Genomic DNA, 56,915 nt, shown 5'->3' with positions numbered 1-56,915 from the left:
TGTTGGGCGCTGTTCTGAAAGACGCTGTTCACGGGCGGCATGACTTCCCGGGCCCTTGACCTGACACTGACCCGCGGCCATGAACACGGTTTCCCGCGCCCGCGTGTCGCAGGAATCACGTTAGGAGTTGCTGCTTCCCGGCTCAAGCAGCCGGGCCGGAAGCACGGACTTGCTGCCGAACTTCTCCGCCACCTTGTCCAGCGCCTGTTCAGCGGCCCGCCAGTTGTCGTCGCGCCTGTCCAGGCTGAGCTGAAGGGAGGTCTGGGCGGCCGCTTCCAGTTGCTCCGCACGGACACCCACTAGCCGGACCATCAGGGGCCGGCTGCCCAGCGACTCCAGCAGCTGGATGGCCACGGCATAGATGAGCTGCGCGCTGTCCAGTGGCGTGTGGACCGTGCGGCTTCGGGTCACCGTCGAGAAATCGGCGTACCGCAGCTTGAGCGCCACAGTCCGGGCCACCAGCCCGGAAGCGCGCAGCCGCTCGGCAGTGCGGTGGGACAGTCGCAGCAACTCCCGGTGCAGCAGGGCATCGTCGGCCGTGTCCGAGGCGAACGTTTCCTCCGCTCCGATGCTCTTCTCCACCCGCACCGGGGTGACGGTCCGGCTGTCGATACCCCACGAGAGCCGGTGAACGTGTTCGCCGGTTGCACCCAGCACCTTCTTAAGTGAGGAGACCGGCGTCGCGGCGACATCGGCCACGGTACGGATTCCCATGCGGGCCAACACTTCTGCCGTCTTGCCTCCAACACCCCACAGGGCGTTGACCGGAAGGCTGTGAAGATACGGGACGGTCTGCTCCGGACGGATGAGCAGCAGCCCATCCGGTTTGCACCGGGTGGAAGCGATCTTGGCCACAAACTTGCTGGCGGCGATCCCCACGGACGCCGTGATGCCCAGTTCGCTGGCAACCCTTCTCCGGATCAACTGCCCTATGTCACTCGGCGGACCAAGCCTGCGGATTGCCCCTCCGACGTCAAGGAATGCCTCGTCCACACTGAGCGGCTCAACGAGGTCGGTAATGGACTCGAAGATGCCCATCAGCTGGCCGGAGACTTCGTAGTACAGCTTGTGCCTGGGCTCGATGACAACGGCCTGCGGACACAGCCTGTGGGCCACGGCCATGGGCATCGCCGATTTCACGCCGAACCTGCGTGCCTCGTACGAAGCTGACAGCACAACGGAACGCTCCGCCGGAAAGCCCACTATCACCGGCCGGCCACGCAGATCAGGGCGGGCGCGCAGTTCAACCGAGACAAAAAAAGCGTCCATATCGACGTGCATGATGCTTGCCCGCCGAAAGTCCCGCAGCCGCGCTGCCGCCTGCTCCCTGTCGTCGTCCGGCCCCACATCTGCAATCCTATGCCCTGCACCTGACTAAACTGGAGGCTGAATCCGGCATCAACACCCAGGAGGACCGCACCTGTGAAGGTCATTGGAACGCTCATGCCTGCCCGTCTTGGGCTGCTCGCCGCTGGAGCGGCCGTAGTGGCGGCGGCGTCAGCGTGCACGGCACAGGCGCCCGGTTCCGCAACGCCCGCGGCGACGGCATCGGCCTCGGCCGCGGCCGCGGCAACGAACGCAGCAGCCGCCACGGCGTCCCCGACGGCAACCGCCAGCCCGTCTGCGTCCCCCGGCACGTCGGCCACCGTGGGAGCGCTCGTCGCCGGCTTCCCGTCAAAGCTGGTGCCCGTGATGCCCGGGGCCAAGGTGGTGGCCAGCAGCTTCGACAAGTCAGCCTCCCCGGCCACCGTCGCACTGGTTGGCTCCATCTCCGCCAAGCCGGCCGCCGTCGTCGCCTACTACACCAGAGCCCTGGAGGGGCAGGGCTTTACGGCTGTTCCCGGCAACGCTGTGGGAAGCGTGGTGTCGAAGGACTTTGTCCGGGCGGGAAGCGAGACCGTAAATATCGCCGTCCCGGCAACGGGCGGGGTTTCAACCTTCACCATCGGCGCCAACGTGACTCCCGAGTCCGTCAAGTGATGGTGGCCGAGCAGCTTCGCGTGGAGCAGGCGGACTTCGTGGCCGCCGTAGCGGGAAAGCTTACAGACTTCCTGACCACCCGGCAGTCGATCATGCTGGCAATCTCGCCGGACATCGATCCCATCATGGGATCCATCTCCAACCTGGTCACCGGCGGAAAGCGGCTCCGCGCCCTCATGTGCTACTGGGGATGGCGCGGAGCGGGCGGTCCTGCTTCCGCCGAGGACATCATCACAGCAGGCGCGGCCCTTGAGCTGTTCCAGGCCGCCGCCCTGATCCACGACGACATCATCGACCGGTCGGACACCCGCCGGGGCGGACCCAGCGTGCACCGCCGCTTCAGCCAGCTCCACGAGTCCCAGGGCTGGGCCCTCGACAGCGAACGCTTCGGCCACGCCGCCGCCATCCTGGCCGGCGACCTGTGCTTGTCCTTCAGCGAGGAAGCCTTCACGGACATCGGCGAAACGGCGGCCTCAGGAAGCAGGGCAAGGCTGATCTTCAACCTGATGCGTTCGGAGGTCATGGCCGGCCAGTATCTGGACATCCTCGAAGAGGTGGCCGGGCCAGTCCGGGACCGCGCCGGGGCCGTCAGCCGCGCCCAGTCAATCATCCGTTTCAAATCGGCCAAGTACTCGACCGAACATCCGCTTGCCCTGGGCGGGGCGCTCGGCGGGGCCTCTGACGAACTGCTCCGGGGCTACTCCGCGTTCGCGCTCCCCTTGGGCGAGGCCTTCCAGCTTCGCGACGACGTCCTGGGCGTCTTCGGGGACCCGGTGACCACCGGAAAGCCCGCGGGAGACGACCTTCGGGAGGGCAAGCGGACAGTGCTCGTGGCCTTCGCCCTGGACCTGGCCTCCCCCGAGGAGTCCGCGTTCATCGACTCAAAGCTCGGCAGCCCCGAGCTGGGCGAGGACGACGTGGCCGAGATCCGCCGGATCATTGCGGACTGCGGAGCCCTGCAGGCCACGGAGGTGCTGATCGAGGAGTTCGGCGCCGCGGCGTACGCAGCCCTCGAGCTTCTGCCGCTGGAAGACCTCCCCAAGACCGCGCTGCGGCGGTTGGCTGAAGCGACAGTGAGCCGGGCCGCCTGATCGGCTGGCCCGGCCCGTTTGATCACACTGGGTTTATTACCAGGCTGGGTTTATTACCAGGCCAGGGACTGCGCCCGGCGGCGGATTTCCGTCTTGCGCCCCTCGCGGAGGGCATCGATGGGCCGCCCGCGCAGTGACTCGTCAGGGGTAAAGAGCCAGCGGATAAGCTCCTCGTCCGAGAAGCCCGCGTCTGCCAGCACAACGATGGTGCCCTTGAGGCTGTCCACGGCGTGGCCGTCCTGGAGGAATGCCGCGGGCACCGAACGGATCCGGCGTTCCCCGATCCGCAGGGCGGCCAGCGCGCGCTCGTCAAGGAGCCCGTGGACTTTGGTAATGGACACATCCAGCAACTGGGCAACGTCGGGCAGGGGCAACCAGTCGCCTACAAGGGTTTCTACAGTACTCACGGGTCAAGGTTGCCATGGCGGACGCCCGCAAGCCTAGTTGAATCGGCGACTGTGTGCGCGCGCTCCATTTTGGCGCGCGACACTCCCATCCCGGTGGACCTTCCGGCTGAAATCTGATTCTTGTGCTATCCGAAAAATCGTGAGAGATTCACATAGATAACATTCGTAACACGATTAACATCAGTAACATAGCTATCACGAGCAACTGGCATGACCGACAGCATTCGCCGCTGAGAAGAGGATCTTTCCCATGACGACGACCCGCTCCACTAAGCAGTCACCCCGGCCGGGCCTGCCACTGATCGCGGCCACGACGGCCACGCTCCCAGCCGTCATGCTTTCCTCCCTTGCGGTCGCCCAGCCCGCAGCGGCCGACGTCCGGCCCCAGACGGTGCCCGCGACGCTTGCCGCCGCCATTGAGGCCCAGGCGGCCGCAGTCAAAGCGGGCATCATCCCTGCAGCCTCCGTGCCGGCTGCGCTTCCTTCAGGCCTTCAGCCCACCCGTGTCACGCCCACGGCCCACACGGTGGTCCGCGGGGACACGGTCAGCGGCATCGCCGGCCGGTACGGGCTGAGCACCCCTTCCGTGCTGAAGCTCAACAACCTGAAGTCGAATTCCGTGATCTACCCGGGGCAGCGGATCAAGCTGAAGGCTGTCGCGGCTCCCGCGGCCAAGGCTGCTGCCGCGCCCGCCGCCACCGCTGCCAGGACGTACACCGTCAAGTCCGGCGACACGTTGGGCGGCATCGCCGGGCGGCACGGCGTCAGGCTCTCCCAGGTGCTCAGCTGGAACGGGCTCAAGGTGTCATCGATCATCTACCCCGGCCAGAAGATCCGGCTCGGTGCCGGCACCGCTGTCGCGGCGGCCCCGGCCAAGACGGCAGCACCGGCCACCACCCGCTCAGCCTCCTATGTCATCAAGTCCGGGGACACACTGTCCGGCATCGCATCCAGGCATGGCGTCAAGCTCGCGGCCATCCTGTCAGCGAACCGGCTAAAGGTCACCAGCGTCATCTACCCCGGCCAGAAGCTCGCCATTCCCGGGAAGACCGGCACCGTCCAGCCGGCTTCCAGCGTCACGCCGCTCGTGCCCAGCTCCTTCCTCGGGTACACCTACCCGGCAGCTGTGGTCAGCTCGGCCAACAAAAACAAGGCCCTGCTCAACGCCTCGCCGGTTCCGTCCCTGGCCCAGATGCAGTCCATCGTGGCCGACACGGCGCGGAGGATGGGCGTGGATCCGGCACTGGCACAGGCCTTCGCCTACCAGGAATCCGGGTTCAACCAGCGGGCAGTGTCACCGGCCAACGCCATCGGCACCATGCAGGTCATCCCCTCCTCTGGTGACTGGGCATCCGATCTCGTGGGCCGGAAGCTGAACCTGCTTGACCCGTACGACAACGCCACCGCCGGAGTGGCGATCATCCGCCAGCTGATCCGGACCAGCAAGAACCTGGATTACGCCATCGCCGGCTACTACCAGGGTCAGTACTCCGTCAGCAAGCACGGGATGTACACCGACACGAAGCACTACGTGGCAGCCATCAAGGCACACCGCAGGACCTTCAGCTGATGCCCTGAATTGGCCTCAAGGCCGAAATACCCGGCCGCCGGGAGCATAACGATACGGGTCCGGATCGCATGTTGATTCGGACCCGTTTCCGTGCAGCACTTAGTATCGAAGAGTGCAGGAAAACGCTTTAGGCAGTTTCGTTGGATCGCTGGTGGACAACCGCTACCAGGTGAAGTCCCGGTTGGCGCGGGGCGGGATGTCCACCGTCTATGTGGCCACGGACCAGAGGCTGGACCGTGATGTCGCACTGAAAGTCCTGCATCCCCACCTGGTCAACGACGGCAATTTCCTCGACCGCCTGGCCCGCGAAGCACGTGCAGCGGCAAAGCTCTCACACCCACATGTGGTTGGCGTCCTCGATCAGGGGCACGACGGAGACACGGCCTACCTCGTGATGGAGTACATCAAGGGACACACCCTCCGCGATGTCATCAACAGCAAGGGTGCCCTGTCCCCCCGGCTGGCCCTGGCACTCATCGATCCGGTGGTGGAAGGCCTGGGGGCTGCCCATGCCGCAGGCATGATCCACCGCGACGTCAAGCCGGAGAACGTCCTGATCGCCGACGACGGCCGGATCAAGATCGGTGACTTCGGCCTCGCGCGCGCCGTGACAACGACCACCAGCACAGGCGCCCTGATTGGCACCGTCGCATACCTCTCGCCGGAACTGGTCCTTGGCAAAGCGGCCGACGCACGAAGCGACATCTACGCCACGGGCATCATGCTGTTCGAGATGCTCACCGGACGCCAGCCGTTCGAGGGCGACGTCCCCATCCAGGTGGCCTACCAGCACGTGAATTCCACTGTGGGCGCTCCCTCTGGACTGGTTCCCGGGCTCGCGGAAGAGGTGGATGAACTCGTGCAGTGGTGTACCGCCAGCGACCCCGAGCAGCGGCCGGTGGACGGCAATGCCCTGCTGGCGGAACTCCGCCATATCCGGACCAATCTCACCGACTCCGAACTTGATCTGCAACCCCCTGCGGCCATTCAGGCGGCCGCCGCGGCGGGCACAGTCCCCGACGCCGGCCCGCGCGGCACGGGCGCTCCGCCCGCACCCGCCCGCATGCCGTCCCGAATGCCTGGAAGCCCGCCTGGCCAGGGCGGGCCGGGAGCACAGGAAAACCAGGCAACCCAAACAAGCCCGGGAAACCACACAGAACTGCTGGCACCCATTCACGGCGATGAAGTCCCCCGGGGCCGCCCCACAGAAGTCATTTCGCGGACCAGCAACCCGACCACCGTGTTTGCCACCCCTGTCTCTCCAACCCCCGCCTCTTCAAGGCCAGGCCCGGTCCTCCCGTCCTACGGATTCGACGACGACGACGCGGAGGCGGCCCCGCTCCCCCTGAGCAAGCGGGAACAGCGGAAACTGGACCGCCACGCACAAAAGGAACGGTCGCGCGCCGCTGCCACTCCCGTCCGGACGCTCCGGGAGGGGAATTCCCGGCGCCGGGGCGCGCTTTGGATTGTTGTCCTGGTGCTCCTCGCCCTCCTTGCCACCGGCGCGGGATGGTTCTTCGGCATGGGACCAGGCTCCCCCGGAACCGTGCCGGTCGTGGCAAACAGGACAGTGGCGGAGGCCCAGCGACTGCTCCGGGACGCAGGCTTCCAGTCCAGCACCCAGGACGTCTTCGATGACGACGTCAAGGCCGGTCTGGTAGTGGGATCCGAACCCGGTGCCGGAACCGAAATCCGCAAATTCCAGCCTGTCTCGCTGTTCGTGTCCAAGGGTCCGCAGCTGTTTCCCCTGCCGCAACTGACGGGCAAGACGCTTGACGCCTCCAAGGAAGCACTTAACGGCGCCGAGATGGCCCTGGGCAGAGTCACCGGGAAATTCGACGAGGAGATTCCGGCAGGAACGGTCCTGGGCCAGGCCCCGGCGGCGGGAACGCCCGTGCGGCACGGCACGCCGGTGAGCCTCACAGTTTCGAAGGGCCCGCAGCCCATTCCGGTGCCGGACGTGCGCGGACAGGACCAGGAGGAGGCCGTCCGCTCAATTGAAGCTGCCGGACTCAAAGCTGTGGTGGCCGACGAAACGGTGCACGACAGGAACGTTCCGAAGGGGGCCGTGGTCAGCCAGGAACCCGCTTCGGGAACGCTGACAAGGGGCCAAACGGTCACCCTGACGATTTCCGAGGGGCCCAAGCTCGTGAAGGTGCCCAACTACATCGGCAAGCAGGTCCGGGAGGCCCGCGAAGCCTTGGAGAAGCGCGGTTTCGAAGTCCGCGTCAACGAAGTCCTCGGCGGCTTCTTCGGCACGGTGCGGGACCAGGATCCCGTGGACACAGAGGTACCCGAGGGCTCCGTCATCACCCTCACCGTGGTGTAGCCGCGACGACGAGCAAAAGACCGGCGCCGGGGAGTCTGTGCTCCCGGCGCCGGTCTTCGTTGTGTTGCTGGATCTGCCCGGGGCCGGTTAGCGGCGGGTGAGCGCGCCCGCCACGAGGAACGCCATCTCCAGCGACTGCATGTGGTTCAACCGGGGATCGCAGACCGACTCGTAGCGGTCGAGGAACGCTTCCTGGTCGATGGGGTCGGCGCCGCCGAGGCATTCGGCCACGTCATCCCCGGTCATCTCGACGTGGAGGCCACCCGGAACCGTCCCCAGGGCATGGTGCACTTCGAAGAACCCGCGCACCTCGTCGATGACGTCGTCGAAATTCCGGGTCTTGTAGCCGTTGGGTGAGGTGACGGTGTTGCCGTGCATCGGGTCCGTGACCCACAGGACCTGGGCGCCGGAGGCGGTGACCTTCTCCACGAGGGACGGGAGCTTCTCGCGGATGTTACCGGCACCCATGCGGGTGATGAACGTGAGCCTGCCGGGTTCGCGCTCGGGATCCAGTTTGTCGATGAGGCGCAGGGCGTCGTCGCCGGACGTGGACGGGCCCAGCTTGACGCCGATCGGGTTGCGGACCCTGGACAGGTAGTCCACGTGGGCGTGGTCCAGCTCGCGCGTACGCTCGCCGATCCACAGGAAGTGGCCTGAGGTGCCGTAGGGCAGGCCGGTGCGGGAGTCGATGCGGGTCAGCGCACGCTCGTAGTCGAGCAGGAGGGCCTCATGGCTGGCAAAGAACTCAACCCGCTTCAGGGCTTCGAAGTCGGCGCCGCAGGATGCCATGAACTTGATGGCGCGGTCGATGTCCCGCGCGAGGGATTCGTAGCGGGCGTGGGCAGGATTCTCGGTGAAGCCCTTGTTCCAGGTGTGCACCAGACGGAGGTCCGCGAATCCGCCCTGGGTGAATGCCCGGATGAGGTTCAGCGTGGAAGCAGAGGTGTGGTAAGCGCGCAGCATGCGGCTGGCGTCGTGGCCCCGCGACTCGGGGGTGAAGTCGTAGCCGTTCACGATGTCGCCCCGGTAGGCCGGCAGCGTCACGCCGTCACGGGTCTCATCGTTGGAGGAGCGTGGCTTGGCGAACTGGCCGGCCATGCGCCCCATTTTGATGACGGGCATCGCCGCGCCGTAGGTCAGGACCACTGCCATCTGCAGGATCGTCTTCACCCGTGCGCTGATCTTGTCGGCCGTGGCACCCTCAAAGGTTTCTGCGCAGTCACCTCCCTGGAGCAGGAAGGCCTTGCCCTGGGCCGCGGCGGCGAGACGCTCGCGGAGGATGTCCACCTCGCCGGCGAAAACGAGCGGCGGGAGCGCCGACAGTTCCTTGACGGATGCGTTGAAGACCTCGGAGTCCTGCCAGCTCGGCTGCTGGGAGATGGGAAGGTCCCGCCAGTTGTCGAGTCCCGGATAGTTGGCCGCACCGCTCTGTGAAGTGCTGGTCATGGAAGAGGCAGGTTTTGCAGATAGCTCAGTCACACTACTAAGAGTAGTTGGCCGGACCGGCTCGGGACACCCGGACTGTCATGCGCCGGGCCCCTGCGTCACAGACCCCTGCCCCTGCGTCACAGACACAGGGCGTTACCGACACACGGCGGCACGGACATTTACGACGCCGACCGGGAGGAACCGGCCTCGCCCGGCTCCGGCCCGGCCTTCCCCGCCAGCCTGAGCTTGACCACCGAGGCGTACTCGTCCACGTATTCCTGCCCGGAGAGCCGCATGAGCTCGTACATGACCTCGTCCGTGACAGACCGCTGGATCAACCGGTCATCGGCCATGCCCTCGTACCTGCTGAAATCCAGGGGCTTGCCGAAGATCATGCCGATCCGCCGGATGTTCGGCAGCCGCTTGCCGATGGGCTGAACCTTGTCCGTTCCGATCATCGCCACGGGGATGACGGGGACACCGGCCTGGAGGGCCAGCCTGGCCACCCCCACCTTTCCGCGGTACAGCCGCGAGTCGGGGCTGCGCGTCCCCTCGGGGTAGATGCCCAGCAGTCCGCCGTGGGTGAGCACGTCCATGCCCGCATCGAGTGAGGCCGCCGAGGCCGCGCCCCCGGAACGGTCCATGGGGAGCTGGTTGGTCAGCCGGAAGAACAGGGCGGTCAGCCGGCCTTTGAGCCCCTTGCCCGTGAAGTACTCGGATTTGGCCAGGAAAATGACGGGCCGCGGCACCATCAGCGGCATGAAGATAGAGTCCGAAAATGAAAGGTGGTTGGAGGCGATAATGGCCGCCCCCTCGGACGGGATGTTGTCCAGCCCTTTGACCCACGGCCGGAAGAGGGTGCGGACCACCGGCCCCAGGAAGATCCGCTTCATGACCCAATAGAACACGTGTCTTACCTCTCCGGAAGGCTACCGCCCGGGCGTTCCAAAGGGCCCGGCGGCACTGCAATGCAACCCTACTCTAGTGAGAATTGTCCGGAACAGTGACACGATGGATTCATGACAGAAAGCAGCGACCGCATAAGGCCCGCCGCTTTCAGCTACGCGGGACACGGAGCCAATGCGCGGATCGGAATAGCGATTTCCCACGGCTTCACCGGCAGTCCCCTCAGCATCCTGCCCTGGGCTGAATTCCTGGCCGGGCGCGGCTTCGCCGTCACCGTTCCACTGCTCCCCGGGCATGGCACGAGCTGGCAGGAACTGGCCAGGACAGGATGGCGGGAGTGGCACGGCGCCTTCGAACAGTCGTATCTGGAACTAGCTGCCAGGACCGACGAATGCTACGTGGCAGGCCTCTCCATGGGCGGCGCCATCGCCCTGCTCACCGCATCCCGCCACGACGTGGCGGGCGTCGCCGTCGTCAATCCGGGCCTGAGCTTTTACGACCGGCGCGTCCGCGTCATTGGCCTGCTGAAGTACGTCCAAAGGACCACCGTGCCCCTGGCGGAGGAAAATTCGACGGCGCCCCCCACGGACGACGGCGACTACTCCCTCACGCCGCTGGCGGCGGTTCACCAGCTGAAGAGGTTGTTCGCTGCCGCCGTCCGCGGCCTGCCGCGGATCACTGCCCCGGTACTGGTCTTCAAATCGGCCAATGACGCAGTGGTACCCCCGTCTTCGCTGAGCCTGATCCGGAGGCGCCTCGGCTCGGCGGCCCTCGACGTGGTGCTGCTCAGGAACAGCGGTCACGTGGCTACGCTGGACACGGACGCCGAGGAAATTTTCGAGTCCTCGGCGCGGTTTTTCCAGCTGCATTCCCAAAGCCACATACCGTCGGAGAAGTCATGACCACAGTTCCCGATCACAGTCCGTTCAGCAGCCCCTTCTCCGGCGAGGGGCCGTCCATCGGCATCGCCCTGTCCCACGGGTTCACCGGCAGCCCGCACAGCCTGCGTTCGTGGGCCCAGTCGTTTGCCGATGCCGGCTTTGCCGTCAGGATGCCGCTGTTGCCGGGCCACGGCACCACCTGGCAGGAGCTGTCCCGCAGCCGCTGGCCGCAGTGGCACGACGCGATGGACGCCGCTTACCTTGAACTCGAGTCCGAATGCGACCTTGTCTTCGCAGCGGGCCTGTCCATGGGCGGCGCCCTGGCACTGCGCATCGCCGCGACCAGGCCCGTCGCCGGAGCCATCGTGGTCAACCCCGGCCTTGTCATTGATGACCGCCGTGCCCCGCTGGCCGGGGTCCTCAAGCTGGTCCTCAAGAGCACGCCGGCAATAGCCAACGACATCCGGAAGCAGGGCGTCGACGAGGGCGCATATCCCCGCACCCCTGTGGCCGCCGCCCACGAACTGAATAAAATGTTCAAGGACACGGTACGGCTGCTGCCGCGCATAACAGCGCCGGTCCGCGTGTTCCGCTCCACGGTGGACCACGTTGTTTCCGATACCAGCATCACGGCCCTTCGACGCGGGCTCATCCACGCCCCGCTGCAGCTCACCCGGCTCGACAACAGCTACCACGTGGCCACGCTGGACCACGATGCCGACCAGATCTTCAGCGGCTCGGTGGATTTCATCCGCTCCGTTGTGACGGACGGCCACCACGGATCCGCCGACTCCGCGACAGCCAGCCAGAAGGGCGCAACCGATGAATAGGCCCGATTCGAATCCATCCGATCCGAGTGCCAACCAGGATGACGCCGTCTGGCTCGACCTGGTGGCCAGGCTCCAGGGCGACAGCCCGGCTCCGGATGCGGACGCCGTCCCCGGCGGCGCGGAATCCCCCGCCGCCCAGTCCCCGCGCCATCACGGCGGTCCCCGGCACAGCACGGCTACCAGCGACGACGCAGCCGACGACGCCGGCTCTGCACGGGCAGAACAGCCGGAGGCCGGTTCCGGTCCGGAAGGCGCCGCAAGACGCTTCACCGACTTCGATCCGCTGGGCCTGGCGCCACGGGCGCCCCAGGAACTGTCAGCCGCCGAGCGGCAGCAGGCCGCCGACCGGGAGAATGCAACCGGGCAGGAGAAAGCCGCCCGGTCCGGGCAGCCTGACGTTCCCCCCGGCGCCGGGGACCCGCGCGACTACAGCGTCGAAGACGACGACGGTGAGTTCGTGCCGGAGGAGCCGCCCAAGCTTTCGGCGACGGACCCGCTGACGATGCTCGCCTGGCTGGGCGCCGTCGGCGCTCCGGTTGCCCTGGTCCTGTCGTCGATGTTTTGGCGCTCCGCGCCGCTGCTGGCAATCCTCGGCATGGTAGCCGCCTTCATCGGGGCCGTGGTGTATTTGATCATGAAGCTGCCGCAGGAGAAGGACGAGAACGACGACGGTGCCCGGGTCTGACGCTTCCGTCAGCGGTGCGTACGGCTACTGGCCCGGGACAGGTCGGCAGCCCCGATCAGGCCGGCATTCGGCCCCAGGGCGGCCAGGTCTATTTCTGCGGCAGGACGGAATCCGCGGCCGGTGAGGTTGCGGGCGAAGGCCTTGCGGGCCGGAGCCACCAGCAGTTCGCCGGCCGCGCACAGACCGCCGCCAATCACGAACTTCCCGGGATCGAGGGCGGCGGCAAGGTTCGCCAGCCCCAGACCGAGCCAGTTCCCGACGTCCTCCAGGAGTTCCCGGGAGGCGGCGTCGCCGGCAATGGCCAGTTCCGTCACAGTCGCTCCCGTGATGCGCTCGGCGCTTCCGTCCACGGCCTTGAGAAGTTCCTGCGCCACCGGTGAATTCGCGACCGCCAGTTCCCGAGCCTCCCGGCCGAGGGCGTTGCCTGAGGCGTACTGTTCCCAGCAGCCACGGTTGCCGCACTCGCATCGGTGGCCGCCGGGCATGATGATCTGGTGGCCGAACTCCCCCGCCACCCCAAACCTGCCGCGCTCGACGCGCCCGTCCATCACCATCGCTCCGCCGATGCCGGTGCCAAGGGTGATGCAGACCAGCCGGTCCTGCCCCTGCCCGGCGCCGAAACGCCACTCGGCCCAGGCCGCAGCGTCGGCGTCGTTAACCAGCATGACGGGGCGCCGCAGCAGGTGCTGCAGGTTCTCCCGCAGCGGTTCGTTCCGCCAGGCGAGGTGCGGGCTGAACAGCACCGTGCCGCCGTCGAGATCCATCCAGCCGGCGGCGCCAATGCCCACCGACCGGATCCGGGCACCGGCGCTCAGTTCCTCAACCAGTTCCACGATGACGCGCTCCACCGCACGCGGATCGCTTCCCGGCGTGGACCGGCGTGCCTCGCGCAGGATCCGGCCCTCGGCGTCCACCACGCCGGCGGCAACCTTGGTGCCGCCAATGTCGATGCCGATGGCAAGTCCCCGGCGGCCCAGCCGCAGTTGCTGCCGGAACAGGCGGTGGCCAGCCAACTGGCCCCCGTATCCCGACGCCGGGCGCCGTGGCAGTGTGCGCCGCGACGCCGCACGCCGGGATGCCCATCCCCCGGGCTGGCCGCTCCGGATGGAGTCAAGGGGCGGTGCTGGCTGCTCGTTGGGCGGGGAGGGCTGCATAGTCCCCCATTCTAGGTGTCGCCGCAGAGAGTCTTCGCAGGTAGGACACCCGAACGACACGTCCTGCAGACTGGTGGAACGCACCCCTTAACCGTAAAGTTACCGATGGGTAACCTCGATCTGCCGGCCCCGGCCATGCGACGTACTAAGGTTAGGACTACCCGCTGCGGCCAACGGATATCAAAGGAGCTAACGTGCGCGAATTCAGCGTTCCGCCCTTGGCGAACGTCCCCCTGGACAGCAATATCACGGACCTTGTACTGCGCCAGGCAGCCAAGGAATCCAACCCTGCCCTGTTTTCGCGCCTCGACTCCGCCGGCCAGTGGCAGGACATCCGGGCCAAGGAATTTGTGGCCGACGTGTCCGCCCTCGCCAAGGGGCTCATCGCCAGCGGCGTGGGTGCAGGCGACCGAGTGGGCATCATGTCGCGTACCCGCTATGAGTGGGCACTCATCGACTTCGCCATCTGGTTCGCAGGTGGCGTTTCCGTTCCCATCTACGAAACGTCGTCGCCTTCCCAGGTCGCCTGGAACCTGGGCGACTCCGGCGCCGTCGCTGCATTCGGCGAATCGGACCACCACGAAAACATCATCCGGCAGGCCGTTGCCACCGAAGGCCTCACGGCACTGACCCACGTGTGGCAGCTGGAGGGGGACGGCCTCGACACCGTGCGTGCGGCCGGCACCGGCGTCACCGACGAGGAGCTCGACGCCCGGCGGCGCTCCGCCGGGCTGCGCGACCTCGCCACCATCATCTACACCTCGGGCACCACCGGCCGGCCCAAAGGCTGCGAACTGACCCACGGAAACTTCACGGAGCTGTCCGAGAACGCCCTGGCCACCTCGCTGAGCGGCGTGGTCAATGAACAGTCGCGCACCATCATGTTCCTGCCGCTGGCACATGTCTTCGCACGCTTCATTTCGGTCCTGGCGGTGGCCGCCGGCGTCACCGTGGCGCATACCCCCGACATCAAGCACCTGCTGCCCGACCTGCAGAGCTACAAGCCGACGTTCATCCTTGCCGTGCCCCGCGTGTTCGAAAAGGTGTACAACTCGGCCCTCACCAAGGCCGAAGACGGCGGCAAGGGCGCGATCTTCCACAGGGCCGCCGACACGGCGATCGCCTACTCCCGCGCACGGCAGGCCGGCCGCATTGGCCTGGGCCTGAAGATCAAGCACGCCATCTTCGACAAGCTCGTCTATGGCAAGCTTCGCGCCGCCATGGGCGGCGAGGTGGCCCATGCGGTGTCCGGCGGGGGCCCGCTGGGCGAGCGGCTGGGCCACTTCTTCCAGGGCATCGGCCTGCAGATCCTGGAGGGCTATGGGCTCACCGAAACCACGGCACCCGTCAGTGTCAACACGCCGGAGCGGATCAAAATCGGCACGGTCGGCGTCCCGATTCCCGGCAACAGCGTCCGAATTGCTGACGACGGCGAGATCCTCGTCAAGGGCGCCTGCGTCATGCGGGGGTATTACAATCGGTCCGACCTGACGGAGGAGTCGTTCGCTGATGGCTGGTTCCGCACCGGAGACATCGGCCAGCTCGACGACGACGGCTACCTGCTGATTACCGGTCGGAAAAAGGAAATCATTGTCACCGCCGGCGGCAAGAACGTGGTTCCCGCGCTGCTCGAGGACCAGATCCGGGCTGATGCGCTGGTGTCACAGGTCCTCGTCGTGGGTGACAACCGCCCGTTCATCGGCGCCCTCGTGACGCTCGATGAGGAAGCCCTCCCGGGCTGGCTGCAGCGCCACGGCCTGCCGGCGGACACGAACCTGAGCGACGCTGCCGGGCATGCCGAGGTCAAGGCCGCCGTGCAGGAGCTCATCAACCTGGCCAACCAGTCGGTGTCGCAGGCGGAGGCCATCAAGTCGTTCCGGATCGTGCCGAGCGACTTCACCGAAGCCTCCGGCCACCTGACCCCGTCCATGAAGGTCAAGCGCGCGCAGGTCATGAAGGACTTCGAAAGCGTGATCGACGACATGTACAAGTCGCCGAAGCCCACCCGCGCCTAGGCCTGGAGTTTTTGTCCACTTGTCGGGGCTTCCGGCGCCTCCAGAGGCCAATAAGTGGACAAAAACTCCCGACGGCGGCGGGTTAGGCCAGCTGCAGCTCGTCCACCACCAGCGCGGCCAGCTCCACGGCTGCGGCGCGGGTTGCGGGCTTCAGTTGGCCCAGGCGGATCCTTGAGCCTTCCGCCAGGTGCCGGTCATGAGGAATTCGCACCACGTTCTTCACCCGGGACAGGAAGTGCTGCTCAATTTCGTCGATGTTGACCAGCGTGCGGTTGCCGGCAGCCATGTTGATGACCACTGTTGCCTTGGCGACGAGATCCTGGCGGCCGTGGGCTTCAAGCCAGGACAGCGTTTCGGACGCCAGCCGAGCCTCATCCACGCTGCCGCCCGAGACGAGCACCACGGCATCGGCCTTCTCCAGCGTGCCTTTCATGACCGAGTGCACCATGCCGGTGCCTGAGTCGGTGAGCACGATCGAGTAATACCGGCCCAGGATGTCGGTAACTGCACGGTAGTCGGCGTCGTCAAAGGCGTGCGCCACCATGGGATCGGTATCCGAGGCGAGCACATCGAGGCGCGAACCGTCCCGCGCAGTGTAGTTGGACAGCTGCGCGAACGAGTCGACCGTGAACCTGTCCTTCACCAGCTGGCGGGCCGTGAAATCAGCCCTGCCCGGCGACCGGTCCGAAAGGGTGCCACGGTCCGGATTCGCATCCATGGCGATGACCCGGTCCTCACGCAGCTCAGCCAGCACCATGCCGAGCAGGGTTGTGACCGTGGTCTTGCCCACTCCGCCCTTGCGCGAGAGCACCGGCACGTAGCGGGTCCGCTCCCCCAGCCGCATGGCGATGCGGTGCTCCATGGCCCGCTGGATACGGACCTGGTCCGAGTCGCCAAGGTTCACGTAGCCCAGGGTGGCCTGGTACAGCCAGCGGCGCCAGCCTGAGACCGGGGCGGCTGGGGCCCTGGTCAGGAGGCGGTCGGCGGTGAGCGCAGCAGCGGGCTCCGGCCCCTCGGCCCGTTCACGGCGCCCGGGAAGGTCCTTCGCTTCTTCAGTGATGGCGACCGGCTCGGTGGCCGGTTCGGCGGCAGTGGCTGCGCCCGATGTGACCGTCCCCTGCTGCACCACGCCGCCGACTGCCGGGAGCGATCCGGCAGAGGTGCGGTCCTGGGCGTCGGAAACGGTCACCACGCTGATGTCCCCTGCCGGAGCCACGTCACCGGTCACCGATACGTCCGCCGCATCCGCCTGAGACACCCCGCCGGGACCGGTCCGGGGCTCCGCCGCAACGTCGACGACAATGCTTTGGGAGATTGAAGGCCTCCGGTCGGGGCGCGGCCCGGGCTTGGGCGTATTGGTCTGCGTCATGGCTTCCGCTCTGTTTCGTACCGGCTGCCGGTTGGGTTCCGGCAGCCAGTGTGGCTCGGAAATGGCTGTGGGGGCGGCTTAGCGCCGTCCCCCACAACCTTTTTCTGTCTACCACCCTACCTGCAGGGCGGCCGCCGGCCGCCCTGCAGGCTATCCAGCGGCCTTCCAGCCGCCAGTCACCTGCTCAACAGTCATCTATTCGACGACGATCAGCAGGTCACCGCCCTGAACCTGTTCCACAGCGGAAATGGCCAGCCGCGTTACCTTGCCGCCCACCGGCGTCGTGATGGAGGCCTCCATCTTCATTGCCTCAATGGTGGCAATGGTGTCGCCGGCGTTGACGGTGTCGCCCGCCTTGACGGTGACCGTCACGGCGCCTGCGAAGGGAGCGGCGACATGACCCGGCACGGACGCGTCAGCCTTCTCGGCCGTCTTCACATTGCTGACCACGGACTTGTCGCGTACCGAAACCGGACGGGACTGCCCGTTGAGCGTGCACATGACCGAGCGCATGCCCTTCTCGTCCGGCTCCGACACCGCTTCCAAAGACGCGATGAGGCGCACGCCCTTTTCGAGCTGGATCACGTGCTCTTCGCCGCGCTGGAGGCCGTAAAGGTAGTCGCGGGTGTCCAGGACGGACACGTTGCCGTAGGTCTCGACGCTCTTGAGGTAGTCCTTCGTCGGCCCCGCGAAAAGGAGCCGGTTCAGGGTCTGCTGGCGGGTCTTCGAGTCGCCGCGGAGAGCCGCGCTGTCCTCGGCGCTCAGCTCGGCGTCGCGCACCTTGACGCTACGGCCCTGGAGGGCCTTGGTGCGGAACGGTTCCGGCCAGCCTCCCGGAGGATTCCCCAGCTCGCCGGACAGGAACCCGATGACGGAGTCGGGGATGTCATAGTTCTGCGGGTTCTCGTTGAAGTCGGCCGGGTCTGCGTTCAGGCCCACGAGGTGCAGGGCGAGGTCGCCCACCACCTTCGACGACGGGGTCACCTTGACCAGGTGGCCCAGGATGCGGTCAGCAGCGGTGTACATGTCCTCGATCGCCTCGAAGCGCTCGCCCAGGCCCAGCGCCATGGCCTGCTGGCGGAGGTTGGACAGCTGCCCGCCGGGGATTTCGTGCTGGTACACGCGGCCTGTGGGACCGGGAAGGCCCGACTCGAAGGGAGCATAAACCCTGCGCACGGCCTCCCAGTAGGGCTCGAGGGAACAGACCGCGGCCAGGCTGAGCCCCGTGTCACGTTCCGTGTGGGCCAGGGCCGCAACCAGGGCCGACGCCGACGGCTGGCTCGTGGTGCCGGCCAGGGACGCCGAGGCCACATCGACGGCGTCGACGCCTGCGTCGACTGCCGCAATCAGGGTGGCCAGCTGGCCACCGGCGGTGTCGTGGGTGTGCAGGTGGACCGGGAGGTCGAACCGTTCCCGCAGTGCCGCGACAAGCTTCGCGGCGGCTGCCGGACGCAGCAGGCCTGCCATGTCCTTGATGGCCAGGATGTGGGCACCGGCGTCGACAATCTTGTCCGCCAGGCCAAGGTAGTAATCCAGCGTGTAGAGCTTCTCTTCCGGATCCAGCATGTCGCCCGTGTAGCACAGTGCCACCTCGGCGACCGCAGTGCCGGTGGCCCGCACCGCGCGGATGGCCGGCGCCATCTGGCTGACGTCGTTCAGCGCGTCGAAGATGCGGAAGATGTCGATGCCGGTGGCGGCCGCCTCATTAACGAAGGCCTCGGTCACTTCCTCGGGGTACGGGGTGTAGCCCACAGTGTTCCGGCCGCGGAGCAGCATCTGCAGGCAGATGTTCGGCAGGGTCTTGCGCAGCGCGGCCAGCCGGTCCCAGGGATCTTCGCCGAGGAACCGCAGCGCGACGTCGTAGGTGGCGCCGCCCCAGGCTTCAACGGACAGCAGTTCCGGCAGGAGGTTGGAGACCGCGGGTGCGGCAGCCACCAGGTCCCTCGTGCGGACGCGGGTGGCCAGCAGGGACTGGTGGGCATCGCGGAAGGTGGTGTCGGTGACGGCGACGGCCTTCTGTTCACGCAGCGCCTTGGCGAAGCCCTCCGGGCCGAGTTCCAGGAGCCGCTGACGGGAACCGGGGCGGGCCTCGGCGCCGGTGACGGCGGGGAGCTTGTCTGCCGGGTCGGAGCGGACCGGCAGCTCACCGTTGGGCTTGTTCACGGTCACCTCGGCGAGCCACGTCAGCAGCTTGGTGCCGCGGTCCGCGGAGACGCGCGACTTCAGCAGCTGGGGGCGCTCGTCGATGAATGACGTGGCGACGTTGCCGGCGATGAAGTCCGGATCGTCAAGGACGGCCTGGAGGAACGAGATGTTGGTGGAGACACCACGGATACGGAACTCTGCCAAAGCGCGGCGCGCCCTGGCAACGGCGGACGGGTAGTCCCGGCCGCGGCAGGTGAGCTTCACCAGCATGGAGTCGAAGTGCGGGCTGATTTCGGCACCCGAGTAGACGGTGCCGCCGTCGAGCCTGACGCCGGCGCCGCCGGCGGAGCGGTATCCGGTGATCTTTCCGACGTCGGGCCGGAAGCCGTTGGCCGGGTCTTCCGTGGTGATGCGGCTCTGCAGCGCGGCGCCCTTGAGGAAGACGGTCTCCTGGGACAGGCCAAGGTCAGCCAGGGTTTCCCCGGCGGCAATGCGCATCTGCGCCTGGACGAGGTCGACGTCGGTGACCTCTTCCGTGACGGTGTGCTCCACCTGGATGCGGGGGTTCATTTCGATGAAGACGTGCTGGCCGGCGCGTTCGCCCACAGTGTCCACCAGGAACTCCACGGTTCCGGCGTTGACGTAGTTCAGGGCCTTGGCGAACTTCACGGCGTCCCGGTACAGGGCCTGGCGGATGCCTTCGTCCAGGTTGGGGGCCGGAGCGATCTCGATGACCTTCTGATGGCGGCGCTGGATGGAACAGTCGCGTTCGAAGAGGTGCATGACGTTGCCCTCGGCGTCGGCCAGGATCTGCACCTCGATGTGGCGAGGGCGGAGCACGGCCTGCTCGAGGAACATGGTGGGGTCACCGAAGGCGGCGTCGGCCTCGCGCATGGCGGACTGCAGCGCCTCCGGCAGGGCTTCGCGGGTGTCGACGCGGCGCATGCCGCGCCCGCCGCCGCCGGCCACAGCCTTGGCGAAAATGGGGAAACCGATCTCATCCGCAGCAGCGATCAGTTCGTCAAGGTCCTTCGACGGCGCGCTGGACTTCAGCACGGGGACGCCAGCCTTGCGGGCGGCCTCCAGTGCGGCCACCTTGTTGCCGGCGAGTTCCAGGACCTCCGCGGGCGGGCCCACGAAGGTGATGCCTGCCGCCTTCGCGGCACGCGCAAGGTCGGGGTTCTCGGAGAGGAAGCCGTAGCCGGGGTAGATGGCGTCCGCCCCGGACTCCTTGGCTACCCGCACCACTTCGTCGACGTCCAGGTAGGCGCGGACAGGGTGGCCCTCTTCGCCGATCAGATACGCCTCATCGGCCTTCTGGCGGTGGATCGAGTTGCGGTCCTCGTTGGGGAACACGGCGACTGTCTTGGCGCCCAGTTCGTAGCCGGCGCGGAAAGCACGGATTGCGATTTCTCCGCGGTTGGCCACCAGAATCTTGGAAAACATACTTCTCCTGCATCATTGCGGGTGTATCGGTGAGTGGTCACAGTGTGTAAGACGGGCCGGACGAAACACAAATCATTGTGTCTACCATCACAGAATTATCCGTCATGTCCGGGCCATATTCACTGCCGGCCCGTATTTGCAGCTGCTTTTTGCTGCCGCCCGACTGTCGCCGTTCGGTCGCCGTTGCCAATACCCAAGGACGACGCCGGCCGGGCCGGCCGGGGAGGCATGCCCGGATGCGCAGAAGAAGGGATTCGGGCCGAGGTCAACATATGATGAATGGGGCGGCGGAAGCCTGCCCCGGTTCCGGCAGCACCGGAACGGAACGTACCCCAACACGGCAACCGGCGTTAGGTATTGGTCTCTCAAGTGCAAGTAGTCAGCATCAGCAGCCTCAAGGGCGGTGTCGGCAAGACATCCGTTACCACCGGACTGGCCTCTGCGGCACTGGCCGCAGGCATCCCAACCCTCGTAGTGGACCTCGATCCCCATGCCGACGCAAGCACAGCCCTCGGCGTGCAGCCCAGCGACAAGCTGGACATCGGCCGGATGCTGAAGAATCCACGCAAGGCCAAACTTGCGGAGAACGTCGTGCCCAGCGGCTGGACCAGCCGGGCGCCCGTCAACGGTTCCGGCCCAGCGGTCCTCGACGTCGCCGTCGGATCCGCGTACACCGGAATTTACGACCGTCCGGACCTTGGCAAGCGCGATCTGCGCAGGCTGTCCGCGGTGCTCTCCGGCGCAGACGCGTATGAACTCGTCCTGGTGGACTGCCCGCCGTCCCTGAACGGCCTCACCCGCATGGCCTGGTCGGCAAGCAACAAGGTTGCCCTGGTGGCCGAGCCCGGGCTCTTCTCCGTGGCCGGCACTGAACGCACCATGCGGGCCATCCAGCTGTTCCGGCAGGAATTCGCGCCGAACCTGTCCCCCGTCGGCATCGTGGCCAACCGCGTTCGCTCCGGGTCCTCCGAGCACGCTTTCCGCCTTGCCGAGATGCAGACAATGTTCGGAGACCTCCTGCTGGCTCCGCACATCCCCGAGCAGGCCAACTGGCAGCAGATTCAGGGTGCGGCCCATTCCGTCCACCACTGGCCCGGGGACTCGGCCAAGACCGCGGCCGGGCTCTACGACATGCTGCTGGGAAATCTTCTGGCTACCAACAAGACCAGCCGCAGCCGAAGCGCACGGTAGGAGCAGCCCCGGTTCCCCGAGGCACTGCCGAACGCAGAAGGCCGCCTCCCCGACGGGAGGCGGCCTTCTGCACAATCTCAAGGCTGGCGCCGCTAGCCGATCTTGCGCGCCGCGCGGCGCTTGCTGAGTTCGTCGTCCGGGAACGTTTGTTCGCCGGCGTGCTCGCTGGGCAGCGAGGCGAGGCTCCCCTCGACTTCGCGCCACACCCGGCCCACGGCGATGCCGAACACGCCCTGGCCGCCCTGCACGAGATCGATGACCTCGTCCGCGGAGGTGCATTCGTAGACGCTGGCGCCATCGCTCATGAGGGTAATCTGGGCAAGGTCCTCGACACCGCGTTCACGTAGGTGCTCCACCGCGCTGCGGATCTGCTGCAGCGATACGCCGGTGTCCAGCAGCCGCTTGACGACTTTCAGGACCAGGATGTCGCGGAAACCATAGAGCCGCTGGGAACCGGAGCCGGCTGCGCCACGGACTGCGGGCTCTACCAGGCCGGTGCGGGCCCAGTAGTCGAGCTGCCGGTACGTGATGCCGGCGGCCTTGCAGGCCGTGGGGCCGCGGTAGCCGGCGTCCTCATCCAGAACCGGGAGATCCTCCGTGAAGAGAAGGCCCTGAGCACCGCTTGCGGGCACGGCAATGCCGGCCGTCGAGGGTTGCTTCAACTCGCCTGCTTCGCCTTTCGGACTCACGTGGATCCTCCTTGTCATGAGCTCCCCTGGGGAAGTTGCCGCAACAGCTGCTACGCGCATGAAGTCCGGATGAAATTCATGCTTGTAATTCGGCCGGAGTAGCACTTTCCAGTGTGACTTGCGCCGCTGTCGTATGCAATGGGAACTTGGTACCTTCGACGTTAGGCCTGCCATGGCCCAAGGTCAAAGACGTTCGCATGATTGGTGGGGCGTGTCGAAAGTTTCAGCCTTAACTTTAACCTTAACGTGACCTTAGCCGTCGAAATCCTCGGGCTCGACGTCGTCGAGGAATTCCCGGAACCTGCGCAGCTCGCGCTCTTCCTCCACGGTGGGGGGCCCGGGCTCTGTGTCCTCGCCCTCGTCGTGCTCGGTGATGCGCACGCCGGCCTCGTCCATGACGGAGTCAGCGCACCAGATCCGGCATTTGGCGCGCAGGGCGATGGCCAGGGCGTCGGATGCCCTGGAGCTCACAGTGGCCCCGTTATCGAACTGCAGCTGGCCGTAAAAGATGTTGTCCTCCACGGCCACGATATTCACGCTAACCACGGAATGGCCAAGCGTCTCCACCACGTCCACGAGCAGGTCGTGGGTCATGGGCCGCGGCGGCACCACGCCCTGCTGTGCCAGCGCGATGGCACTTGCCTCGGGCGTCCCGATCCAGATGGGAACGTGCCGTTCTCCGTGCATCTCGCGGAGCAGGACCAGGGGCTGGTTTGAGGGCAATTCGATGCGAACGCCCACAATCTCGACTTCGATCATCAGATTTCCATCCGCGAGATACGGTCCTGGACAAGGGCCCGGTGCAGGGTAAGGCAGAGGTCGCTGATTTCCCTCGCGGCTTCGGCGGCGCGAGCCTGTGACGCAGCGTCTCTGCGTGAGGTCAGGGTGGCCACGGCGCGTTCCACGAGTCCGAACTCGCGCTCCGCGGCAGCCTGGAAGGGGCGGAGGTGCCGGGGCTCCAGGCCGTGGCTCTCCAGCTGGACGCAGGCACGGGCCACTTGGAGGGCGTGCTCGTCGAATTTGCCGTCGGTGTGACCGATGAGGCCGAAGCTGAGGAGGGACTGCAGAAGCGGCACGCTGGCCCCCGACTCCGCGCGCAGCTGCTCCTCGCTGAGCCGGCGCGCCTTGTTCTGCAGTTCCGCGGCGAGCTCGTCCGAGACGATCCGCGGGGACACAGTGACCCCGGGCGGGAGGTTCTCGGGCCGCTCGCCCCGGTCGATGGCGTCGAGGTAGTCCTTGATGACCTTGAGCGGCAGATACTGGTCGCGCTGAAGCGACAGGACGAAGCGCAGCCGTTCGACGTCGCTTTCCGAGTACTGCCGGTAACCCGCGGGCGTACGCCGCGGGTTGATGAGCCCTTTTTCCTCAAGGAACCTGATTTTCGACGCCGTCATGCTCGGAAAGTCGTCGCTCAACTGAGCGAGAACTTCCCCGATGTTCAGGACCAGTGGTCCCCGGCGCTCCGGTTGTGCCATTGCCACAGGCAGCCGCTCCGAATCAGACGCGTCCTGCTGCGCGGGCAGGGCTCAGGTAGAAGGTGAGGCGGAACTTGCCAATCTGGACTTCGTTTCCGGACCTCAGTTCCACGCTGTCCACGCGGTCATGGTTGACATAGGTGCCGTTCAGGCTTCCGGTGTCCACCACCTCGAAGCTCCGCGGTGTGCGCCGGAACTCGACGTGGCGGCGGGAGACCGTCACGTCGTCGAGGAAAATGTCAGCATCCGGGTGCCGCCCGGCCGTGGTGACATCGGAGTCAAGGAGGAAACGGGCACCCGAGTTCGGCCCGCTGTGGGCCACGAGCAGCGCGGAGCCGGAGGGCAGTGCCTCGACGGCTGAGCGTTCCTCCGGGGAGAGCTTGGGTACAATCGTCGGCTCGTCATGAACCGGAGTGAGGTTGATCGAGGTGGTTTCCGAGGCCCTGCCCGCACCTGTGCCGTAATCGCCGCTGGTGTGGTTCTGTTCGCCGACCATGGATTCCTCCTCATTCGTTGCAGATGTCCCCCTGCAATCAACGCGTACCGTCCGGAGCCGCCTGGCAGCTCCGATATGCCGCCCGCCGTCCGGCCGCAGGACTCCATGGCTGGACTCCGGTGGCCGGGCAGCGGGACCGGTTAGCTTTAGCCTACCTGTTGTTCGTACTCCGATGCACTGAGCAGGGAATCCACTGCATCAGGTTCGGCCAGCTTGACTTCAATGAGCCAGCCATCCCCGTACGGATCGGAGTTGATGAGCGCGGAATCGCCCTCGAGTGCCTCGTTGCGGGCTACGATCTCGCCGGAGACAGGCGCATAAATGTCACTGACGCTTTTGGTGGACTCAACCTCGCCGACGACGTCGTTTGCCTTAACAGTGGTGCCAACTTCGGGCATCTGGGCGTAGACGACATCCCCGAGGGCGTCCTGTGCGAAGTCGGTGATCCCCACGCGGACCACACCATCGGCGTTCGGTGCGGTCACCCATTCGTGTTCGGCGGTGTAGGACAGATCAGAGGGAATGTTGCTCATCAGGGGCCTTTCATCGGGTCAATCACCAATGTCAACGGAGGCGTAGGGAACAGCCACCGGTTGAAAGTATATGCACAACTCCCTGGCCGCCGGATGAGCCGTTATGCCTGCGCGAATCGCCCAATCCGGCACCCCGTGTGGCAAAGTGGTGCCATGCCGGAACTACCCGAGGTGGCCGCACTGAGCACGTTCCTCGACGCACGGCTTCGCGGCGCGGTGCTGGAGAAGCTGCAGATTCTGTCGGTGGCGGTCCTCAAGACGGCCGACCCGCCCTACACGGCCCTCGCGGGCCGGACCGTCACCGGAGTGGAGCGGTTCGGGAAGTTCGTCAGCATCGACGCGGACGGCCTCTATTTCGTCTTCCATCTCGCCAGGGCAGGCTGGGTCCGTTACACCGAAAACCCCTCGCCCGATCCGCTCCGTCCCGGCAAGGGTCCCATCGCGGCCCGCCTGCACCTTGCCGGGGGCGACGGCAGGAAGGTGGGCATCGACCTGACCGAGGCCGGCACCAAGAAGGGCCTGGCAATCTACGTGGTGTCAAAGCCCGGCGACGTTCCCGGCATCGCAGACCTCGGGCCGGATCCGCTGGCCCCGGCCTTCAGCCGGGAGATGTTCGCCGAAATCCTTGCCGGGCACGCGCACCAGATCAAGGGCGTGCTGCGCAGCCAGAGTGTCATTGCCGGCATCGGAAACGCGTACAGCGACGAAATCCTGCACGCAGCGAAGATTTCCCCGTTCGCCATGGCCAATTCCTTGGAACCGGCGAAGGTCGGGATCCTGTTCGACTCCATCCACACCGTGCTGGGAGCCGCAGTGGCCCAGGCCCAGGGAAAGGCGCCCGCGGACCTCAAGGATGCGAAACGGAGCGGCATGAATGTGCATGGCCGCGCCGGCCAGTCCTGCCCGGTATGCGGAGACACGGTCCGGGAGGTGTCCTTCGCGGATACTGCACTGCAGTATTGCCCAACCTGCCAGACCGGCGGCAAGATCCTGGCCGACCGCAGAACGTCCCGCTTCCTCAAGTAGCACGATTCCTCAAGTAGTACGTGCTTTTGCAAAAAAAGCGCAGAATTCCGGGCAACAGAAAATCCCGCCAACCCTGTTGGGTTGGCGGGATTTTCATGCGGTCGGGCTGACAGGATTTGAACCTGCGACCCCTTGACCCCCAGTCAAGTGCGCTACCAAGCTGCGCTACAGCCCGTCAGTTCCGCCGTTCTCCGCCAGATGAATCTTCCGAAGAAATTCACCTAAGCAGTCCGGCCGAACCACCTAGAAGAGCTTACACGATTCCGGCGGGTGCCAGTGACACTTTCCGGTATTCGCCGCCCGGTGTGTCGTAATTAACGCTTCTTGCCGCGCTTTTCACGCACCCGCATGCTGACTTCGATGGGCGTTCCCTCGAAGCCGAAGGTTTCCCGCAGGCGGCGGGTGATGAACCGGCGGTAGCCCGGGTCCAGGAATCCCGTGGTGAACAGGACGAACTTCGGCGGCCGGCTGGAAGCCTGCGTGCCGAACAGGATGCGGGGCTGCTTGCCGCCGCGGACCGGGTGCGGATGCGCCGCCACCAGCTCGCCCAGGAAGGCGTTGAGCCGTCCGGTGGGAATTCGCCGGTCCCAGTTTTCCAGCGCCAGCTCCAGCGCCGGCACCAGGCGGTCCTTATGCCAGCCCGTCTTGGCGGAGATGTTGACGCGCGGCGCCCACTCCACGTGCGCCAGGTCCTGCTCGATTTCGCGTTCCAGGTACCGGCGCCGTTCGTCGTCCAGAAGGTCCCACTTGTTGAAAGCGAGCACCAGGGCACGCCCCGACTCAATGGCCAGCTGCAGGATGCGGACGTCCTGCTCGCTGAGCACCTCATCAACAGCGAGAAGAACGACGGCGACCTCCGCCTTTTCCAGCGCGCTCTGGGTCCGGAGGGAGGCATAGAAGTCGGCGCCCTGCGCCATGTGCTGGCGCCGGCGGATGCCGGCGGTGTCCACGAAACGCCAGGTTTGGCCGCCGAGCTCGATGAATTCGTCGACCGGGTCGCGGGTGGTGCCGGCAGTGTTGTCCACCACCACGCGCTCGGAGCCGGCAAGCTTGTTCAGGAGGGAGGACTTGCCGACGTTGGGGCGTCCGATCAGGGCGATCCGGCGCGGGCCACCGGAGCGTTCGATGCCCTCAACGGTGGAGAACTCCGGCAGGGTGTCCATGACGTGGTCCAGCAAGTCAGCGACGCCTCGGCCGTGCAGCGCGGAGACGGGGTACGGCTCGCCGAAGCCCAGGCCCCACAGGACTGCGGAGTCGGCTTCCTGCACAAAGTCGTCCACCTTGTTGGCCACGAGGATGACAGGCTTCTTGCTCCGGCGGAGCATCTTCACTACGGCCTCGTCCGTAGCGGTTGCGCCCACTGCCGAGTCAACGACGAACAGCACTGCGTCAGCCAGCTCCACTGCCATTTCAGCCTGCTCCGCCACCCGGGCATGGATACCGCGGGCATCGTGTTCCCAGCCGCCGGTATCCACCAGCGTGAAGTTCCGCCCGTTCCAGTTCGCCGAGTACATCACGCGGTCGCGCGTCACGCCCGGGGTGTCCTCCACGACCGCCTCGCGGCGGCCCAGGATGCGGTTGACGAGGGTGGACTTGCCAACGTTTGGGCGGCCGATGATGGCGAGCACGGGGTCGAGCTTAAGCGGACCCTCGAGATCTTCCTCGTCGTGCAGGCCGCTGAGGAGCGCGGCGTCGTCTTCGTCGAGTTCGTAGTCGTCCAGTCCGGCGCGGAGGGAGGCGGCGCGAAGCTCCGCCTCGTCGTCGTCCAGGGCCGCCAGGTGTTCCGCCACCTGGTCCGTGCCGGTGGGCGTGTATTCGTCTTCGCCGGCGCCGGAGTGGCCGGAAGTTTGAGTCGTATCGCTCATTACACTTTTCCTTAGTGATGGTCTGCCGGCGGTCCGGCTACTGCGGTGGAACGTTGGTGCGGATGATCCGCGGAGGGCAAGGACATCCCGCTGCGCCGGACGGCGTTCCGGACGTGCGCGGCCAGAGTGTCCCGGATTTCCGTAGCCGCCCTGTCCATTGAAGCACGGCCGGTTTCATCCGGACGGCGGCCAACGGTGAGTGGGTTACCGAAGCTGACGTGCAGCCGGCGGCCGGGTTTGGGGATGCTGTCCAGGTGTTCGCCGCCCTGACGCGTGCCCAGGATGGCCACGGGCACCACGACGGCGTCCGAATTCAGGGCAAGCCATGCCACCCCGTTGCTGATGCCGGTTGCCGTGCCGCTGCCCCGGGTGCCCTCGGGCAGGATGCCGATGCAGCGGCCTGCGTCGAGCACGTCCTTGCTGAGCTGCAGGACCGACCGGTCCCCCGCACGGTCAGCCGGAAGCTGGCCCGAGGCCTTCAGTACTCGGCCGAGGAAGCCCTTGAACATCTCCTTCTTAACGAGGATGTGCATGGGCCGGGGCGAGGCGCCGAACATGACGGGTCCGTCGAGGAAGCTGATGTGGTTTCCGGCGAAAATCACCGGCCCCGCGGCCGGAACGTTGGAGCGGCCGGTGACGGACGTGCGGTAGACGGCGTTGTTCAGGAACCGGCCGACGGGCCGGCTCCACGCCATGGTCCACATACCGGGAGCAACAGCGCCGGGAACGACAGTCCCCGGCGTCTCGGTCCGGAGCATCCTGGCGGACTCACTCATGGTTGATGACCTTGGTGACGATGCGGAGCGCGGCAACCACGGTTTCCTCGAAATCCAGGTCGGACGAATCCAGCGTCACCACGCCGTCCGCCGCCTGGGTGAAGTTCACCACCGTGGAGTCCTTCGCGTCCCGCTGGGTCACCTGGGCAGCCAGTTGCTCGGCGCTTTGCGTCCCGCCGAGCTGGATACCGCGGCGGCGGAGCCGGGCTTCCTCGCTGGCGGTCAGGAGCATGCGCACCTGTGCACCTGGCACGACGACGGTGGTGATGTCCCGGCCCTCCACCACCATGCGGCGGTTGTGCTTTTCGATCAGGGCGCGCTGGCGGCGGATGAGTTCGGTCCGGGCACCGAGCGTGGTGGCGACGGCGCTGACGGCCGAGGAGATGCCCGGTTCCCTGATGGCGTCGGTGACGTCGGCGCCCCCGACCCGCACAAACTCTGAGTGCGGGCTGGTGCTGATGTCCAGCGGCAGTTCTTCGGCTGCCAGTTCGACGGCGGTGGCGTCGGCAAGGTCCGTTCCGCGGTCAAGGCAGTACCAGGTGAGGGCCCGGTACATGGCACCGGTGTCCAGGTAGGCGAGGTTCAGGCGGCGTGCCACTTCCTTGCTGACGCTGGACTTCCCCGAGCCTGATGGCCCGTCAATGGCCACAACCAGCGGCCGGCCGAGCCGGAGGGCAGGCAGAGTTTCGATCAGTTCCTGTGTCATTACTGAAGTACCCGCCATCCACGGTCGCTTAGTGCTTCTACAAGTAGGTCATGCGCGCTGGGCAGCACCGAGATCTCCACCATGCCCACGTTCTGTCCGGAGGAGTGGTCCAGCCGGAGGTCTTCGAGGTTGACGCCAATCTCACCGATCTCGGTCAGCAGCCTGGCGATCTGGCCGGGCCGGTCGTCGACAAGCACCGTGAGCCAGGAATAGGCCTGCGGCGGTCCGCCGTGTTTACCCGGAATCCTGGCCTGCCCGGCATTGCCTTCGCTCATCAGCTGGGCCAGGTCAAGTCGGGCCCCGGCGGCCGCGGGGTCTTCCAGTGTCCCGATCAGCCGGTTGAGGTCTTCGCGCACACCGTAGAGGATCTCCACCACCTTTCGGGCATTCGCTCCCAGGATCTGGACCCACAGTGTAGGGTCGCTGGCTGCGATGCGGGTGGTGTCACGGAGCCCGTTCCCGGCGAGGGAAAGGGCATGCATCGGAGTGTCCTGCAGCCGGCTGGCCAGCAGCGAGGACATCACCTGCGGCAGGTGGGAGACCAGGGCCACGGCCCCGTCATGTTCTTCGGCCGTGAACTGCGAAACCAGGCCACCCAGGTCGGTGGCCAGCGCCCGTGCAGCCTGGACCGCCCCGGCCGAGGATTCCTCGGTCGGGCACATGACCCACGGCATGGAGGTGAAAAGCTCGCCGCGGGCTGCGACCGGCCCGGACTTCTCGCGTCCTGCCATGGGATGGGTGCCAACATAGCGGCTGAGGTCCGCGCCGCGGCTCCGCAGGTCATGCAGGATCGCTGCCTTGACGCTGGCGATGTCGACGACGGTGGCGTCCGGGTAGTCTGCCAGCGCACGTTCCACAACGTCCGCGGTCACGTCCGGCGGCGACGCGACGACAACGAGTTCAGGACGTTCGTCGCCCATGGCAGCCAAGGGGACACCTGCGCCGATGTCGACGGCGACTGCCTGGTTGGTCGGCGACGGATCGGACAGGTACACGGCAACACCGCGGCCGCGCAGGCCGAGGCCGATGCTGGTGCCGAGCAGGCCCGTGCCGATAACGACGACCGGGCCATTCAGGTGTCCGCGGCCGTGCGTACGGAAAGCCGACATCCCTTACAGCCCCACGGATGCCAGCAGGTGGCCGACTTCCTGCCTGCCGAGGTTGCGGATGCTTCCCTGGCGCTGGTCGCCCAGGCCGATGGGGCCAACCTTGACGCGCACCAGGCGCAATACCGGGAAACCGACGGCGTCGAACAGGCGCCGGACAATGCGGTTTTTGCCGGAGTGCAGCACCACTTCGATCAGGACATGGCCCGGGGTCGAGTCGACCAGGCGGAAGGAGTCGACCGAGGCGAAGCCGTCCTCGAGTTCGATGCCGTCCTTGAGCTGTGAGCCGATACCCTGCGGGAACGGCCCGCGGACCTGGACCAGGTAGGTCTTGGGGACCTCGTAGGACGGGTGGGTCAGCCGGTTGGCCAGCTCTCCGTCGTTGGTCAGCAGCAGTAGGCCCTCGGTGGCGACGTCAAGGCGCCCGACGTGGAAGAGCCGTTCGCCCTGGTTGTTGCGGATGTAGTCGCTGATACACGGCCGGCCTTCGGGGTCCTCCATGGTGGACACCACGCCCTTGGGCTTGTTGAACACCATGTAGACCAGCGTGTCATCGAGCTGGATGCGCAGGCCGTCCACGTGAATGACGGCGGTCTTGGGATCGACGCGTACACCGAGCTCGGTGACGACCTTGCCGTCGACCTCGACGCGGCCCTCGGCGATCATCTCTTCGCAGACGCGGCGGGAGGCGACGCCGGCGGAGGCCATGACCTTCTGCAGGCGGACGCCGTCGGCGTCGTGGACTTCCGACTGCGGCACCTCGGCGCGGGGACCGCGGGCGCGGGAGGGGCGGCGGACCGGCCCCAGGTTCTGGCCGAAGCGTTCGCTGCCGAAGGCGCGCGAACCCGCGGCCTTGGGGGCGCCTGACTTTGGCTTCAGTGCACCTGGGGTGCCTGGGGCCCTGTTCGCGCCGGGCTTCCGGGCATCGGCCTTGCGTGCCCCGGTCTTGGGTGCACCTGTCCTGGGTGCACCTGTCCTGGCTGCGGGGGCCTTGGCGCCCCCCTTCCAGTCACTGCCGGGCCGCCGGCCGGCGGGTGCCTCGTCGGGATCGACGAAGCGCTCCTCGCGGGGCTTGCCCTTGTAGGTGCGGTCGCCGAAGGGGCGTTCGCCGCCCTTGGGGAAGTCACGCTTCCCGGCGCCCGCGCCGCGGCCTTGAGCCGCGCCGCGCGGAGCGTTGCGATCCGGACCTTTACGTCCGGAGCTGTTACGTGGTGAACCCTGGCGTCCCGCCTGTGTCATGACCCGTCCTCTGTGATTTTGACCGGCAAAGGTTGTCCAAGGACAACACTAGCCAGCCGTGCAGATAAAATCTGCTCTGGTAAAAACTGCTTTCGCAGGCCTGCCGCCTACATTCTTCCGGCGTCGTAAAACTCTTCAATTCCTTCAAGCCCCGGAAGGTGCGGTGAAAGCTGAGGCAACTCAGCCACCGAGCCGATTCCCATGCGTTCAAGGAAATACGACGTCGTGCGGTATAGGACAGCGCCCGATTCCGGATCTGTTCCGCCATCCTCGATCAAGCCGCGCTGGGTCAGGGTCCGCACAACAGAGTCAACGTTGACTCCCCGAATTGCAGACACCCTTGCCCTGGATACCGGCTGCCGGTAAGCGATGACGGCAAGTGTCTCAAGCGCCGCCTGGGTCAGCCTGGCTGTCTGCCCCTCCAGGACGAAAGCACCGACGACGTCGGAGAATTCAGCCCGTGAGTAGATGCGCCAGCCGCCGGCGACATTCCGCAATTCAAAACCCCGGGGGCTGGAAGCGACGTCATGCTTAGGTCCATTACTGCCAGTTTCCAAATCCGGGGCTTTAACAGTATAGCCGTCATAGTCGCGCTGCAGATCCAGCAGCAGCGCCTCGACGGCGGCCACCGTCAGGTTCAGCCCGGCGGCAAGGTCAGTGGCAGAGGTGGGCTCGTCCAACACCATCAGCACCGCCTCAAGTGCGGCGCGTTCCCGGCCCGCAACTGGATCCGTCATTGCTGCTCCTCGTATTCCTCGCTCAGGTGCTCCCCCGTCCATCCGGTGCCATCTACGGTCCAGCGCACAGTCAGGTCTCCCAACGGCGCCATCTGGTCGAAGGCCACCACCTGGTCCCTGAACAGCTCCAGCAGAGCCAGGAAGCGTGCCACCACAACCAGCGTGGATTCGGCGTCGGCTATCAGTGCACGGAATGTCAGGGGCCGGCCGTCCTGCAGCCGCAGGCCGATGAGTTCAGCCTGTTCCTTGACGCTGACCGTGCTGCCGTGCAGGTGGGCCACTCCCACCGCTGTCGGTGCGGGGTCCTTTGGCGTGAGCGCTGCCTCTGCCAGTGCCGCGAACTGAGCGGGGCTGTGCTTCCAGACGAGCTCCGGCAGCATCGCTGCGAAGTGTTCCTCGAGGGCCACCTGCCGCGGATAGCGCCGGGACTCCAGTTCCAGGGTGGCGTCCATCAGCGCGGCAACCTTCTTGAAGGCCTTGTACTGCAGCAGCCGGGCAAAGAGCAGGTCACGTGCCTCGAGAAGGGCGATGTCGTCGTCGTCCTCCACTTCACCGGCGGGGAGCAGGCGCGCTGCCTTCAGGTCCAGCAGCGTGGCCGCGATGACGAGGAACTCACTGGCCTCATCAAGGGCCCACTCCTCTCCCAGCTCCTGGAGGTTCCGGATGTACCGGATGAACTCGTCGGTGACCGTGGCAAGGGCCACTTCGGTGATGTCCAGCTGGTGTTTGGAGATCAGTCCCAGCAGGAGGTCGAAGGGGCCGCTGAAGTTGGCCAGGCGCACTTCGAAGCCGGACCGCCTGGCCTCGGCGGCGGGCGTTGCCGGCTCTGCGGTCATCCGGGCTAGGGCGCGCCGCCGCGCGAAATCAGTTCCTTGGCGAGGCGGCGGTAGGCGTCGGCACCCACGTGGTTTCCGGCGTAGCTCGTGATGGGCTCGGCGGCCACGGTGGCGTCGGCGAACTTGATGGAACGCTTGATGACGGTTTCGAAGACTTTGTCACCGAAGGCTTCCACCAGGCGGCTGATGACTTCACGGCTGTGCAGCGTGCGGGCGTCGTACATGGTGGCCAACACGCCGTCCACCTGCAGCCGCGGGTTGAGCCGGTCCTGGACCTTGTCGATGGTTTCGACCAGCAGGGCCACCGCGCGCAGGGCAAAGAATTCGCAGATGAGCGGAATGATCACACCGTGGGCCGCGGTCAGGGCGTTGACGGTGAGCAGGCCGAGGGAAGGCTGGCAGTCGATGAGCACGACGTCGTAGTCGTCCTCGACCTTCTTCAGCGCACGGTCGAGGACCTGCTCGCGGGCTACCTCGTTGACCAGCTGCACTTCAGCCGCGGAGAGGTCGATGTTGGCCGGCAGCAGGTCCACGTTCTCCACGCCGGTCTGGTGGATGGCCTCGCGGATGTCGATCTTGCGGTCCATCAGGACGTTGTAGACGGTCAGATCGAGTTCGTGGGGGTTGACGCCGAGGCCGGCGGACAGTGCGCCCTGCGGGTCGAAGTCGACCAGGAGCACGCGTCGGCCGTATTCGGCCAGCGCTGCGGCAAGGTTGATGGTGGAGGTGGTCTTGCCCACCCCGCCCTTCTGGTTAACCATGGCTATGACGCGGGCCGGTCCATGGGAGGACAGCGGCGCGGGCTCCGGAAATTCGCGGTGGGGGCGGCCTGTGGGACCCATGACGGCGTCTTCCAGGTCGAGTTCCGTGCCTTCCAGAGTTGCTGAACCCTGTTCGCTGCTCACGTATCTATCCACACTTTCGATGACGGTGATTTTTCTGCCGCTGTCTGCCAGCGCCCCTGCTTCTTCCACCCCAAGGCTACAGCGCCCGACACGGCATTCCGTGGACCTTGACTTTTGATGGCGTTTGAGCCTTTACCTTGTACCTGAGGTCGAAGGTTGGCTTTTGGCGGGCAATGAAACCGCCCGCACAGGCAGGGCCTGTGCGGGCGGTTTCATTATGGCTGTACTGGCGCCGGGCCTTAGGCCTTGGCCGGCATGGCGGGTGCGGGGGTCTCCACCACGCCGTGGTGGTGGGCCACCATGGTCTGCTCGTCGAACGGTTCCTCGCCGGACAGCACCCGGTTGACCTGTTCGCCGTCGACCTCCTTGACCCACGTGCCGATCAGCAGGGTAGCGACGGCGTTGCCGGTGAAGTTGGTCAGTGCACGGGCCTCGGACATGAAGCGGTCGATGCCCACGATCATGCCGACGCCGCCCAGCAGCTCGGGCTTGTGAGCCTGCAGGCCGGCGGCCAGCGTGGCCAGGCCCGCACCGGTGACACCGGCTGCGCCCTTGGAGGCGATGATCATGAAGACCAGCAGGGAGATCTGCGCGCCGAGGTCCAGCGGGGTGCCCATCGCGTTGGCCACGAAGAGCGACGCCATGGTCAGGTAGATGGCCGTGCCGTCCAGGTTGAAGGAGTAACCGGTGGGAACCGTTACGCCGACAACCGGCTTGGAGACACCCAGGTGCTCCATCTTGGCGATGAGGCGGGGCAGTGCGGCTTCGGAGGACGACGTCGAGAAGATCAGCAGGTATTCGCGGGCCAGGTACTTCATCAGCTTGAAGATGTTCACGCCGGTGACAACCTGCAGCAGGCCGCCGAGGATAACGACGATGAACAGCGCACAGGTGATGTAGAACGCGATCATCAGCGTGAACATGCTCACGATGGCCTGGAAGCCGGTGGCGCCGACCACCGCGGCGATGGCACCGAAGGCACCCACCGGGGCAAGCCACATGATCATGATCAGGATGCGGAAGACCAGGGCCTGGCCGTGGCCGATGGCCTTCAGGATCGGTGCGCCCGAGGGACCCATCTTCTGCAGCGCGAAGCCAACGAGGATGGCGGCGAGCAGGGTGGGAAGCACCGGAATGTCGCCGGGGATGATGCCCAGCAGGAAGTCTACGGTGCTGTCTGTGGCCGCCTTCTTGTTGGGGTCGTACGGCGTGAGCTTCAGGCCTTCGCCCGGGTGGATGATGTTGCCGACGACGAGGCCGATCGCCAGCGCGAAGGTGGACATCACGACGAAGTAGCCCAGGGCCAGACCGCCGACCTTGCCAACGGTGGCCGCCTTGGCGATGGAGCCGATGCCCAGCACGATGGTGCAGAAAATGACCGGGGCGATCATCATCTTGATCAGCTTGATGAAGCCGTCACCGAGGGGTTTGAGTGATTTTCCGACCTCGGGGAACAGCAGTCCCACCAGAGCGCCGAGGATGACCGCGGCGATAACCGCGATGTACAGGTAATGGGACTTGTCGAGTCCCTTACGCTCGGCTTTGGCCGGCGCTGCCGACTCTCCTCGTTGAGAAGCCATCTTGTCTCTCCTTATGGATAATCTGGAAGACGCTTCGGCACAATCTCTGGGCTCCGCGCGTCGGTCCTTGTGATTTCCATCATTCGCCACAGAGTGACTTGGCTCACCGTTGCGTTCATATTGGTCATGGGAGGTGTTGATGATCCACCGCTGGAGCATCGCGAGGCGGCTGTTCGTGGCGAACCTGCTGTTCATGCTGGCCCTGACGGCCATCGTCGGGACGGCCGTCTTCGTGGACGCCCGGGACCATGCGTACGAGGAGGCCGGCCGCCGGATGGGGGCTTTGGCGACGTCCATCGCCGACAACCCACTTGTTCTGCAGGCCGCCGGCACGGGGAACCCCTCGGCGCAGCTGCAGCCCTACGCGCTGAAGGTCATGGCCGACTCGGGGGCCGACTTCATCACGATCATGGCGCCGGACCGGACGCGGTGGACCCACCCCTTGGACGAGGAGCTGGGCCGCCCGTACATCGGCTCGATCGAACAGGCTCTCGAGGGCCGCGTGTTCACCGAGATCACCGCCGGAACGCTGGGTCCGTCGGTGCGGACGATCGCCCCGGTGAAGGACGCCCGCGGTGGGGTCCGCGCGCTTGTGGCGGCCGGCGTGACCGTCAATACGGTGGACGTGGCGGTGTCTGGAAGGCTGCCGGCGCTGCTCGCCGTCTCCGGCTTCCTGCTCGCGGGAGGATCGCTAGCGTCGTGGTTTCTTGGCCGCTACCTCCGGCGCGTGACCAGGGGGTGGGGTCCCGAGCAGCTGGCCCAGCTCTTCGCCTACTACGAATCGGTGCTGCACTCGGTCCGGGAAGGTGTTGTACTGATCGACCCGGCCGGAAGGGTGGTCATCTACAACGACCAGGCGGCCGAACTGCTGGGGCTGGAGCCGCGGGAAGCGGAGGACGACCACGCGGCCACGCCGCAGGTCGCCGACCTGCCCCTGGCACCCAGTCTGAAGGAGCTTTTTGAATCGGGGCGCACGGCCCACGACGAAATCCACCTCACCCGTGACGGCGTGCTGGTGGTTAACCAGCGCCCGGCAGTGGGGCCGGGGTCCTCCGCCGGCCGGCAGCGCGGCCCGGTGTTCGGCACCGTCGCCACCATCCGCGACCGCACGGAGATCGAATCCCTGGGCACCGAGCTTGAGAGCATGCGGACGCTCTCAGATGCCCTCCGTGCGCAGACCCACGAGCACGCAAACCGCCTTCACACCATGGTCTCCCTGCTTGAGCTCGGCCGGACTGATGAGGCCCTCGACTTTGCCACGAAGGACCTGGAGCTGAGCCAGCAACTGACGGACGACGTGGTCGGGTCAGTCCAGGAGCCGGTGCTTAGCGCACTGGTCATGGGCAAGGCAGCCGAGGCCCACGAGCGCGGCGTCGAGCTGGTGGTCGAGGCGTCCGGGCCGGCCCTCAGCGGAGAGTTGGCCGTCCAGGACCTGGTCACGGTCCTTGGCAATCTGCTGGACAATGCCATCGACGCTGCCGCCGAGGCCCCCGGACCAAGGCGGGTGGAGCTGCTGGTGGACACGGCGGGCGGGAGCCTGGACATCACCGTGCAAGATTCGGGCAAAGGCATTGACCCAACAGCTGTGGACGACGTATTCCGCTACGGTTTCAGCACCAAGACGGCCGGGCCCTTCGGGCGGGGCCTCGGCCTGGCACTGGTGAAACAAGCCGTCCAGCGCCTGGCCGGTACCATGAGCATCAGCAACTCGAGCACCGGCGGGGCACGCTTCCACATCGCGCTTCCGGCCACGATCGCTTCGGACACATTGCTCCCAGACACCTTTCCACCAAGCACGTCGCCGTCCAGCACATTCCCGTCCAGCACGGCCGCATCGAGCACGGCCGCATCGAGCCCCCCGGAGGAGCACGCGTGACAGACATCCGAGTCCTCGTCGTCGAGGACGAGCCCGTAGCGGCTGCGGCACACGCCGCCTACGTGGGCAGGGTGGACGGCTTCACGCTGGCCGGAACGGCCCCGGACGGCCAGTCGGCGCTCCGGATGCTCACTGAGTTCTCCGCCGCTGGCAGCCCGGTGGAGCTGGTTCTGCTGGACATGAACCTGCCGGACCTGCATGGCCTCGACATCGCCCGGCGGATGCGCTCCGCCGGGCACTTCGCGGACATCATCGCAATCACAGCCGTTCGGGAACTGGCGATTGTCCGCAGCGCCGTCTCCATCGGCGTCGTGCAGTACCTCATCAAGCCGTTCACCTACGCGACGTTCGCGGACAAGCTGGAGAGCTACCGGCAGTTCCGTGAGCAGCTGGCAGGACCGGTAGCGGGGTCAGCGAAGGCAGCCGCATCGCAGAGCGATGTGGACCAGGCCTTTGCCAGCCTGCGGGCGCCGTCCGAGCTGCCGCTGCCAAAGGGCCTGGCCCCTTCAACGCTCGACGCCGTCCGCGACTTCATGAAGGAACAGCCCGGGGCCGTCTCGGCCACCGAAGTCATGACGGCCTTGGGGATGTCGAGGGTCACGGCGAGGCGCTACCTCGAGTACCTTGCCGACGCCGGAACGGTCTCCCGAACGGCACGGTACGGAGCTCCGGGCCGCCCTGAGAATGAATACCGCTGGTCCCGCTCCTGATCACCGACGGGCGCCATGGGTTCAGCACTTCAGGCATTCCGGTGCCTACACCGGAATCAAGAACAGGCACCGGAATGGAGATGCGCCCTCAGGCAGCCGCCGGTGAGGACCAGTAGGGCCCGGGATCCAAAGGCAGCGGTGGATCCAGGTCTTCGGGTCTGTCCAGCTGCTCCAGCCAGTCCTGCGGCTCCGGGCAATCCTGGCCGGGTGCCGGTTCGGGCCAGCTGGGTGGTTCCCAGTCCTGATATTCGGCCGGGTAGGACCGGCCCGACGGTGAAATCCAGCCCGGCGGCGCGTCACGGGTCGCGCCGACCGGTCTCCACGCCGTGGTGTGTTTCAGTCGGTGATGTTTCGGGCAGGGCTGGCCAAGATTGGTGACGCCGGTTCCGCCGCCGTCGGCCCAGGCGAGTATGTGGTCGGCGTCGTTGTCCAGGGAGTGGTTGTTGCAGTTCGGGAACGTGCATTTCGCGTCGCGGAGCCGCAGCCATTGGCGCATCGGCTTCGTCAATCGGTAGCTGGTGCGTCCGATCTCCAACGGTGCACCGTCCCGCGGGTCGGTCAGCACCCGCAGGAACGACGTGGCGCCGTCGGCTACCAGCCGGCGGCCCATGGACGGCGGGATCGGACCGTAACCGTCCAGCGTGGCCGGTTCTTCCGTCAGGCCCAGCAGCGAGAACGCCGGAACCGTGACCAGGACCTGCGCCGCCGGGGACGGCACACCACCGGCTGGCACCTCATCGGCCAGCACGGAGTCTGCGGTCAGGGAAACTGCGGGAAGGGCTGCGGTCGGGTCCACAGGCGCGCCGTCAACCCGCTGAGATGGGCCCAGCATCCACGTGGCGGCGGCATCGACCCGCAACTGCGTCAGCGTCCGGGATTCGGTCGGACCCTGCATGGCACGGGCGGCGGCGGTGGTCCGGTCCCAGATCCCGGCAGCCTGGTCCGCCGGCAGGTACGCCGACAGCCAGGCCATGCCGTCCCTGTCCGGGACATACTCCAGCCGCCGGTCCTTCACACTCTTGGCGTGCCGGGTTTCGATACTGACCGGGTGATGCCGTTCCCGCCAATACCGTGCCTTGGCCCGGAACCTGCCCGGTGTCAGCTCCCCCGCCCGGCAACCCCGAGCCGGGTTCGGCGCGTCCGGGTCCAGGAAATGCGCCTCAAACGCCGCCGCCACTTCCGGTGCCAGCCCGTCGGTCTCATCGCACATGATTTTCGCGTGCTGCCACGACAGCATTCCCGCCCCGAGCGCGGCCAGCGTCAACGGCAGATCCGTACGCAACACAGCCCCTTCGGACAGAAGTCGTGCCGCCGACCCCTCACTCACGGTCAGCGCGCCAGCAACCTCAGCAGTCACGGACATCCGCCGGACGGTGCGGTCCTGCACAGGCGCGTTGGGCGGAGTCATGGCCTCCTCCGCCGCGGCGAATCCGGCGGCCAGGTTCACCTTCACGGCCGCCAGCTGCGCCTCCATCCTGGCCACCCCGGCCAGACCGTCCAGGCACGCATCCGCTTGATCCCCCAGCGCATCCGCCTGATCCGGCAGCAGATCCACGCCGTCCGGGCGCGGATCGCCCGCCCTGCGGAGCTCAGCAGCGAGTGAAAGAGCGGAGGCACCGATGGCCTCCAACGTCTCCGCAACTGCTGCGTTATCCATACCCACAGCATGACAGGGGGCACCGACATTAAAGGGTGCAAAGGGCACCACATGCTGGTCGAATCGAAAAAGTCTTTAGATCCACCCGGGAACGAAATCCAGGTGGCAGCACAGGGCGTTCCCAACCCTGAGAACCCCCTGTGCTGCCACCCAGATGGGCACACAGCTGAGCCAAAAGCCTCCGGGCAGCACCGCCATCCCGCAGTGACCGATGACTCTTGCGACGGGGGCACTCGGCCCCGGTCACCTCCTGGCTCCTTTCGTCGCAAAGGCCGGGCAACGGAGCGGAAGCCGAACGTTGGAAAAACTTGGGCAAGCCCGAAGAAGCGCATAATGGCATGATCCACAGGCGAAGAATTCCGACGGCGGCCAGGGACAAGGAGGTTCGCATGTTGCGGCTTCCGCGCATCACAGTTGAGGTTCCGGTGCTCGCCGTCGGCACCAAACCCGCGGACTACGAACAGCTCGCCGTCTACGCGGACGGGCTGCGCAGGCCGCAGGGCCTGCACATGACCCTGCTCCACATCGGCATCCTGGAGGATTTCGCGGCCGACGTTGCTGAATGGACCAAGGGCGCGACGGATCCTGCCGCGGCCGTCGTCAAGACTGCAGACTGGCTACGCGCGCTGCCCGTGTTGGAGGGCTTCTCCGGAACCGCCGAACGACTGGTTCTGCTGGGCGGCGGTAGGGTCTCCGGGCTCGAGGTCGAGGTGCCCCCGGGCGTGCGGGACTTCCAGGTCTCGCTTGTTGTGGCCCTCCATGAGCTGCTGGATGACCTGCTGGTGGACAACCCCGATGACTTCATCCTCAGTTCCCGCGCCCTGGGCTACAGGTATCCGCGGTGGCGCCCCCACGTTGCCGTGGGCAAGCCGAAGCCACAGGGGCATTCAGGGCAGGGCCGCCCAGGGGGAGGCCGTTCGCGGGAACGAAGCGACGCCTGGGAAATCCGTCCCCTCACGGTGGAGTTCGGGCGGTCGCAGATCCGGAACGGGCAGCTACTGCCGGGCCCTGGCGACAGCCTTCCTTGACGGCTCGCCTTGGGCAGGGGCTAGGCATCCCAAGAACGACGACGGGTCTCACCTTGCAGGCTTAACCACCATGGCGGAGCCTCCTCCCCGCCTGACCGGCTCGGCCGCGGCGACCATGCGGCCACCGGACTTGAACTCGATGGCCGTGGCCGCGCCGATCTCCGCTGCCGAAGTGAACGCGTCACCGGACGGGGTGAACTCGTGGCCGAACGGCTTCAGCTGGCTTTCATACGTCTTTATGAACGCCGGCTCGGCCGTAACCTTGGCCGCGTTCCGCTGCGCCGCCCGCGGAGCCGCGATGGCAGCGGAGATGTTCATCCCCAGGTCCACCCTGTTCAGGATGGTCTGCAGGACGGTGGTGATGATCGTCGAGCCGCCGGGCGAGCCGAGGGCCAGGAACGGCTCGCCGTCCTCGAGGATGATGGTCGGCGACATCGACGACCGGGGCCGCTTGCCGGGCTCAATCCGGTTCGGGTCCTTCGGGTCGTACACAGTGGAGAAGTCGGTCAGCTCGTTGTTCAGCAGGAATCCGCGGCCAGGCACCACGATGCCGGACCCGCCGGTCTGCTCGATGGTGAGGGTGTACTCGACGACGTTGCCCCACTTGTCCGCGACGGTCATGTTGGTGGTGGAGATGTTCTCAGTGTCCTTCTCGCTGGCGGGGGCCGCCGCGGCGGCCGGGCACGCGCCGTCGTAATTTGCCACGTCACCGGGGGCCACCGGCTTCATGGCCGCATGCTTCGGATCAATCTTGCAGGAGCGTTCCTTGCCGAACAGGGGATCCGTCAGGGCGTTGGTGGGGACATCGACGAACGCGGGGTCGCCCACGTACTTGCCGCGGTCAGCGAAGGCGAGCGCGCTGGCCTCGAGGTAGTGGTGCAGCGCGCCGGGCCTGGACATGCCGGAAAGGTTGAACGGCTCGAGGATGTTCAGCGCCTCGCCCACGGTGGTGCCGCCGCTGCTTGAGGGGGCCATGCCGTAGACGTCGAAGCCACGGTATTCCACGTGGGTAGGGGACTGGTTCAGCGCGCGGTACTTGGCGAGGTCCGCCGTTGTCAGGTGGCCTACAGGAACAGGCAGCTTTGTGGTCTTGGTCTTGGGCGGAGCCTGGACGGTCGACGCTATCTCCTTCGCGAGCGCCCCGTGGTAGAAGCCGCGTGTTCCCTTGTCCGCGAGCAGCCGGTAGGTCGCCGCAAGGTCGGGGTTTTTGAAAATACTGCCGACGGCGGGTGCGTCACCGCCGGGGAGGAAGAGCTTGCTGGTTGAGGTGAACGCCTGGAAGCGGAGCTTGTTGTCGAGGGTCTGCTGGCGGAAGGTGCCGTCCACCACGAAGCCACGGTCCGCAACCTCGATGGCCGGCTCGAGGACGTCGTCCAGGTCCTTGGTTCCCCACCGGTCAAGCGCTCGCTCCCACGTGGCCGGCGTGCCGGGCACACCCACCGACACGCCACTGGTGACGAGCTCGGGAGTGAAGTTGTAGGGCTTGCCCGCCGGGTTTTTCGGGGTAATGGTAGCGGGGTCGATGAAGGCGTCGTGCGGCATGGCCGCGGGTGCCGTCTCACGGCCATCGATGGTGCTCACCCGGCCGGTGCGTGCGCTGTAGAAGAGGAAGTACCCGCCGCCGCCGACCCCGGCACTGTACGGCTCCGTCACGCCGAGGGTGGCCGCAGCGGCGACCGCGGCGTCCGCAGCGTTGCCTCCCCTGCGGAGGATGTCAATGGCCGCGGCCGAAGCCTCCGGGTCCACGGTGCTCACCGCGCCGCCATATCCGGTGGCCGTCGCGGTCTTTTCGGTTACCCGCTCATCAGCAAACGCGGGAGTGGTGACGGCGCCCGCCGTCACGCTCATTGCCAGGGCCGTGGTGACGGCTGCTACTCGGCTTTTTAGGTGTGGCATGGTCGCTCCCGGGTCGGGGTCGTGCGGGTGACGGTACTGTCACGCTACTCCGCAGTGGAAGGACACTCAACGGCTTAAACATTCATCGGCCGTGTGCTTCATCTGCCGCGGCGCGCTGCCGGCGGCTGGCATACAGGAACGGCACGGCGAGCAACTGGATGGCGCCGCTGAACGCCACCGAAGCCGGATAGCCGTACACATCGGCGGTCCGGCCGAGCACGGGCTGCACCACCACGCCGCCGCTTGAGCCCATGAGGGAGGCGAAGCTGAGCACCGTCGCCCGCTGCCTGGAGTCGATCATGTCGTTGAGGTAGGCCTGCCCCACCGGGGTCCCGACCTCCGCCACCAGCGCCCAGACGGCCAGCAGCACCAGGGCCACCCAGAACTCACGGGTGAAGCCGAGCGCCACCAGGATCAGCGCACTCCCGGCCCCGCTGAGGATCAGCACCGTGGTGCGTTTGCGGACCAGCCGCCGGAAGCGCGGCGCCAGCCAGCCGCCGAGGACCTCGGCCCCTGCCACGATGGCTGCGGCCAAACCTGCGATGGCATACGCGCTGCGGTCGCCGAACAGCTCAAGCAGGTACGGCTGCAGGGCGTAGAAGACATAGATCCCGACGCCGGACGTGAACGGCGCGGACAGCATCACGTAACGCACGGGCGGATTTTTCAGGCCGTTCTCGATGGACGCTGAAAGGACAGCGCGGGTCGCCTCAATGGGACGCGCGGAGCGTTCGGGGGTGAAGCCGACGTCGTGCATGAGCCACAGGGCCACCCCGAACATGGCCAGCAGCACGCCCACCCGCAGCAGGAACGGCACACCGAGGTCGGTGGCCTGGGCAATGACGCCGCCTGCCACCGACCCGATGAGCATGGCGGTGCCGGACACCACCTGGCCGCGCCCGAATACCGTCTCCAGCGCACCGTCGTAGCCGGAGAAGTGCAGCGCATCCACGAGCCACGCCTCCACGGCGCCGGAGAAGAAAGTGAAGCCCAAACCGAGCAGCACGGAAACCACTGCCCACGCCCAGAAGGGCGCGGAAAGCTGCCACAGCAGGTAGTAGAGGAGCGTCGAGATGGACAGGGTGGCGGTGCCAAGCAGGAACGACACACGGCGCCCCCAGCCGTCGGCCACCACACCCGTGGGCACCTCGAACAGCACCATACCGGCGGTGAAGAAGGCGTTCGCGGCAAAGGCTTCGAGGTTGCTGAGCCCGGCGTCGAGCAGGAAGAGCGTGTTGATGCCCCAGATGAACGACGCCGCAAGCGTATTGCCGAGTGTCAGCGTCAGGTAGATGCGCTGCACCTTGCGGGCCGCCGGGTTCATCGCCTCGCTGTCCGTCCCGGCGCGAAGTTGGGGCACGAAACCCATTCTCGTCGTCTTCGCCGGGGGCCGCCAGAGACCCTTTTATCAGGAGTCGTTCGAGCGTAGCGTCATGCCCAACGGAGTAGGCGGCGAAAGGCAGTGCGGCTCCGGTCCGCGCAGCGCCGTCTCCCTCCTGAGCCGTCGAAGGAGGCGGGAATGGCTGCTGGCTGGAATGCTGACACAGCTGCCGGCCCGGTGGGGTCGGGCACGGTCACCCTTGTGGAAGGTTCGTCCTTCTGCATTTCCTCGGCAAACGGGGATATCCATCCGGAGCATCCGCATGGGGTCTTCCATGAGGACACCCGCATCCTGTCCCGCTGGAACCTGTCCGTGAACGGCCTGCCCCTGGAGGCGCTGACGGCGGAGACCAAGGAGCCTTACCGGGCGCTGTTTATTGGCCGGGTTCCCCGCTCCGACGGGTACGCGGACAGTCCGCTGATCGTAGAACGCCTGCGGGAGGTCGGTGCCGGCATCCGCGAGGAGATCACCATCAGGAATTACTCCTCCAAGGAGACTGAGTGCATCGTTTCGCTCAGTGTTGAATCCGATTTCGCTGATCTTTTTGAGGTGAAGGAGGCACGTGTCCAGCGGCGCTGGGAAGAATCCCGCCAGCCTGAGGGCGACTCACTGGTGATCAAGGCGGGCTGGCAGGACCTCGTCAAGAGCGTCGTCGTCAACGCGCATGGCGCCGAGGTCACCGCCGATTCCCTGACCTTCCGAACGGTGGTCCCGCCGCGCGGTGCATGGAGCTCGCGGGTGAGCGTGGCGCCGGCCGCCAACGGCGGCGGGGTCCCGCCGTCGTCGTTAGCCCGTCCCGCGCTCGGTGACGTTTCCCCGAGTGACCGCCGCCGGCAGGAGTGGGTGGCCAAGATTCCCAAGCTGCACATGGGCAACCGCTCCATCGAGCGCACCCTGCGGCGCAGCTACGACGACCTCGGCGCGCTCCGCATCGAGGACCCGGCCCATCCGGAGCGGATCGTGGTGGCTGCGGGTGCCCCGTGGTTCATGACGCTGTTCGGCCGGGACTCGCTGTGGGCCTCGGAAATGGCGCTGCCGGTGGATCCGTCCCTGGCGCTGGGGACCTTGCAGACGCTGGCTGACCGGCAGGGCAAAGCGGTGGACGTCATGAGCGAGGAGGAGCCCGGGAAGATCCTGCACGAGGTCAGGCTCGGCATCTCCAGCGGGCTGGCGCTGGGCGGCAAATCAGCCTACTACGGCAGTGTCGATGCCACACCGCAGTTCGTGATGGCGCTCGGTTCGGTGAGCCGCTGGGGCTTCGCGAAGGACACGATCGCAGCGCTGCTGCCCCATGCCGACCGCGCTCTGGACTGGGTACGGAATTACGGCGACAAAGACGGCGACGGGTTCGTCGAGTACGAGCGCCTCAACGACCAGGGCCTGATCAACCAGGGCTGGAAGGACTCGTGGGACGGCATCAACTTCGCGGACGGGACGCTGGCCGAGCCTCCCATCGCGCTCTGCGAAGTCCAGGCCCTCGTCTACTCTGCGCTCCTGTCCAGGGCATGGATGGCGTACGACGCCGGCGACGTACCGTTGGCCGCGCGGCTCACCGAAGAAGCGGCGCAGCTGAAGAAGAAGTTCAACGAACAGTTCTGGCTGCCGGACCGCGGCTATTACGCCGTCGCGCTGGACCGCAACAAGCGGCCGGTGGACGCGTGCACTTCCAACATGGGGCAGTGCCTGTGGCACGGCATCGTGGATGAAGACAAGCTGCCGCTGGTAGCCGAGCGGCTGATGACCCCCGAAATGTTCAGCGGCTGGGGCGTCCGGACGCTGGCCACCGACATGGGCGCCTACAACCCGGCCAGTTACCACAACGGCTCGGTCTGGCCCCATGACAATGCCATCATCGCGGCGGGCCTGTTGCGCTACGGCTTCGTGGAGGAGGCACAGCGGATCGCCACGGCTCTGCTGGAAGCGGCCGAATACACCGACGGGCGCCTGCCGGAACTGTTCTGCGGCTTCAGCCGGGACCAGGTCACCGAACCGGTGCCGTATCCGACGGCGTGCTCCCCGCAGGCATGGGCTGCCACCACGCCGATCATGCTGGTGACCAGCCTGATGCGGTACGACGCGCATGTGTCCCGGGGCGGCATGTGGATGGACCCCGTGCTGCCCAAATCCTACGGCGACCTGCACATCACCAACGCCCCCATGGGCGGCGGACGGATCACCATCGACATCACGGGTTCCGAGCCCTCCGTGCAGGGGCTGGCGGAAGGACTGACATTCCACCGCGAACACCGGCCGTGGCTGACGGAGCTGCTAGCTGAAGCCGGGCTGGGAAAGTAGGCCGGTCTGGGGGTGGCGGTCCAGCGCCTGCAGCAGCCGTTGAACGGAGCCACCGAGGTTCCATTCGGTGGCGAGCCGCTCGAGCTCTTCCCGCGCCTCGCCCCCAACGGCATGCAGTTCCGCACCCGCCTCCTCAAGGGACGGCAGCTCCAGGTTGCGCACCACGTTGACGACGGCGGGGGCCACCTTGAGATAGTCCGCGGCAGCAGCGAGCTTGGACCGCACCGAGGCGGACACCCCGCCTCCGGGATCTGCCGCCGCCTCTACCAGCCCGTCGAGTGTGCCGTGCTCCAGGAGGAGCGCCGCGGCGGTCTTCTCGCCGATGCCTGCGACGCCGGGCAACCCATCCGAGGCGTCGCCGCGGAGGGTGGCGTAGTCGGCATACTGCTCGGGGAGCACGCGGTACTTCCCGACCACGACGGCGTCGGTCAGGATTTCGAGGTTCCTCATGCCCCGGGCAGTGTAGATCACGCGTACCTGCCGCGCATCGTCGACCAGCTGGAAGAGGTCCCGGTCCCCCGTTACAACGTCGACCGGAAGCTCGGCGTGGCTGGCGTAGGTGCCCACGACGTCGTCGGCCTCGTGCTCCGGAGCGCCCACGACGGCGATGCCAGCAAGGGCCAGCACGTGGCGGATCAGGGGGATCTGCGCCTCGAGCGCGTCCGGGACCACCTCCACGTCGGGGGCAGCCGGCCTCACCTCCGCGACCCGGTGGGACTTGTAGGTCGGGACGAGGTCCACCCGCCACTGCGGACGCCAGTCGTCATCCCAGCATGCGACCAGATGCGTGGCGCCGTACTCCGTGGTGAGCCGCGCGATCATGTCGAGCAGGCCGCGGACGGCGTTCACCGGCGTGCCGTCGGCCCTGCGGATGGTGTCGGGCAGGCCATAGAAGGCGCGGAAGTAGAGGGAGGCGGTATCCAGCAGCATCAGGCGGTTGACCATGACTGATCCTGACACGGATTCACAATCGAGTGCCTGTGACACGGGCCCGGAAGTGGGAGGATGGGCGAATGGAACTGCACATCACCGGCGACCCTGCCGCCGACAAACTGCTCAGCGATGACGCCTTCGCGCTGCTCACCGGCATGCTGCTTGACCAGCAGGTGACCATGGAGTCGGCGTTCGCCGGACCCGAAAAGATCCGCACGCGCATCGGGTCCATCAGTCCTGCTGCGGTCGCCGAACATGACCCGGCCGGCTTCGTCGAGGTGTTCAAGGAGCGCCCGGCAGTCCACCGCTTCCCGGGCTCCATGGCTGGCCGTGTCCAGGCGCTCGCCGAGGCCGTGCAGAGCGAGTGGGGCGGCGACGCAACCGCCATCTGGACCCGGGACGATCCCGACGGAAAGGAAGTTCTCCGCAGGCTGAAGGCATTGCCTGGATTTGGCGAACAGAAGGCCAAGATCTTCCTGGCGCTGCTCGGCAAACAACGCGGGCTCGAGGCGCCGGGCTGGCGCGAGGCTGCCGGCCACTATGGCGAGCAGGGCTCCTACCTCTCGGTCGCGGACATCGTCGACCCTGAGTCGCTGACGAAGGTGCGCGCCAGCAAGCAGGCAGCGAAGGCCGCCGCCAGGGCAGCGAAGGCGCCGGCCGCCGAATAGCGGCTAGGCCGAATAGCGGTTAATTACGACGGCGGCCGGTCGCCTTGGCGGGTCTGCTCAGTACTCGCCCTTGATCACGAAGTAGGAGCCGCGGATCTCACCGGCCAACTTCGACTTTTGGCGCGCGAACTTGAAGCTTGATGCGAGTTCCTCGGGAACTTCCATGCCCTGCGAGAGCTTGAAACCCACTGCTCGCTTCGCGCCGGCCTCGATGCCGTACATCACGTTGATGGACAGGCCCGATTCGTAGAACACATACGCCATCCGGAACCCGTCCACTTCAAAGGAGGCAACCTCAAGCGGCCGGGACGAGATGACGATGTTGCGCTCGTTGGAGAGGATTCGGCTCACCCAGTCGAGCGTTTCCGGCGCCTCGCTGGCGGGCCTGACGGTGAAAACGTGGTCGTACTTGTTCTTGTAATAACGTGCCTCGTTGGCACGCAGCCCTGCCAGCGGTTCCGCCACTGGGGACGATTCCACTCCAACGGTGGATACGTTCTGGAAGTCTACGGTGTATGGCATGCGCCCTCCTGGTAGTGGTTCATCGCACTCTTCACCCTAATGTCCACCGCCCCGGCCCGGCTTCTCGATTCCTGATCGCTTGGAGTCAGTACCGCCAGCGGAGGGCAGCAATCACGGCCTCCCGGTCAAGCTTGGCAAATCGCTCTGCTTCACCCCGCCGCACGGCCACATAGGCGTCCACCAATTCATGGCCCAATGCTGAGCGGAGGAAACTGCTGCCGTCCAGATCGTCCAGGGCCGTGAACGTGTCAGGCGCAAACGCCCGGATATTCAGTCGCTCCCTCTCCGCCTCGCTTAAGGTCCCGGGGTCGACGGTGACCTCCGCAGGCAGTTTCAGCCGCCTCCTGAAGCCCTCCATTGCGGCGGCAAGAATGGCTGCCACGGCAAGGTACTGGTTGGCGGATCCATCGCAGCATTTCACTTCGACGTTCGATTGCCCGTCCTCGAAGCCCTTCAGGCCCGGCACGAAGCGGACGGCGGCCTCGCGGTTGCCCGTGCCCCAGCAGATAAAACTGCCCGCCCATTGTTCTGGCTGAAGCCGGGCCAGGCTCAAGGCGCTTCCGCCCAGCAATGCCGCGCTTTCCGCAAGCCTGCCGAGCACGCCCGCGATCATGCTCTCGCCGTCCGGGCGCATCTGCGTGGCGGCTGCAGCGTCGTGGAAGACGTTGCCCTCCCCGTTCCTCGCGGAGACGTGGATATGGCAGCCGTTGGTGGCGGTTCTGGAATCCGCTATTGGCGAGTAGGAAACGTGCAATCCATGCCGCCGGGAGACCCGGGCGACGATGAACCGGGCGAGAAGGTAATCATCCACGGCCTGAACCGGGCTCCTCGGGGCCAGCGCGATTTCCACCTGGCCCCGACCATACTCGGGGTGAATCTGTTCAACCGGAACGCCGGCCTCCAGCAGCGCTGCAAGCACGTCCAGAATCCAGGCTTCCAGCTGCAGGAATGCGGCGGCACTGTAGCCCGGACCATCGTGCGCCAGAACTGGGAGATCCGGCGCACCGGTGAACACCGTGAACTCCAGTTCGAAGCCTACGGAAGCCTCCAGTCCGGCCCTTGCCCATTCCGCAGCAACACCTTTGAGTGCCGTGCGTGGGCAGGTTGGATAAGGAGCACCGTGCATGTCCACCAGGTCCGCCGGGGCCCAGGCGAGGCCGCTTGCCTTGTCAATGACGGAAACTGCCGCGCGGTCCGGCATTCCGCGCAGGTCACCAACGATGGGATCGATCGCCGATGACCGGGTGACATGGTCGTCGGCGGCCAACAGGACCCCGACGCTCACTGAGATGCCGCAGCCATGGTGGAAAGCACCCTCTACCTTGGGTCCCGGCAGTACTTTGATCCGTGCAACTCCTGCGTTGTCCAGGCTGGAAATGACAAGTGCCCTGACTTGTTGGAGATCCATGTCTGCCTTGGGATTTGACGTCACAGCCTTCCTTTCGTTGTTCAGGCGAACGGCACTGAGTATTCGGCGTTCAAGTTATAGACGCGCTTCGCGTTTTCTGAGGCAACCATCGTGGCAATTCTCTCGGCGTCCTTGGGGGTTGCCCAGCCCGAGGCAGTCCATTCGTCCATCAGGGCCGCGAACTCCGTTCGCCAGATGGCCGCACTGACGGCGTAGTGCTCGGCAAGGCCATACGAGTCCGATGAGTAGAGAACCTTGCTGAACGGTGCAATCTCCATCACCTGGCGGATCGCGGTGCCGGCACTCGGACCCAGGTAATGCGAAACCAGACCCACGTCCAGGTAGACGTGCGGGAAGACCTGGGCCAGGATTCCGGCTTCCCTGATAAACGGGTAGCAATGCAGCAGCATGAAATCGACACCCAGTGTTCTGGTGGCGTGGAAGAGCGGGCTGAGCCTGGATGGATCAGCCCGGAACAGCTCAATGTCTCCGTCGCCGTATCCCGTGTGGAGCTGAATGGGAAGGCCTGCGTCGATCCCGCACCAAAGCCCGAACCTCAGCAGGACCGGGTCCGTCACTCTGAAGGTCCCCGTTCCCTCCGCAGTACGGAACCATTCGTCGGCGGCTTGGAGCACTTCCCGCCCGGACGGCCGTTCAACGGGAATGTCGAAACCATGTCGGTAGGCGATGATGGATTTCAGCCCCACAGCCTCGCGGCTTCTGGCGGCCAGCGTCGCCGGGAGCTCCGAAATGAAGCCGGCTGCTGTGGATGCGCAAGCAAGGTCCTCCAATACCCTCTCGATGCGGACGATCTCGCTGGTACGGGCTTCAGCACGCGCTGCCATGTCGGCGGGGTCAAGAAGCCGTGCATCCCGGATGCCCGTGTCAACGAGGTACTCGGATGTTCCGGTGCTGCGAAGCAGCAGCCTGTTTGTTTCGGCGGCGCCGATGCTCCTGCGCCGCGCCAGGTATTCATCCAATGGCGCAAGGGGTTCGAGCCCGAGGACGGGCGCGCAGAAGCGCCGTACCGCCAGCCCGAAGGGCGAATCAAGGCTGTCCGTGCCCGCCGGTCCCGGCCAGTCGGATTCGGTGGCCAGACTCCTGAACCCGTCCTCGCTCAGTTCTGTGTCGACTACACCGTGGCAGTGGTGATCGATCAGGGGCAGGTCGGTTACGCGCTTGCTGGTGTCAGTCATGGACTGCCTCCAATTCAGCTGGCGTTGACCACCGGGGTGGTTATCCGCCCACCCAAAGCGACCCAGAGGTAGCGGATGGCTGCCTCGACGCCTTCGGGATTCACTCCGGCCAGGAGCTGCAGGACCAGCCCGTCCAGCGCTGCGAACGCGGCCTGGGCAGCGCCCTCCTGCCCGCCGAAGCCAATCCGCTCCAGGCCGTCGGAGAGCGCTGCAATGTAGCTCTCGTACAGATGGCGCACAGGCTCCGCCAGTTCGGGGCGCCGCCGGGATTCCAAGATCATTTCGTACTGGAAAATCTGGATATCGGGGTTGTCCTCAATCAGCGACAGAATGCTCTGGCAGAACTCCTCTTCGGTCGCAGGGAGCGCCTCCAGCTGTGACAGCCCGATCGACTGCTGCACGGACCATTCGAGTGCGGCTTCAATGAGGGCGTCCCGCTTGCCGAAGTGATGGACCACCAGAGTGTTGTTGACCCCGGCGTGCTCGGCAACAGCACGGAACGTCAGGCCCCGCAGTCCCTTGCGCGCCACCACATGCACGGTTGCGGCCAGCAGAGCTTCGCGCCCTGTGCCGTAGCCATTTTGTTTCTGCCCGGTCATGCACCGATTCTAGCCGCTGGCCGCAAGGTATTGACTTTAAACCTAAGCAAATGCTTAGCTGTGATGCAACACACAACTAAGCAACTGCAGAGTTGTTCAAATCCCGGAGGAACCAATGTCCACGTCCACAAACGCCATCGAATTCACCGTCCACGACACCTTCGATCCGCAGAAGTACGAGCCTTTCATCCTCGGCCAGGTCCAGTGGGTGCGACGCCCCGGAGACGGAAATCGCCCTGCGCTGTCCGCCGGTTTCTGGCACGTCACCACTGAAGAGGCCCCCGAGCCGTTCGATCTGCTCATCGAGGCGGACGAGAACATCCACATCATCGAAGGCCACCTGCACATTGAGGTCGACGGGGGCGAGAGCTTCGATCTGAAGGCAGGTTCAGCGGCTTCGTTCAACAAGGGAGCCCAAACCCGGTGGACCGTCGTCGAGGACACCACGGAGTTCTTTGTCTACTCCTGATCAGCACCCGGAATTTCTAAAAACAGAAGGCTCCATCGTGAATAACACCCTCCCCCAAACCCAGCAGGCCGACGTCGTCATCATCGGAGCCGGCTTTGCCGGCCTCACCGCGGCCCGTGAACTACGCCAGGCCGGATTGTCCGTAATCGTTCTCGAAGCCCGCGACCGAATCGGCGGCCGCACCTGGCTGGATGAGCGGCTTGGCCGCCCGTTGGAAATGGGCGGCACCTGGGTCCACTGGACCCAGCCCTATGTGTGGGCGGAGCTGAAGCGCTACGGCATCGGCACCGTTCAGAGCCCGGTCCCGGAACGTGCCTACTGGTGGGCAGGCGGCGCACAGCACGAGGGCAGCCCGGATCAGCTGCTGAACGAGATCGATGCCCCTAACCGCCGGCTCGTGGAACAATCGCGCGAGTACTTCCCCGAACCCTTCGCCCCGTTCACCAACCCTGACGTCAAGGGCATCGATCATGTTTCCTTGCCGCAGAAGATCGCAGAACTGCAGCTCACGGATTACTCCCGCGACATCTTGGAATCATTCTGGACGCTGAACTTCAACGGGCCGATCGCCGATGCTGCGCTCACCCAGGCCCTGCGGTGGGTGGCGCTCACCAACGGAGACTGGATGGTCAACTTCGAAGCCTGCGCCACCTTCAAGATCGATGGAGGGACCGGCAAGCTGATCAGCGGCATCGCCGCCGGAACAGACGTGCGCCTCGAGAAAACCGTTTCGGCAGTCCGCTACGCGGACTGCAACGCCACCGTCATGACCAGCGACGGCGAAGAGTTCCACGCAGCGCACGTGATCTGCACGCTTCCGCTCGGAGCCATGGGCGCGGTGGCGTTCGATCCCCCGCTTCCGGCGGCCAGCCGGAAGAGCGTCGCTGAAGGCCAGGTTTCCAAGGGCATCAAGGTCTGGATCACCGTCAGGGGCGAGGTGAAGCCCTTCGTTGCCCTCGGATCCGCCGAATGGCCACTGAACTTCGTCCAGACGGAATACAACCATGATGGAGACACTATCCTGGTTGCCTTCGGACCCAACACGGCCCGGCTTGATGCCACCGATGCCCGGCAGGTCCAGGCCGCTCTTGACCTGCTCGCGCCGGACCTTGATGTACTGGATGTCGCCAGCCACGACTGGACCAGCGACCCGCTGTCAGGTGAAACGTGGCCCATGCACCGGCCGGGCTTCCTGACAGAGTCCCTCCCCGGTTTCCAGCAGCCGCAGGGTGCCCTCCTGTTCGCGGGTTCTGACTTTGCTAATGGATGGGGCGGCTTCATCGACGGCGCCATCGAAAGCGGCCTGGAAGCCGCCCGGAGCATTGTGAACGAGCGCAGCGCCTGACTTCCAGGGCGGGCGTTACTTCTCGGCCGTGGAGATGGCGGCGGCGTTCACGTCGCCGGCTGTGCCCGAACGCTCAAGGAGCCTGCCGACCTGGACGACGGCGGACCTGATCTTCCCCGGATTTCCAAACGTAAGGAACTGGAGCATCAGTCCGTCGAGTGCGGCGAAAACCGCCCGGGAAAGTTCGTCGTCCGTATCGAGGGAACGCTGGCGGAGAGCCGTTTCGACCGTTGAGATGTAGTTGTCATAGAGGCGGTCCAGAAGGGCCTTGAGCTCCGGCTTCCGCCGCGCCTCAAGAAGCATTTCAAACTGGAACAGCTGCAATTCCGGCTCAGAGGCTACGGAAGCCAGAAGAGCATCGGCGAACTGCTCGTCGAAATCCGCTACGCGGGCAAGCCCGGTTTCATCAATGGACCGCTGCACAGCCCACTCAAGGGTGGCCGCGAGCAAACCTTCGATCGAACCGAAGTGATGCGTAATGAGCGTGTGATTCACACCTGCCCGGGCGGCAACAGACCGGTATGTGACTCCCCGGAGGCCCTTCTTGGCAACGACATCAATGACGGCCGCCAGCAGTGCATCGCGGCCATCCCCGTAGGGCAAACGCTGGGAATCCAAGCTCATAAGCCGATTTTAGCCCCGCCCGCACGCCTGCTTGAGACCCTTGACACGCAGAACTAAACACTTGTAGAGTTTGAGCGGTGATGCGGCTCACGTTCCGCTCGTCACATTCGCTTTTTCCGGAAGACGCGCACGAGGGGGTGCGCCTTCAACCGGTGCCCACACTTACTCATAGGCATGACTCGTGAGTCCTTGCCCTGGCGAAAGAGCCACATCATGAATCAACAAACCGGACAGATGCCCGCTCAGGACACGGTCACCAGCCCTGCCCGCCTGCGCCCGAATAAGCTGGGCGTCGTCGCAGTTGCCTTCTTTGCGATCGCCGCCGCCGCGCCCATGGCGGCCGTTGTCGGCGCGAGCCCTGTCCTGTTCGCGGCCAGCGGCCCCGGAACCCCCGTGATCTACGTGATCGCGGCCCTTTTGGTGGCCCTGTTTTCCGTGGGATATCTGCGGATGAGCCAAAGCATCACCAACGCGGGGGGATTTGTCGCCTACATCGCCAGGGGACTGGGAACGAAGTGGGCCACCGGCGGGGCAGGAATCGCGATCCTGACCTATGTCAGCCTCCAAGTGGGGCTCTGGTCCCAGTTCGGTGTCTTCGCCCAGCAACTCGTCGCGACCCTGACAGGACTTGGACTACCGCCATACTTCTGGATCGTCGTCGTGCTGTCGCTGGCCACCGCCCTGACCATGAAGGGCGTGGATGCAAGCCTGAAGGTTTTGGGCGTGCTGATCTTGGGCGAAACGCTCGTCGTTACGGCACTTGTCGTTTCGCTGATCGCCCAAAAGGGGTTCGGGATCTTCACCTTCGACGGGTTCACCGGCGCCAACATTGTGGGACCCGGGCTCGGGATCTCGTTGCTTTTCGCCTTTGCCTGCTTCACAAGCTTTGAAGCGACAGTCGTTTTTGCGGAGGAAGCCGTGAACCCGCGCAAGACGATTCCGCGCGCCGCCTATCTCGTCATCGCCTTCGTTGGTTTCTTCTACATGGTCTCCACTTGGGCAATCAGCGGAGCGATCGGCATCGACCGGGTCCAGTCCGAAGCCGCAGGCAACCCCGCCGGCATGATCTTCGACCTCGCCCAGAGCAGCGCCGGCTCCTGGCTCAGTGTCTCCATGCAGATCCTCGTCGTGACCAGCTTCATTGCCATGATGCTGGGCCTGGCCAACATGTTCGCCCGGTACCTCTTTGCCCTCGGACGCGCCGGAACGCTGCCCGCCAAGCTGGCATCAGTCTCAAAGAGCGGCGCCCCGCGGTTCGCCGGATTGGTCAACGGCCTTGTGGTCCTGGCCGTCATCAGCGTCTTCCTGATCTCCGGGGCCGATCCCATCACCACTGTGTTCGCATGGTTCGTCGCCCTCGGAACCGCCGGCTTCATCAGCATCCTCCTCCTGACGTCTGCAGCGATCATTGTCTTCTTCGCCAGGGCGAAGGTCCGGGACAACCTCTGGGTAACCGTCATTGCACCTGTCCTGTCCTTCATTTCGTTCAACATCATCGGCTACCTGACCCTGGACAACTACGACGCCCTGCTCGGCGGCGCCGGCGGTGCTGCCCGCTGGCTCCTGCTCGGCATCCCCATCGTCCTCATCGCAGGAATAGCCCGGGGAGCCCAGAAACCGTCAATCGACTACGCCTCCGAAATCGTCTGACGCCATAACTCCCAAAGCACCGAACAGTTCAGCAAGAACCAATCCCAACCAAAGGAAAACCATGACTGCGACAGACATCCAGGACTACGTTCCCGAAAACGAATGGCCCTCCGTGGCCACCATGCTCGACGGATTCGGAGACCAAACCCTGCCCGCCTCCGCGGCCCTGACCGGCACCGCACTGCACCTCCCCCAGGACGGCGCCGGCACAACCACCTACACCTTCCACGACGCACACTCCCTCACATGGACCTCCGACGGCAAGGGGGACCAGGGTGCAGCCAGGTACAAGGCGATCGAAGCGCGCCCAGGGATTTTCATCATCGACTTCGTCAAGGGCGAAGGCCGCCACGCTGAAAATGTCACCATCATCCTGGACCGGAATACCGGCGCCGTCACAACTGCCATCAGCTCCTTCATCGCCGAAGGAGACAAGATCCGCAGTAGCACCAGCTTCAGCCACGGAAACGTGGACGGGGCTGCGGCCGTGCATTCCCGCTCCGGTGGACTGGTCGGCAAGCGTATCTACTACCGCTACAGCGACGTCGAAACCTACGAGCACATCTACCTCAACGCCGGCACCTTCACCTGGCATTGCCTCCGCGGCGGCGAGGCAGGACTGGCTGACACTGACCGCTGCCTGACCTTCGACGTCGGCCAGGACCTCTACCTGTTCTTCTGGGCCGAAAAAGTCATGACCGTTGAGGCAGTCTTGCTTATCGACCTGCGCGAGCAGCGCTCCATCGGACGGATGTTCGGCTGGGACGAGCCCGCGGCCGAACCGGTGGTCCTGCCTTTCAACTCCCGCCTGAGTGTCCTGAACACCACCGAATACCCGCAGGACAACCACAAGCACTAACCGGCCATCGGCAACCCAATCAGCCACTCCACGAGGAACACCAATGGAAACTTACGATTCACTGCTTGCCAGCATCTCCGCAGCGCCCGGCCAGGAGACCCGGACCATCTTTGACCCCGCTACCGGCGGCGTTGTCGGCGAGGCCCCGGTTCACACCGTTGAAGACCTCGAGACCGCGGTGGCGGCGGCCGTCGCCGCCCAGCCGGCGTGGGCTGCGCTGGGCCACGACGCAAGGTCCGCCGCGCTGCTCAAGGCCGCCGACGCCGTCGAACGCTCCGCTGAGGAACTCGCCCAACTGCTCTCCCGCGAACAGGGCAAACCCCTCAACGGCCCCAACGCCCGCTTCGAGGTCGGCGCCTGCGCCGCCTGGCTCCGCAACACCGCCACCACCGAACTCAAACCC

Annotated in this window: 50 protein-coding genes and 1 tRNA gene; 20 read left to right on the top strand and 31 right to left on the bottom strand. The window is 65.9% G+C overall.

From position 1 onward, the window contains the following. Window positions 1-120: 120 nt before the first annotated feature. Window positions 121-1,281, bottom strand: a complete 1,161-nt coding sequence (gene dinB, locus CXZ05_RS18380) for a DNA polymerase IV (protein ID WP_374754675.1) — start codon at window positions 1,279-1,281, stop codon at window positions 121-123. Window positions 1,282-1,443: 162 nt separating this feature from the next. Between dinB and CXZ05_RS18375 the strand changes: the two genes are divergently transcribed. Together CXZ05_RS18375 and CXZ05_RS18370 are read left to right on the top strand one after the other, a co-directional pair. Then, window positions 1,444-1,980 (top strand): hypothetical protein, encoded by a 537-nt coding sequence (locus CXZ05_RS18375; protein WP_102974005.1) that lies wholly within the window; start codon window positions 1,444-1,446, stop codon window positions 1,978-1,980. After that, complete coding sequence (locus CXZ05_RS18370; protein WP_102973961.1) at window positions 1,977-3,071, top strand: polyprenyl synthetase family protein; 1,095 nt, start codon at window positions 1,977-1,979, stop codon at window positions 3,069-3,071. The genes CXZ05_RS18375 and CXZ05_RS18370 overlap by 4 nt, the downstream gene beginning before the upstream one ends. 53 nt (window positions 3,072-3,124) lie before the next feature. Here CXZ05_RS18370 and CXZ05_RS18365 read toward each other — a convergent pair whose 3' ends face one another. Next, a complete protein-coding gene (locus CXZ05_RS18365) occupies window positions 3,125-3,478 on the bottom strand; it encodes an Rv2175c family DNA-binding protein (protein WP_102973960.1) in 354 nt (117 codons plus the stop codon). A gap of 250 nt (window positions 3,479-3,728) precedes the next feature. Here CXZ05_RS18365 and CXZ05_RS18360 point away from each other — a divergent pair, with 250 nt between their 5' ends. Both CXZ05_RS18360 and CXZ05_RS18355 read left to right on the top strand, forming a co-directional pair. After that, on the top strand, window positions 3,729-5,048 hold the full coding sequence (locus CXZ05_RS18360; RefSeq protein WP_102973959.1) for a lytic transglycosylase domain-containing protein: 1,320 nt from the start codon (window positions 3,729-3,731) through the stop codon (window positions 5,046-5,048). 112 nt (window positions 5,049-5,160) lie between these two features. Next, window positions 5,161-7,377, top strand: coding sequence for a Stk1 family PASTA domain-containing Ser/Thr kinase (locus CXZ05_RS18355; protein WP_102973958.1), 2,217 nt, complete (start codon window positions 5,161-5,163; stop codon window positions 7,375-7,377). An 87-nt stretch (window positions 7,378-7,464) separates the two neighbouring features. Here CXZ05_RS18355 and CXZ05_RS18350 read toward each other — a convergent pair whose 3' ends face one another. Then, entirely contained in the window at window positions 7,465-8,856 is a 1,392-nt protein-coding gene (locus CXZ05_RS18350) for a class II 3-deoxy-7-phosphoheptulonate synthase (protein WP_180987449.1), read from the bottom strand. Between the two features lie 128 nt (window positions 8,857-8,984). After that, a complete protein-coding gene (locus tag CXZ05_RS18345; RefSeq protein WP_102973956.1) occupies window positions 8,985-9,713 on the bottom strand; it encodes a 1-acyl-sn-glycerol-3-phosphate acyltransferase in 729 nt (242 codons plus the stop codon). Window positions 9,714-9,824: 111 nt separating this feature from the next. Between CXZ05_RS18345 and CXZ05_RS18340 the strand changes: the two genes are divergently transcribed. The 3 genes from CXZ05_RS18340 to CXZ05_RS18330 are packed head-to-tail and all read left to right on the top strand — an operon-like array spanning window position 9,825 to window position 12,107. Further along, a complete protein-coding gene (locus tag CXZ05_RS18340) occupies window positions 9,825-10,613 on the top strand; it encodes a carboxylesterase (RefSeq protein WP_102973955.1) in 789 nt (262 codons plus the stop codon). Beyond that, window positions 10,610-11,422, top strand: coding sequence for a carboxylesterase (locus CXZ05_RS18335; RefSeq protein WP_102973954.1), 813 nt, complete (start codon window positions 10,610-10,612; stop codon window positions 11,420-11,422). The genes CXZ05_RS18340 and CXZ05_RS18335 overlap by 4 nt, the downstream gene beginning before the upstream one ends. Then, window positions 11,415-12,107 (top strand): GlsB/YeaQ/YmgE family stress response membrane protein, encoded by a 693-nt coding sequence (locus CXZ05_RS18330; protein ID WP_102973953.1) that lies wholly within the window; start codon window positions 11,415-11,417, stop codon window positions 12,105-12,107. Before CXZ05_RS18335 ends, CXZ05_RS18330 begins: the two co-directional genes overlap by 8 nt. Window positions 12,108-12,115: 8 nt before the next feature. Here CXZ05_RS18330 and CXZ05_RS18325 read toward each other — a convergent pair whose 3' ends face one another. Continuing rightward, window positions 12,116-13,261, bottom strand: coding sequence for an ROK family glucokinase (locus CXZ05_RS18325; RefSeq protein ID WP_258006637.1), 1,146 nt, complete (start codon window positions 13,259-13,261; stop codon window positions 12,116-12,118). A 194-nt stretch (window positions 13,262-13,455) separates the two neighbouring features. On the opposite strand from CXZ05_RS18325, the gene CXZ05_RS18320 reads away from it, so the two are divergent. Continuing rightward, complete coding sequence (locus CXZ05_RS18320; RefSeq protein ID WP_102973952.1) at window positions 13,456-15,276, top strand: long-chain fatty acid--CoA ligase; 1,821 nt, start codon at window positions 13,456-13,458, stop codon at window positions 15,274-15,276. An 82-nt stretch (window positions 15,277-15,358) separates the two neighbouring features. Here CXZ05_RS18320 and CXZ05_RS18315 read toward each other — a convergent pair whose 3' ends face one another. Beyond that, window positions 15,359-16,645, bottom strand: a complete 1,287-nt coding sequence (locus tag CXZ05_RS18315) for a MinD/ParA family protein (RefSeq protein ID WP_102973951.1) — start codon at window positions 16,643-16,645, stop codon at window positions 15,359-15,361. Window positions 16,646-16,840: 195 nt separating this feature from the next. Continuing rightward, a complete protein-coding gene (locus tag CXZ05_RS18310; protein ID WP_102973950.1) occupies window positions 16,841-20,236 on the bottom strand; it encodes a pyruvate carboxylase in 3,396 nt (1,131 codons plus the stop codon). 369 nt (window positions 20,237-20,605) lie between these two features. On the opposite strand from CXZ05_RS18310, the gene CXZ05_RS18305 reads away from it, so the two are divergent. Beyond that, the gene (locus CXZ05_RS18305; protein ID WP_102973949.1) at window positions 20,606-21,427 is read left to right on the top strand and encodes a ParA family protein; all 822 of its coding nucleotides are present in this window, start codon (window positions 20,606-20,608) and stop codon (window positions 21,425-21,427) included. A gap of 92 nt (window positions 21,428-21,519) precedes the next feature. Here the strand turns inward: CXZ05_RS18305 and CXZ05_RS18300 are convergent, their stop codons facing one another. From CXZ05_RS18300 to gcvH, 5 genes are all read right to left on the bottom strand, one after another. After that, complete coding sequence (locus tag CXZ05_RS18300; RefSeq protein WP_102973948.1) at window positions 21,520-22,116, bottom strand: MerR family transcriptional regulator; 597 nt, start codon at window positions 22,114-22,116, stop codon at window positions 21,520-21,522. A 252-nt stretch (window positions 22,117-22,368) separates the two neighbouring features. Further along, window positions 22,369-22,875 (bottom strand): bifunctional nuclease family protein, encoded by a 507-nt coding sequence (locus CXZ05_RS18295; RefSeq protein ID WP_102973947.1) that lies wholly within the window; start codon window positions 22,873-22,875, stop codon window positions 22,369-22,371. After that, window positions 22,875-23,591, bottom strand: coding sequence for a MerR family transcriptional regulator (locus CXZ05_RS18290; protein WP_102973946.1), 717 nt, complete (start codon window positions 23,589-23,591; stop codon window positions 22,875-22,877). Before CXZ05_RS18290 ends, CXZ05_RS18295 begins: the two co-directional genes overlap by 1 nt. A 22-nt stretch (window positions 23,592-23,613) precedes the next feature. Beyond that, entirely contained in the window at window positions 23,614-24,087 is a 474-nt protein-coding gene (locus tag CXZ05_RS18285) for an FHA domain-containing protein (protein ID WP_102973945.1), read from the bottom strand. Window positions 24,088-24,233: 146 nt separating this feature from the next. Next, on the bottom strand, window positions 24,234-24,620 hold the full coding sequence (gene gcvH, locus CXZ05_RS18280; protein ID WP_102973944.1) for a glycine cleavage system protein GcvH: 387 nt from the start codon (window positions 24,618-24,620) through the stop codon (window positions 24,234-24,236). A gap of 153 nt (window positions 24,621-24,773) precedes the next feature. Here gcvH and CXZ05_RS18275 point away from each other — a divergent pair, with 153 nt between their 5' ends. Then, window positions 24,774-25,646 carry an Fpg/Nei family DNA glycosylase gene (locus CXZ05_RS18275; protein ID WP_102973943.1) on the top strand — a complete coding sequence of 291 codons (873 nt, stop codon included), beginning with the start codon at window positions 24,774-24,776 and terminating at the stop codon, window positions 25,644-25,646. Between the two features lie 101 nt (window positions 25,647-25,747). Here CXZ05_RS18275 and CXZ05_RS18270 read toward each other — a convergent pair. The 10 genes from CXZ05_RS18270 to CXZ05_RS18225 all read right to left on the bottom strand — a co-directional run bounded on the left by CXZ05_RS18270 (window position 25,748) and on the right by CXZ05_RS18225 (window position 35,396). Beyond that, window positions 25,748-25,821, bottom strand: a tRNA-Pro gene (locus CXZ05_RS18270). A 139-nt stretch (window positions 25,822-25,960) separates the two neighbouring features. Then, window positions 25,961-27,511 carry a ribosome biogenesis GTPase Der gene (gene der, locus CXZ05_RS18265; RefSeq protein WP_102973942.1) on the bottom strand — a complete coding sequence of 517 codons (1,551 nt, stop codon included), beginning with the start codon at window positions 27,509-27,511 and terminating at the stop codon, window positions 25,961-25,963. A gap of 11 nt (window positions 27,512-27,522) precedes the next feature. Beyond that, window positions 27,523-28,206 (bottom strand): 1-acyl-sn-glycerol-3-phosphate acyltransferase, encoded by a 684-nt coding sequence (locus tag CXZ05_RS18260; RefSeq protein WP_180987450.1) that lies wholly within the window; start codon window positions 28,204-28,206, stop codon window positions 27,523-27,525. Window positions 28,207-28,279: 73 nt separating this feature from the next. Continuing rightward, the gene (gene cmk / locus CXZ05_RS18255; protein ID WP_102973941.1) at window positions 28,280-28,993 is read right to left on the bottom strand and encodes a (d)CMP kinase; all 714 of its coding nucleotides are present in this window, start codon (window positions 28,991-28,993) and stop codon (window positions 28,280-28,282) included. Further along, on the bottom strand, window positions 28,993-30,102 hold the full coding sequence (locus CXZ05_RS18250; RefSeq protein WP_102973940.1) for a prephenate dehydrogenase: 1,110 nt from the start codon (window positions 30,100-30,102) through the stop codon (window positions 28,993-28,995). The genes cmk and CXZ05_RS18250 overlap by 1 nt, the downstream gene beginning before the upstream one ends. A gap of 3 nt (window positions 30,103-30,105) precedes the next feature. Further along, window positions 30,106-31,338 carry a pseudouridine synthase gene (locus tag CXZ05_RS18245; RefSeq protein WP_102973939.1) on the bottom strand — a complete coding sequence of 411 codons (1,233 nt, stop codon included), beginning with the start codon at window positions 31,336-31,338 and terminating at the stop codon, window positions 30,106-30,108. Between the two features lie 107 nt (window positions 31,339-31,445). Continuing rightward, entirely contained in the window at window positions 31,446-32,075 is a 630-nt protein-coding gene (locus tag CXZ05_RS18240) for an SMC-Scp complex subunit ScpB (protein WP_102973938.1), read from the bottom strand. Further along, the gene (locus CXZ05_RS18235) at window positions 32,072-32,911 is read right to left on the bottom strand and encodes a ScpA family protein (RefSeq protein WP_102973937.1); all 840 of its coding nucleotides are present in this window, start codon (window positions 32,909-32,911) and stop codon (window positions 32,072-32,074) included. The genes CXZ05_RS18240 and CXZ05_RS18235 overlap by 4 nt, the downstream gene beginning before the upstream one ends. A gap of 5 nt (window positions 32,912-32,916) precedes the next feature. Beyond that, window positions 32,917-33,816, bottom strand: a complete 900-nt coding sequence (locus CXZ05_RS18230; protein ID WP_102974002.1) for a ParA family protein — start codon at window positions 33,814-33,816, stop codon at window positions 32,917-32,919. Between the two features lie 239 nt (window positions 33,817-34,055). Further along, window positions 34,056-35,396: a cation:dicarboxylate symporter family transporter gene (locus tag CXZ05_RS18225; protein ID WP_102973936.1), complete on the bottom strand. Its 1,341-nt coding sequence runs from the start codon at window positions 35,394-35,396 to the stop codon at window positions 34,056-34,058. Between the two features lie 139 nt (window positions 35,397-35,535). On the opposite strand from CXZ05_RS18225, the gene CXZ05_RS18220 reads away from it, so the two are divergent. Continuing rightward, the gene (locus tag CXZ05_RS18220) at window positions 35,536-37,272 is read left to right on the top strand and encodes a sensor histidine kinase (protein WP_102973935.1); all 1,737 of its coding nucleotides are present in this window, start codon (window positions 35,536-35,538) and stop codon (window positions 37,270-37,272) included. Continuing rightward, window positions 37,269-37,982, top strand: a complete 714-nt coding sequence (locus CXZ05_RS18215; RefSeq protein ID WP_102973934.1) for a response regulator — start codon at window positions 37,269-37,271, stop codon at window positions 37,980-37,982. Before CXZ05_RS18220 ends, CXZ05_RS18215 begins: the two co-directional genes overlap by 4 nt. Before the next feature lie 88 nt (window positions 37,983-38,070). Here the strand turns inward: CXZ05_RS18215 and CXZ05_RS18210 are convergent, their stop codons facing one another. Then, the gene (locus CXZ05_RS18210; protein ID WP_102973933.1) at window positions 38,071-39,639 is read right to left on the bottom strand and encodes an HNH endonuclease signature motif containing protein; all 1,569 of its coding nucleotides are present in this window, start codon (window positions 39,637-39,639) and stop codon (window positions 38,071-38,073) included. A gap of 389 nt (window positions 39,640-40,028) precedes the next feature. Here CXZ05_RS18210 and CXZ05_RS18205 point away from each other — a divergent pair, with 389 nt between their 5' ends. Then, entirely contained in the window at window positions 40,029-40,667 is a 639-nt protein-coding gene (locus tag CXZ05_RS18205) for a hypothetical protein (RefSeq protein ID WP_102973932.1), read from the top strand. A 48-nt stretch (window positions 40,668-40,715) separates the two neighbouring features. Here the strand turns inward: CXZ05_RS18205 and ggt are convergent, their stop codons facing one another. Both ggt and CXZ05_RS18195 read right to left on the bottom strand, forming a co-directional pair. Continuing rightward, the gene (ggt, locus tag CXZ05_RS18200) at window positions 40,716-42,563 is read right to left on the bottom strand and encodes a gamma-glutamyltransferase (protein WP_102973931.1); all 1,848 of its coding nucleotides are present in this window, start codon (window positions 42,561-42,563) and stop codon (window positions 40,716-40,718) included. An 82-nt stretch (window positions 42,564-42,645) separates the two neighbouring features. Then, a complete protein-coding gene (locus tag CXZ05_RS18195; RefSeq protein WP_102973930.1) occupies window positions 42,646-43,887 on the bottom strand; it encodes an MFS transporter in 1,242 nt (413 codons plus the stop codon). Window positions 43,888-44,082: 195 nt separating this feature from the next. Here CXZ05_RS18195 and CXZ05_RS18190 point away from each other — a divergent pair, with 195 nt between their 5' ends. Beyond that, window positions 44,083-46,239, top strand: a complete 2,157-nt coding sequence (locus CXZ05_RS18190; protein WP_102973929.1) for a glycogen debranching N-terminal domain-containing protein — start codon at window positions 44,083-44,085, stop codon at window positions 46,237-46,239. Here CXZ05_RS18190 and CXZ05_RS18185 read toward each other — a convergent pair. Beyond that, complete coding sequence (locus CXZ05_RS18185; protein ID WP_180987448.1) at window positions 46,213-47,184, bottom strand: 5'-3' exonuclease; 972 nt, start codon at window positions 47,182-47,184, stop codon at window positions 46,213-46,215. The genes CXZ05_RS18190 and CXZ05_RS18185 overlap by 27 nt on opposite strands. A 68-nt stretch (window positions 47,185-47,252) precedes the next feature. Here CXZ05_RS18185 and CXZ05_RS18180 point away from each other — a divergent pair, with 68 nt between their 5' ends. Beyond that, entirely contained in the window at window positions 47,253-47,840 is a 588-nt protein-coding gene (locus CXZ05_RS18180) for an HhH-GPD-type base excision DNA repair protein (RefSeq protein ID WP_102973927.1), read from the top strand. Window positions 47,841-47,897: 57 nt separating this feature from the next. Here CXZ05_RS18180 and CXZ05_RS18175 read toward each other — a convergent pair whose 3' ends face one another. The 4 genes from CXZ05_RS18175 to CXZ05_RS18160 form a co-directional block, all read right to left on the bottom strand. Next, window positions 47,898-48,362, bottom strand: coding sequence for a phage tail protein (locus tag CXZ05_RS18175; RefSeq protein WP_102973926.1), 465 nt, complete (start codon window positions 48,360-48,362; stop codon window positions 47,898-47,900). Between the two features lie 85 nt (window positions 48,363-48,447). Continuing rightward, window positions 48,448-49,794, bottom strand: coding sequence for a glutamine synthetase (locus CXZ05_RS18170; RefSeq protein WP_102973925.1), 1,347 nt, complete (start codon window positions 49,792-49,794; stop codon window positions 48,448-48,450). Between the two features lie 17 nt (window positions 49,795-49,811). After that, window positions 49,812-50,966, bottom strand: coding sequence for an amidohydrolase family protein (locus tag CXZ05_RS18165; RefSeq protein ID WP_219726562.1), 1,155 nt, complete (start codon window positions 50,964-50,966; stop codon window positions 49,812-49,814). Window positions 50,967-50,980: 14 nt separating this feature from the next. Next, window positions 50,981-51,565: a TetR/AcrR family transcriptional regulator gene (locus tag CXZ05_RS18160; RefSeq protein ID WP_102973924.1), complete on the bottom strand. Its 585-nt coding sequence runs from the start codon at window positions 51,563-51,565 to the stop codon at window positions 50,981-50,983. 115 nt (window positions 51,566-51,680) lie between these two features. Between CXZ05_RS18160 and CXZ05_RS18155 the strand changes: the two genes are divergently transcribed. Both CXZ05_RS18155 and CXZ05_RS18150 read left to right on the top strand, forming a co-directional pair. Further along, window positions 51,681-52,034, top strand: a complete 354-nt coding sequence (locus CXZ05_RS18155; RefSeq protein ID WP_102973923.1) for a cupin domain-containing protein — start codon at window positions 51,681-51,683, stop codon at window positions 52,032-52,034. Between the two features lie 37 nt (window positions 52,035-52,071). Then, window positions 52,072-53,379: an NAD(P)/FAD-dependent oxidoreductase gene (locus tag CXZ05_RS18150; protein ID WP_102973922.1), complete on the top strand. Its 1,308-nt coding sequence runs from the start codon at window positions 52,072-52,074 to the stop codon at window positions 53,377-53,379. A 15-nt stretch (window positions 53,380-53,394) separates the two neighbouring features. On the opposite strand, the gene CXZ05_RS18145 is transcribed toward CXZ05_RS18150, so the two are convergent. Continuing rightward, a complete protein-coding gene (locus tag CXZ05_RS18145) occupies window positions 53,395-54,003 on the bottom strand; it encodes a TetR/AcrR family transcriptional regulator (protein ID WP_102973921.1) in 609 nt (202 codons plus the stop codon). A 213-nt stretch (window positions 54,004-54,216) separates the two neighbouring features. Here CXZ05_RS18145 and CXZ05_RS18140 point away from each other — a divergent pair, with 213 nt between their 5' ends. The 3 genes from CXZ05_RS18140 to CXZ05_RS18130 all read left to right on the top strand — a co-directional run. After that, window positions 54,217-55,653 carry an APC family permease gene (locus CXZ05_RS18140; RefSeq protein ID WP_102973920.1) on the top strand — a complete coding sequence of 479 codons (1,437 nt, stop codon included), beginning with the start codon at window positions 54,217-54,219 and terminating at the stop codon, window positions 55,651-55,653. 61 nt (window positions 55,654-55,714) lie between these two features. Beyond that, window positions 55,715-56,512 (top strand): MoaF C-terminal domain-containing protein, encoded by a 798-nt coding sequence (locus CXZ05_RS18135; protein ID WP_102973919.1) that lies wholly within the window; start codon window positions 55,715-55,717, stop codon window positions 56,510-56,512. Window positions 56,513-56,555: 43 nt separating this feature from the next. Beyond that, window positions 56,556-56,915: aldehyde dehydrogenase family protein (locus CXZ05_RS18130; protein WP_146033112.1), on the top strand; the 360-nt coding region annotated here is incomplete at its 3' end.

It is taken from the genome of Arthrobacter sp. AFG20, assembly GCF_002892795.1.
In the GTDB taxonomy this organism is placed as follows: domain Bacteria; phylum Actinomycetota; class Actinomycetes; order Actinomycetales; family Micrococcaceae; genus Arthrobacter.
This window is presented reverse-complemented; position numbering and strand designations above follow the sequence as displayed.

Bases quoted from the DNA above. Each gene is read 5' to 3' on its own strand.
- dinB (WP_374754675.1), bottom strand. From the start codon at position 1,281: ATGCACGTCGATATGGACGCTTTTTTTGTCTCGGTTGAACTGCGCGCC.
- CXZ05_RS18375 (WP_102974005.1), top strand. From the start codon at position 1,444: ATGCCTGCCCGTCTTGGGCTGCTCGCCGCTGGAGCGGCCGTAGTGGCG.
- CXZ05_RS18360 (WP_102973959.1), top strand. From the start codon at position 3,729: ATGACGACGACCCGCTCCACTAAGCAGTCACCCCGGCCGGGCCTGCCA.
- CXZ05_RS18340 (WP_102973955.1), top strand. From the start codon at position 9,825: ATGACAGAAAGCAGCGACCGCATAAGGCCCGCCGCTTTCAGCTACGCG.
- CXZ05_RS18335 (WP_102973954.1), top strand. From the start codon at position 10,610: ATGACCACAGTTCCCGATCACAGTCCGTTCAGCAGCCCCTTCTCCGGC.
- CXZ05_RS18330 (WP_102973953.1), top strand. From the start codon at position 11,415: ATGAATAGGCCCGATTCGAATCCATCCGATCCGAGTGCCAACCAGGAT.
- CXZ05_RS18325 (WP_258006637.1), bottom strand. From the start codon at position 13,261: ATGCAGCCCTCCCCGCCCAACGAGCAGCCAGCACCGCCCCTTGACTCC.
- CXZ05_RS18315 (WP_102973951.1), bottom strand. From the start codon at position 16,645: ATGACGCAGACCAATACGCCCAAGCCCGGGCCGCGCCCCGACCGGAGG.
- CXZ05_RS18310 (WP_102973950.1), bottom strand. From the start codon at position 20,236: ATGTTTTCCAAGATTCTGGTGGCCAACCGCGGAGAAATCGCAATCCGT.
- CXZ05_RS18295 (WP_102973947.1), bottom strand. From the start codon at position 22,875: ATGATCGAAGTCGAGATTGTGGGCGTTCGCATCGAATTGCCCTCAAAC.
- CXZ05_RS18290 (WP_102973946.1), bottom strand. From the start codon at position 23,591: ATGGCACAACCGGAGCGCCGGGGACCACTGGTCCTGAACATCGGGGAA.
- CXZ05_RS18285 (WP_102973945.1), bottom strand. From the start codon at position 24,087: ATGGTCGGCGAACAGAACCACACCAGCGGCGATTACGGCACAGGTGCG.
- gcvH (WP_102973944.1), bottom strand. From the start codon at position 24,620: ATGAGCAACATTCCCTCTGATCTGTCCTACACCGCCGAACACGAATGG.
- CXZ05_RS18275 (WP_102973943.1), top strand. From the start codon at position 24,774: ATGCCGGAACTACCCGAGGTGGCCGCACTGAGCACGTTCCTCGACGCA.
- der (WP_102973942.1), bottom strand. From the start codon at position 27,511: ATGAGCGATACGACTCAAACTTCCGGCCACTCCGGCGCCGGCGAAGAC.
- CXZ05_RS18260 (WP_180987450.1), bottom strand. From the start codon at position 28,206: ATGGCGTGGAGCCGGCCCGTCGGCCGGTTCCTGAACAACGCCGTCTAC.
- cmk (WP_102973941.1), bottom strand. From the start codon at position 28,993: ATGACACAGGAACTGATCGAAACTCTGCCTGCCCTCCGGCTCGGCCGG.
- CXZ05_RS18250 (WP_102973940.1), bottom strand. From the start codon at position 30,102: ATGTCGGCTTTCCGTACGCACGGCCGCGGACACCTGAATGGCCCGGTC.
- CXZ05_RS18245 (WP_102973939.1), bottom strand. From the start codon at position 31,338: ATGACACAGGCGGGACGCCAGGGTTCACCACGTAACAGCTCCGGACGT.
- CXZ05_RS18240 (WP_102973938.1), bottom strand. From the start codon at position 32,075: ATGACGGATCCAGTTGCGGGCCGGGAACGCGCCGCACTTGAGGCGGTG.
- CXZ05_RS18235 (WP_102973937.1), bottom strand. From the start codon at position 32,911: ATGACCGCAGAGCCGGCAACGCCCGCCGCCGAGGCCAGGCGGTCCGGC.
- CXZ05_RS18225 (WP_102973936.1), bottom strand. From the start codon at position 35,396: ATGGCTTCTCAACGAGGAGAGTCGGCAGCGCCGGCCAAAGCCGAGCGT.
- CXZ05_RS18220 (WP_102973935.1), top strand. From the start codon at position 35,536: ATGATCCACCGCTGGAGCATCGCGAGGCGGCTGTTCGTGGCGAACCTG.
- CXZ05_RS18210 (WP_102973933.1), bottom strand. From the start codon at position 39,639: ATGGATAACGCAGCAGTTGCGGAGACGTTGGAGGCCATCGGTGCCTCC.
- CXZ05_RS18205 (WP_102973932.1), top strand. From the start codon at position 40,029: ATGTTGCGGCTTCCGCGCATCACAGTTGAGGTTCCGGTGCTCGCCGTC.
- ggt (WP_102973931.1), bottom strand. From the start codon at position 42,563: ATGCCACACCTAAAAAGCCGAGTAGCAGCCGTCACCACGGCCCTGGCA.
- CXZ05_RS18195 (WP_102973930.1), bottom strand. From the start codon at position 43,887: ATGAACCCGGCGGCCCGCAAGGTGCAGCGCATCTACCTGACGCTGACA.
- CXZ05_RS18190 (WP_102973929.1), top strand. From the start codon at position 44,083: ATGGCTGCTGGCTGGAATGCTGACACAGCTGCCGGCCCGGTGGGGTCG.
- CXZ05_RS18185 (WP_180987448.1), bottom strand. From the start codon at position 47,184: ATGGTCAACCGCCTGATGCTGCTGGATACCGCCTCCCTCTACTTCCGC.
- CXZ05_RS18180 (WP_102973927.1), top strand. From the start codon at position 47,253: ATGGAACTGCACATCACCGGCGACCCTGCCGCCGACAAACTGCTCAGC.
- CXZ05_RS18175 (WP_102973926.1), bottom strand. From the start codon at position 48,362: ATGCCATACACCGTAGACTTCCAGAACGTATCCACCGTTGGAGTGGAA.
- CXZ05_RS18165 (WP_219726562.1), bottom strand. From the start codon at position 50,966: ATGACTGACACCAGCAAGCGCGTAACCGACCTGCCCCTGATCGATCAC.
- CXZ05_RS18160 (WP_102973924.1), bottom strand. From the start codon at position 51,565: ATGACCGGGCAGAAACAAAATGGCTACGGCACAGGGCGCGAAGCTCTG.
- CXZ05_RS18155 (WP_102973923.1), top strand. From the start codon at position 51,681: ATGTCCACGTCCACAAACGCCATCGAATTCACCGTCCACGACACCTTC.
- CXZ05_RS18145 (WP_102973921.1), bottom strand. From the start codon at position 54,003: ATGAGCTTGGATTCCCAGCGTTTGCCCTACGGGGATGGCCGCGATGCA.
- CXZ05_RS18140 (WP_102973920.1), top strand. From the start codon at position 54,217: ATGAATCAACAAACCGGACAGATGCCCGCTCAGGACACGGTCACCAGC.
- CXZ05_RS18135 (WP_102973919.1), top strand. From the start codon at position 55,715: ATGACTGCGACAGACATCCAGGACTACGTTCCCGAAAACGAATGGCCC.